The organism is Desulfogranum aggregans (genome assembly GCF_055398265.1).
Genome location: NZ_AP042447.1, coordinates 3,703,961 through 3,761,631 on the forward strand (window position 1 = coordinate 3,703,961; position 57,671 = coordinate 3,761,631).

At 55.8% G+C, this 57,671-nt stretch carries 50 protein-coding genes and 2 pseudogenes (2 of these 52 running past the window's edge); 22 read left to right on the forward strand and 30 right to left on the reverse strand.

Going from position 1 to position 57,671, the window contains the following annotated elements; genetic code table 11:
* The 3 genes from ACZ52Z_RS16330 to ilvN all read left to right on the forward strand — a co-directional run.
* Window positions 1-98, forward strand: the 3' end of a protein-coding gene (locus ACZ52Z_RS16330; RefSeq protein WP_464267836.1) for an Lrp/AsnC family transcriptional regulator. The gene continues 415 nt to the left of window position 1, outside the view; only the last 98 of its 513 coding nucleotides appear in the window; the start codon falls outside the window, past its left edge; it ends in the stop codon at window positions 96-98.
* Between the two features lie 374 nt (window positions 99-472).
* Complete coding sequence (gene ilvB, locus ACZ52Z_RS16335) at window positions 473-2,155, forward strand: acetolactate synthase large subunit (protein ID WP_464267837.1); 1,683 nt, start codon at window positions 473-475, stop codon at window positions 2,153-2,155.
* A complete protein-coding gene (gene ilvN, locus ACZ52Z_RS16340) occupies window positions 2,142-2,444 on the forward strand; it encodes an acetolactate synthase small subunit (protein WP_464267838.1) in 303 nt (100 codons plus the stop codon). The genes ilvB and ilvN overlap by 14 nt, the downstream gene beginning before the upstream one ends.
* Window positions 2,445-2,479: 35 nt before the next feature.
* On the opposite strand, the gene ACZ52Z_RS16345 is transcribed toward ilvN, so the two are convergent.
* From ACZ52Z_RS16345 to rsmB, 7 genes are all read right to left on the reverse strand, one after another.
* A complete protein-coding gene (locus tag ACZ52Z_RS16345) occupies window positions 2,480-3,247 on the reverse strand; it encodes an SIMPL domain-containing protein (protein WP_464267839.1) in 768 nt (255 codons plus the stop codon).
* Window positions 3,225-3,947: an orotidine-5'-phosphate decarboxylase gene (pyrF, locus tag ACZ52Z_RS16350; RefSeq protein ID WP_464267840.1), complete on the reverse strand. Its 723-nt coding sequence runs from the start codon at window positions 3,945-3,947 to the stop codon at window positions 3,225-3,227. Before pyrF ends, ACZ52Z_RS16345 begins: the two co-directional genes overlap by 23 nt.
* Entirely contained in the window at window positions 3,944-4,276 is a 333-nt protein-coding gene (locus ACZ52Z_RS16355) for a hypothetical protein (protein ID WP_464267841.1), read from the reverse strand. The genes pyrF and ACZ52Z_RS16355 overlap by 4 nt, the downstream gene beginning before the upstream one ends.
* Window positions 4,277-4,303: 27 nt before the next feature.
* Window positions 4,304-5,617, reverse strand: coding sequence for a PhoH family protein (locus ACZ52Z_RS16360; protein WP_464267842.1), 1,314 nt, complete (start codon window positions 5,615-5,617; stop codon window positions 4,304-4,306).
* 24 nt (window positions 5,618-5,641) lie between these two features.
* Window positions 5,642-6,751, reverse strand: a complete 1,110-nt coding sequence (locus ACZ52Z_RS16365) for a M24 family metallopeptidase (RefSeq protein ID WP_464267843.1) — start codon at window positions 6,749-6,751, stop codon at window positions 5,642-5,644.
* Window positions 6,748-7,341, reverse strand: a complete 594-nt coding sequence (locus tag ACZ52Z_RS16370; protein WP_464267844.1) for a DUF6657 family protein — start codon at window positions 7,339-7,341, stop codon at window positions 6,748-6,750. Before ACZ52Z_RS16370 ends, ACZ52Z_RS16365 begins: the two co-directional genes overlap by 4 nt.
* 73 nt (window positions 7,342-7,414) lie before the next feature.
* Entirely contained in the window at window positions 7,415-8,815 is a 1,401-nt protein-coding gene (rsmB, locus tag ACZ52Z_RS16375; protein ID WP_464267845.1) for a 16S rRNA (cytosine(967)-C(5))-methyltransferase RsmB, read from the reverse strand.
* 378 nt (window positions 8,816-9,193) lie between these two features.
* On the opposite strand from rsmB, the gene ACZ52Z_RS16380 reads away from it, so the two are divergent.
* From ACZ52Z_RS16380 to ACZ52Z_RS16435, 12 genes and pseudogenes are all read left to right on the forward strand, one after another.
* Entirely contained in the window at window positions 9,194-11,221 is a 2,028-nt protein-coding gene (locus ACZ52Z_RS16380) for a sigma-54-dependent Fis family transcriptional regulator (protein ID WP_464267846.1), read from the forward strand.
* 329 nt (window positions 11,222-11,550) lie between these two features.
* The gene (locus ACZ52Z_RS16385; RefSeq protein ID WP_464267847.1) at window positions 11,551-12,573 is read left to right on the forward strand and encodes a molybdopterin-binding protein; all 1,023 of its coding nucleotides are present in this window, start codon (window positions 11,551-11,553) and stop codon (window positions 12,571-12,573) included.
* Window positions 12,574-12,617: 44 nt separating this feature from the next.
* A complete protein-coding gene (locus ACZ52Z_RS16390) occupies window positions 12,618-15,335 on the forward strand; it encodes a molybdopterin-dependent aldehyde oxidoreductase (RefSeq protein ID WP_464267848.1) in 2,718 nt (905 codons plus the stop codon).
* 170 nt (window positions 15,336-15,505) lie between these two features.
* The gene (locus tag ACZ52Z_RS16395) at window positions 15,506-17,776 is read left to right on the forward strand and encodes a pyridine nucleotide-disulfide oxidoreductase/dicluster-binding protein (RefSeq protein ID WP_464267849.1); all 2,271 of its coding nucleotides are present in this window, start codon (window positions 15,506-15,508) and stop codon (window positions 17,774-17,776) included.
* Window positions 17,773-17,982: a DVU_1557 family redox protein gene (locus ACZ52Z_RS16400; RefSeq protein WP_464267850.1), complete on the forward strand. Its 210-nt coding sequence runs from the start codon at window positions 17,773-17,775 to the stop codon at window positions 17,980-17,982. Before ACZ52Z_RS16395 ends, ACZ52Z_RS16400 begins: the two co-directional genes overlap by 4 nt.
* On the forward strand, window positions 17,979-18,698 hold the full coding sequence (gene trsM, locus ACZ52Z_RS16405; RefSeq protein ID WP_464267851.1) for a DVU_1556 family methyltransferase: 720 nt from the start codon (window positions 17,979-17,981) through the stop codon (window positions 18,696-18,698). The genes ACZ52Z_RS16400 and trsM overlap by 4 nt, the downstream gene beginning before the upstream one ends.
* On the forward strand, window positions 18,685-19,131 hold the full coding sequence (locus tag ACZ52Z_RS16410; protein WP_464267852.1) for a DVU_1555 family C-GCAxxG-C-C protein: 447 nt from the start codon (window positions 18,685-18,687) through the stop codon (window positions 19,129-19,131). Before trsM ends, ACZ52Z_RS16410 begins: the two co-directional genes overlap by 14 nt.
* A pseudogene (gene trsS, locus ACZ52Z_RS16415) lies at window positions 19,124-20,446 on the forward strand (radical SAM (seleno)protein TrsS); the annotation flags it as partial. The gene ACZ52Z_RS16410 and the pseudogene trsS, both read left to right, overlap by 8 nt.
* A gap of 69 nt (window positions 20,447-20,515) precedes the next feature.
* Window positions 20,516-21,814 (forward strand): annotated as a pseudogene (locus tag ACZ52Z_RS16420) (DVU_1553 family AMP-dependent CoA ligase); the annotation flags it as partial.
* Window positions 21,798-22,811 carry an XdhC family aldehyde oxidoreductase maturation factor gene (locus ACZ52Z_RS16425; RefSeq protein ID WP_464267853.1) on the forward strand — a complete coding sequence of 338 codons (1,014 nt, stop codon included), beginning with the start codon at window positions 21,798-21,800 and terminating at the stop codon, window positions 22,809-22,811. The pseudogene ACZ52Z_RS16420 and the gene ACZ52Z_RS16425, both read left to right, overlap by 17 nt.
* On the forward strand, window positions 22,808-23,908 hold the full coding sequence (locus tag ACZ52Z_RS16430) for a DVU_1551 family NTP transferase (RefSeq protein WP_464267854.1): 1,101 nt from the start codon (window positions 22,808-22,810) through the stop codon (window positions 23,906-23,908). Before ACZ52Z_RS16425 ends, ACZ52Z_RS16430 begins: the two co-directional genes overlap by 4 nt.
* The gene (locus ACZ52Z_RS16435; protein WP_464267855.1) at window positions 23,886-24,536 is read left to right on the forward strand and encodes a histidine phosphatase family protein; all 651 of its coding nucleotides are present in this window, start codon (window positions 23,886-23,888) and stop codon (window positions 24,534-24,536) included. The genes ACZ52Z_RS16430 and ACZ52Z_RS16435 overlap by 23 nt, the downstream gene beginning before the upstream one ends.
* A 40-nt stretch (window positions 24,537-24,576) precedes the next feature.
* Here the strand turns inward: ACZ52Z_RS16435 and ACZ52Z_RS16440 are convergent, their stop codons facing one another.
* From ACZ52Z_RS16440 to ACZ52Z_RS16455, 4 genes are all read right to left on the reverse strand, one after another.
* The gene (locus ACZ52Z_RS16440; RefSeq protein WP_464267856.1) at window positions 24,577-24,885 is read right to left on the reverse strand and encodes an EAL domain-containing protein; all 309 of its coding nucleotides are present in this window, start codon (window positions 24,883-24,885) and stop codon (window positions 24,577-24,579) included.
* 95 nt (window positions 24,886-24,980) lie between these two features.
* Entirely contained in the window at window positions 24,981-25,526 is a 546-nt protein-coding gene (locus ACZ52Z_RS16445) for an Hsp20/alpha crystallin family protein (RefSeq protein WP_464267857.1), read from the reverse strand.
* A 97-nt stretch (window positions 25,527-25,623) separates the two neighbouring features.
* Window positions 25,624-26,010, reverse strand: a complete 387-nt coding sequence (locus ACZ52Z_RS16450; protein WP_464267858.1) for an Hsp20/alpha crystallin family protein — start codon at window positions 26,008-26,010, stop codon at window positions 25,624-25,626.
* A 45-nt stretch (window positions 26,011-26,055) separates the two neighbouring features.
* Window positions 26,056-26,502: an Hsp20/alpha crystallin family protein gene (locus ACZ52Z_RS16455; RefSeq protein WP_464267859.1), complete on the reverse strand. Its 447-nt coding sequence runs from the start codon at window positions 26,500-26,502 to the stop codon at window positions 26,056-26,058.
* Window positions 26,503-26,707: 205 nt separating this feature from the next.
* On the opposite strand from ACZ52Z_RS16455, the gene ACZ52Z_RS16460 reads away from it, so the two are divergent.
* Entirely contained in the window at window positions 26,708-27,280 is a 573-nt protein-coding gene (locus tag ACZ52Z_RS16460) for a hypothetical protein (protein WP_464267860.1), read from the forward strand.
* Window positions 27,281-27,473: 193 nt separating this feature from the next.
* On the forward strand, window positions 27,474-30,572 hold the full coding sequence (locus ACZ52Z_RS16465) for a DUF748 domain-containing protein (RefSeq protein ID WP_464267861.1): 3,099 nt from the start codon (window positions 27,474-27,476) through the stop codon (window positions 30,570-30,572).
* A gap of 34 nt (window positions 30,573-30,606) precedes the next feature.
* On the opposite strand, the gene ACZ52Z_RS16470 is transcribed toward ACZ52Z_RS16465, so the two are convergent.
* The 9 genes from ACZ52Z_RS16470 to ACZ52Z_RS16510 all read right to left on the reverse strand — a co-directional run bounded on the left by ACZ52Z_RS16470 (window position 30,607) and on the right by ACZ52Z_RS16510 (window position 41,668).
* Window positions 30,607-30,738 (reverse strand): hypothetical protein, encoded by a 132-nt coding sequence (locus ACZ52Z_RS16470; RefSeq protein ID WP_464267862.1) that lies wholly within the window; start codon window positions 30,736-30,738, stop codon window positions 30,607-30,609.
* Between the two features lie 29 nt (window positions 30,739-30,767).
* Window positions 30,768-32,039 (reverse strand): catalase family protein, encoded by a 1,272-nt coding sequence (locus tag ACZ52Z_RS16475; protein WP_464267863.1) that lies wholly within the window; start codon window positions 32,037-32,039, stop codon window positions 30,768-30,770.
* A 168-nt stretch (window positions 32,040-32,207) separates the two neighbouring features.
* Window positions 32,208-34,328 carry a di-heme-cytochrome C peroxidase gene (locus tag ACZ52Z_RS16480; protein ID WP_464267864.1) on the reverse strand — a complete coding sequence of 707 codons (2,121 nt, stop codon included), beginning with the start codon at window positions 34,326-34,328 and terminating at the stop codon, window positions 32,208-32,210.
* Window positions 34,329-34,683: 355 nt separating this feature from the next.
* Window positions 34,684-35,670, reverse strand: a complete 987-nt coding sequence (locus ACZ52Z_RS16485; protein WP_464267865.1) for a hypothetical protein — start codon at window positions 35,668-35,670, stop codon at window positions 34,684-34,686.
* Window positions 35,671-35,698: 28 nt separating this feature from the next.
* On the reverse strand, window positions 35,699-37,405 hold the full coding sequence (locus tag ACZ52Z_RS16490) for an AMP-binding protein (protein WP_464267866.1): 1,707 nt from the start codon (window positions 37,403-37,405) through the stop codon (window positions 35,699-35,701).
* Between the two features lie 14 nt (window positions 37,406-37,419).
* Window positions 37,420-38,337: a thiamine pyrophosphate-dependent enzyme gene (locus tag ACZ52Z_RS16495; RefSeq protein ID WP_464267867.1), complete on the reverse strand. Its 918-nt coding sequence runs from the start codon at window positions 38,335-38,337 to the stop codon at window positions 37,420-37,422.
* Entirely contained in the window at window positions 38,334-39,581 is a 1,248-nt protein-coding gene (locus tag ACZ52Z_RS16500; RefSeq protein ID WP_464267868.1) for a pyruvate synthase, read from the reverse strand. The genes ACZ52Z_RS16495 and ACZ52Z_RS16500 overlap by 4 nt, the downstream gene beginning before the upstream one ends.
* Window positions 39,578-40,504 carry a 2-oxoacid:acceptor oxidoreductase family protein gene (locus ACZ52Z_RS16505; protein WP_464267869.1) on the reverse strand — a complete coding sequence of 309 codons (927 nt, stop codon included), beginning with the start codon at window positions 40,502-40,504 and terminating at the stop codon, window positions 39,578-39,580. The genes ACZ52Z_RS16500 and ACZ52Z_RS16505 overlap by 4 nt, the downstream gene beginning before the upstream one ends.
* Before the next feature lie 48 nt (window positions 40,505-40,552).
* On the reverse strand, window positions 40,553-41,668 hold the full coding sequence (locus ACZ52Z_RS16510) for a Glu/Leu/Phe/Val family dehydrogenase (RefSeq protein WP_464267870.1): 1,116 nt from the start codon (window positions 41,666-41,668) through the stop codon (window positions 40,553-40,555).
* Window positions 41,669-41,754: 86 nt separating this feature from the next.
* Between ACZ52Z_RS16510 and ACZ52Z_RS16515 the strand changes: the two genes are divergently transcribed.
* Window positions 41,755-42,075 (forward strand): hypothetical protein, encoded by a 321-nt coding sequence (locus tag ACZ52Z_RS16515; RefSeq protein WP_464267871.1) that lies wholly within the window; start codon window positions 41,755-41,757, stop codon window positions 42,073-42,075.
* Between the two features lie 69 nt (window positions 42,076-42,144).
* The gene (locus ACZ52Z_RS16520) at window positions 42,145-42,966 is read left to right on the forward strand and encodes a competence/damage-inducible protein A (RefSeq protein WP_464267872.1); all 822 of its coding nucleotides are present in this window, start codon (window positions 42,145-42,147) and stop codon (window positions 42,964-42,966) included.
* 1 nt (window position 42,967) lies between these two features.
* On the opposite strand, the gene ACZ52Z_RS16525 is transcribed toward ACZ52Z_RS16520, so the two are convergent.
* The 5 genes from ACZ52Z_RS16525 to ACZ52Z_RS16545 form a co-directional block, all read right to left on the reverse strand.
* Window positions 42,968-43,675, reverse strand: a complete 708-nt coding sequence (locus tag ACZ52Z_RS16525; RefSeq protein ID WP_464267873.1) for a hypothetical protein — start codon at window positions 43,673-43,675, stop codon at window positions 42,968-42,970.
* Window positions 43,676-43,883: 208 nt separating this feature from the next.
* Window positions 43,884-45,773: a methyl-accepting chemotaxis protein gene (locus ACZ52Z_RS16530; protein ID WP_464267874.1), complete on the reverse strand. Its 1,890-nt coding sequence runs from the start codon at window positions 45,771-45,773 to the stop codon at window positions 43,884-43,886.
* 4 nt (window positions 45,774-45,777) lie between these two features.
* Complete coding sequence (locus ACZ52Z_RS16535) at window positions 45,778-47,562, reverse strand: EAL domain-containing protein (protein ID WP_464267875.1); 1,785 nt, start codon at window positions 47,560-47,562, stop codon at window positions 45,778-45,780.
* A 260-nt stretch (window positions 47,563-47,822) separates the two neighbouring features.
* Window positions 47,823-48,608, reverse strand: a complete 786-nt coding sequence (locus ACZ52Z_RS16540; RefSeq protein ID WP_464267876.1) for a hypothetical protein — start codon at window positions 48,606-48,608, stop codon at window positions 47,823-47,825.
* Window positions 48,609-48,638: 30 nt separating this feature from the next.
* Complete coding sequence (locus ACZ52Z_RS16545; RefSeq protein ID WP_464267877.1) at window positions 48,639-49,520, reverse strand: alkaline phosphatase family protein; 882 nt, start codon at window positions 49,518-49,520, stop codon at window positions 48,639-48,641.
* Window positions 49,521-49,834: 314 nt separating this feature from the next.
* Between ACZ52Z_RS16545 and ACZ52Z_RS16550 the strand changes: the two genes are divergently transcribed.
* The 3 genes from ACZ52Z_RS16550 to ACZ52Z_RS16560 are packed head-to-tail and all read left to right on the forward strand — an operon-like array spanning window position 49,835 to window position 52,600.
* Window positions 49,835-50,608, forward strand: a complete 774-nt coding sequence (locus ACZ52Z_RS16550) for a DUF1045 domain-containing protein (RefSeq protein WP_464267878.1) — start codon at window positions 49,835-49,837, stop codon at window positions 50,606-50,608.
* Entirely contained in the window at window positions 50,553-51,887 is a 1,335-nt protein-coding gene (locus ACZ52Z_RS16555; protein WP_464267879.1) for a PhoH family protein, read from the forward strand. The genes ACZ52Z_RS16550 and ACZ52Z_RS16555 overlap by 56 nt, the downstream gene beginning before the upstream one ends.
* Window positions 51,887-52,600: a hypothetical protein gene (locus tag ACZ52Z_RS16560; RefSeq protein ID WP_464267880.1), complete on the forward strand. Its 714-nt coding sequence runs from the start codon at window positions 51,887-51,889 to the stop codon at window positions 52,598-52,600. Before ACZ52Z_RS16555 ends, ACZ52Z_RS16560 begins: the two co-directional genes overlap by 1 nt.
* Here ACZ52Z_RS16560 and ACZ52Z_RS16565 read toward each other — a convergent pair whose 3' ends face one another.
* The 5 genes from ACZ52Z_RS16565 to ACZ52Z_RS16585 all read right to left on the reverse strand — a co-directional run.
* Window positions 52,601-53,596, reverse strand: coding sequence for a glycosyltransferase family 4 protein (locus ACZ52Z_RS16565; protein WP_464267881.1), 996 nt, complete (start codon window positions 53,594-53,596; stop codon window positions 52,601-52,603).
* Window positions 53,553-54,368: a UDP-2,3-diacylglucosamine diphosphatase gene (locus ACZ52Z_RS16570; RefSeq protein WP_464267882.1), complete on the reverse strand. Its 816-nt coding sequence runs from the start codon at window positions 54,366-54,368 to the stop codon at window positions 53,553-53,555. Before ACZ52Z_RS16570 ends, ACZ52Z_RS16565 begins: the two co-directional genes overlap by 44 nt.
* A 274-nt stretch (window positions 54,369-54,642) precedes the next feature.
* Window positions 54,643-55,692, reverse strand: coding sequence for a prolipoprotein diacylglyceryl transferase family protein (locus ACZ52Z_RS16575; RefSeq protein ID WP_464267883.1), 1,050 nt, complete (start codon window positions 55,690-55,692; stop codon window positions 54,643-54,645).
* A 33-nt stretch (window positions 55,693-55,725) separates the two neighbouring features.
* The gene (locus ACZ52Z_RS16580) at window positions 55,726-56,742 is read right to left on the reverse strand and encodes a phosphatidylserine decarboxylase (protein ID WP_464267884.1); all 1,017 of its coding nucleotides are present in this window, start codon (window positions 56,740-56,742) and stop codon (window positions 55,726-55,728) included.
* 34 nt (window positions 56,743-56,776) lie between these two features.
* Window positions 56,777-57,671: the 3' portion of a hypothetical protein gene (locus ACZ52Z_RS16585; protein WP_464267885.1), read on the reverse strand. 1,457 nt of this gene lie beyond the right edge of the window; 895 of the gene's 2,352 nt are visible here — the last part of the coding sequence; the start codon falls outside the window, past its right edge; it ends in the stop codon at window positions 56,777-56,779.

Here is a 57,671-nt window from a genome sequence, read left to right on the forward strand (position 1 = left end):
TTGTCCTCGACACGCTCAAGTCGGAAACCATGCTGCGTTTGCATGACGAAAGCCAAGGCCGCGTGAGCCACGGTACAGCAGAAAAAAAAACGGTCTAGGAGGCTGATTTTCCCTGCCATGGCCGCAATTCTTCCTGCTGGGGGGCTGGTCGGATGCAGGGGGCAGGATTATTTTCCTTGACGCATTCAATTATCCCTGGTACCCACTATTTTATCATCATCTACGCATAATCAAAACCAACGGCGCACGTACATGAACCACAACCTGTTCTCCACACGCAACATCGCTGGGCTTACCAAGCCTGTTGCAGTAGTGGGTGCAGTGGTCGTGGTGGTGCTTATTCATGTGAGGAGCGAGGCGCCGTAGCGGTAACTGATGTGTTTGTTTCAACCCCTGTCGGCGCCTGCCGGCGGGGGTTTTTTTATTCCCGCCCGCTGCACCGACAGGCCACCACTGATCAAGGAGGTTTGTCATGGAGCAGTTCACTGGAGCCCAGTTGACCATTCGGTTACTGGAGGAGTATGGGATTACCACCATTGCAGGAATACCCGGAGGGGCGAATCTTCCCCTCTATGATGCCCTGTCGGCATCCACCCGGATTCGCCACGTGCTGGCCCGGCACGAGCAGGGTGCGGGGTTTATCGCCCAGGGGATAGCACGGTCCTGCGGTCGTCCGGCGGTTTGTTTTGCTACCTCTGGTCCTGGAGCGACCAATATCCTGACCGCTCTCGCCGATGCCAACCTGGATTCTATCCCGATCATCTGCATCACCGGGCAGGTTCCCCAAACCCTGATCGGGACCGATGCCTTTCAGGAGGTCGATGTCTACGGCCTGAGTATCCCCATTACCAAGCATAATTTTCTTGTCCGTTCTGCAGCGGACCTGCTGACCATTATTCCCGAGGCTTTTCGCATCGCCACCCAGGGTCGTCCCGGCCCGGTCTTGATCGATATCCCCAAAGACGTGCAACTGGAGTCCCTTGAGGTGGATCAATTGCCGCCCCGGACGCACGGTGATCCAGTGGATACCCCTGATCAGCCAGGCCTGGAGCGGGCTGCAGCCATGATCAATTCGGCCAGACGGCCTGTGCTCTATGCCGGTGGCGGTATTGTGCACAGTGATGCCGGAGTGATCGCCCGTTGTTTTGCGGAAAAAGGCGGGCTGCCGACGACCATGACCCTGATGGGATTGGGGGTGGTGCCGGCAGAGCATGAACTGTACATGGGCATGCTCGGCATGCATGCCGCCCGCTCAACCAATCTCATGCTCGATGAGTGTGATCTGCTCATTGCGGTCGGGGTACGGTTTGACGACCGGGCAACCGGCAAGATCACCTCTTTCTGTCCTCAGGCGCGGATCATCCATATCGATATTGATCCCAGTGAGATCTGCAAGTTGAAGGAGGCCCACCTCGGGCTGGTCGGCGACATTCGGGAAACTCTGGAACGGCTGTTACCGCTGGTTGAGCCGAAAAAGCGGCAGCAATGGAAGCATCGCATCCAGACGCTGCGGGCACGGTACCCATTTTTCTGTGAAGAGGATTTTGATTTTGCCAGTCCTTACGGCATCATCATGCGTATTGCCGAAATCGTCGGCGAAGAGGCTATCGTGGCGACCGATGTGGGCAAGCATCAGATGTGGACGGCTCAGGTGTATCCTTTTAACCGGACCCGTCAGTTTCTCACTTCAGGCGGATTGGGAACCATGGGCTTTGGACTGCCCACGGCCATTGGGGCGGCCCTGGAAAACCCTGAGCGGACGGTCGTGTGCATCAGCGGGGACGGGAGTATTTTGATGAATCTGCAGGAACTGGCGACTGCGGCTGAACAACAGGTGAATGTCAAGGTGGTGGTCCTCAATAACCGCTCGCTTGGTCTGGTGCGCCAGCAGCAGAACCTGTTTTACGAGCAGCGGGTGTTTGCTTCGGAATATGAGCACTGCGTGGATTACACTGCCATAGCCCGCGGATTCGGCATGCAGGCCTTTGATGCCGGAGAAACCCTGGTCCTGGATGAACTGCTCTCCGTTGCCCTGCAGACACCCGGACCCTGCCTGATCAATATCCCGGTAGGTCGGGATGAGGAGGTCTACCCCATGGTGCCACCGGGTGCGGCCAATTCCGTCATGATAGGAGGAAAGTATGAGTGCGCATAAACCGTCGTCAACAGCGGTGCTTGAACTGTTGGTCCGAAACCACCCCGGTGTCATGTCCCATGTGTGTGGTTTGTTTTCCAGGCGGGCATATAATGTGGAAGGGATTGTTTGCATGCCGGTCGCTGATGGGCGGACCAGCAGGATTTATCTTCAGGTGTGCGAGGAAAATCGGCTCGACCAGATCACTAAACAGATACGGAAACTCTCCGATGTGCGGGAGGTTATCCGTCATGGTGGCGATCATCCGGTCTTTGTTGAGATCGCAGGGATGTACAACCGCGCCAGCTAACAGGAGGAGAGCGATGCCGGGAGGTTGCTCACCGTTCAGCTATCGGTGAGCTGGTAATGCATGGTGGTGACCACTCGGACAATCTTCCGGTAGGGAGTATTGCGGTCGCGGTCAACGATGGTAAAGATTCCCTGACGGGCACTGATAATCTTTCCCACCCTGCTGCCGGAGTCGCGGGCAAACTGCTCAGCTGCCTGGCGGGCGTTTTTGGTTGCCTCGCGGATCATGTCCGGCTTGATCGTGTTCAGTGCGGTGAAGAGGAATTCAGGGCGCGATTGATACCCATCGCCAGTGATAGGCACCCCCTGTCGGATCAGTTCGCTGGACTTGGCCATGAGCTCTCGGATAAGGTCGACATCCTCGGAGCGGACCGTCAGGGTAGCTTGTGCCAGGTAGCGATACCGTTGCTGCTGCTGGGCAGGAGAAAATTTTCTTGCCTGAACATCGGTAATATCCGGTGGATTGGTGGTGATGGCCTCGTGGGCAATGCCGTTGGTGGTCAGGAAGGTCGTGACAGCCGTCTGTTTTTCCTGGATGGCCTGGTAGAGCGCGGGAAGCGCATCGCCTGCTTCGGCAAACGAGAGCGGCCAGATAACCAGGTTGGCGGCAACTTCCCGTTCAGCCAGGCCTTTGACGGTGACAGAGCGTTCTGCTGCCTTGAATGCCAGGAGCGACTGGCCACCCAGAAAAGCGGCGCCTATGAGGCCGATGGCGATACAGATGCCAAGGATGAGGGAGGAAGTGGGGCTGTTGGCGGTCATGGTCGACTCCTGGGTGTACTCACCCTGTGGTGGGGTGCGCATGCAGAGTGTCATTGATCTCCTGCTGGATTGCAGCAACAACCTGCTGCGGATTACCGGCATCGCGGATAGGGCGACCGATCACCAGGTAATCAGCTCCGTCGGCGATCGCTTGTGCAGGGGTGGCAATGCGCTGCTGATCATTGGCGGCAGCCCCCTTGGGGCGTATTCCAGGGGTAACCATGAGAAATTCCTGGCCCAGTGTCCTTCGGAGTGTTGACGCTTCCCGGGCAGAGCAGACAATTCCATGGCATCCGCTGGCCAGCACTGCTGCCGAACGCTGGGCAACCAGTTCATCAACAGTACCGTTGTAATGTAATTCCCGGAGGTGGTCCTCTCCCATACTGGTGAGGACCGTGACGGCAAGAATTCGGATGTCGGTATCTGCGGCAAGGGCAGCTTCCACCACCGGCGTGTAGCCGTGGACCGTGGTCAGCGTCACCCCCCGGTCGGCAAACTGCCGCACTGCCAGTGTGACGGTTGCCGGGATATCGTACAGTTTCAGGTCCAGCATCACCCGATTGCCGCGTTTGACGATATGGTCGACAACTGGCCACCCGCCGGCAAAAAAGAGCTGCAGACCAACCTTGAAAAATTTTATCTGGTGGTCAAGCTGTTCGACCAGGGAGGCAGCCTCCAGGGGATCAGCCACGTCCAGGGCAAAAATAATGCGCTCTTCAAGGGCAATGGCAGACCGTTTCATGCCGTAATCATCTCCTCTTTGAGCATGCGATCGGCAAAATCCAGGACGAACCGACGCTGGGCCGGGGTGGCCTGGGCAATGCACGAACAGTGCATGTTGCTGGCGCTGCGCACTAGCAGTTCAAATTTCAGGTTGGTCTCTTCCAGGATAACGGAAAAGTAAAAAGGGCCGCAATCATCGTGGCCTTGCTGGGCTTCTCCCAGCAGATCCGGAGGAACTTCAAGGAAGAATACCCCTTCGATGGTGCCGGGTTTGAGGGTGCGTTTGAGATAACTGTCCAGGTTGTCTTTTTCAAGAAATGACAGCTCGTCAATCATAAAATATCGCATGGTCGTTCTCTTGTTCTGCTTGATCGTTTAGAGGAAGTCGGCAGCCAGGGCCGAAAGGTGACTGCGCTCCGCCTTGGTCAACGTGATATGGCCGCAGGCGCTTTGTCCTTTGAGGCGCTCGACCGTGTAGGTAAGTCCGTTGCTGCTTGCGTCCAGGTAAGGGTTGTCAATCTGTTCCGGGTCACCGGTGAGAACCATTTTCGTTCCCTCTCCAGCGCGGCTGATGATGGTTTTTACCTCATGGGGTGTCAGGTTCTGGGCTTCGTCGATAATAACGTACTGTCTGGAGATGGAACGACCGCGGATGTAGGTGAGGGCTTCCAGTTCCAACAATTCATGGCTGATCAGGCTGTTGACCATCTGCTGGGATGTTTCCGTATCATCGCCTTGATGGCTGAGTCCCATCAGGTAGGCGAGATTGTCAAAAATAGGCTGCATCCACAGCTTCATCTTTTCGTCCTTGGTGCCAGGCAGGTATCCGATGTCTCGGCCGAGCGGAATCACCGGTCGGGAAACAAGGAGTTTCTCGTAGCGATTTTCGTGCACAGTGGCGGCAAGGCCGGCGGCCAGGGCAAGCAGTGTTTTTCCTGTGCCGGCCTGACCGATGAGCGATACCAGGGGAATCTCGGGGTTCATCAGCAGGTCTAGGGCGATCCGCTGCTCCATGCTCCTTGGTTGGAGGTGGTAGGCTGTTTCGTACCCCGGATTAATGGGGACAACCTCGGTGCTGTTGATCGCCCGCCCGATACCGGTATGTTTTTCGTTGGCTGCATCAATCAGCAGAACAAATTCGTTGGCCTGGAGGTTTTCCGAGGGGAGGGCCTGCTTTCCGTCACGATAGAGGCCGTCAATGGTTTCGGCTGGTACGATCAGCTGCCGCCAGCCGGTATAGAGTTGATCAAAATCAGCTTTCTCCTGTTCAAAATCCATCACCTCGATGCCCAGGGCATCGGCCTTGAGCCGGGCGTTGATGTCTTTGGAGACAAAAATTGATCGTTTGCCCTGCTGTTTGAAGTTGTAGGCCGTGGCGATGATGTTGTTATCCGGGATGGTGAGGTTGAGGCAGGTGCCGCTCATCTCTTCCCGGTCGACGGTAATCTGCAGCGTGCCGCCGGTGTCCAGGGCCACGCCTTCTCCCAGGCATCCCCTGGCCCGAAGACGGTCCAGGGTGCGGATAACGTCGCGGCTGTTACGCCCCAATTCATCGTTATTTTTTTTGAATTTGTCCAGCTCTTCGATAACCGTCATGGGGAGAACCACGGTGTTATCGGAAAAGGACAGGATAGCCCTGCTGTTGTGCAGGAGGACGTTGGTGTCGAGGATGAAAAATTTTTCGGGCATGGGCAATGTGTAGGGAAAAAGGGCTCAGAGGTCAAGAAAAGTGGTGTCGCTGTTGAGGAGCTCCACACCGTTTTTTCGGACAACAACCATATTTTCCAGGCGTATGCCTCCCCACTCCGGCAGGTAGATTCCCGGTTCAACGGTGACTACCATGCCGGTTTTCAGTTTTTTTCGACTCAACGGCGACAGACGGGGTTCTTCGTGGACGGCAATGCCTACTCCGTGACCGAGACTGTGTTGGAACGCCGGCCCTAAACCGCCCTCCTTGATCACTTCTCTGGCGGCGCGATCGACATCGCTGCAGCGTGCACCACTGCGAATTGCTGCAATCGCTGCCAGCTGTGCTTGGCGAACCAGGCGATGACGGGCGACATAGGTGGGGTCAGCTTTTCCGGCAACAAAGGTACGGGTCATGTCAGAGCAATAGCCCTTGTACACCAGCCCCATGTCGATGAGTACCAGCTCGCCCGCCTCCAGTGCTCTGTCGGTGGGTATGGCATGGGGCTTTGCCGCATTAGTGCCGAAAGCGACGATGGTCTCAAAGCTGGGGCTTTCCGCTCCGAGTTCACGCATGGTCAGCTCGATGGAAAGGGCAACCTCGCGTTCGGTCATGCCCGGCTCGATGCTGTTGTAAACCATCTGGAACACCTGCTCGTTGAGCCTGGTGGATTCGCGCAGCAGCTCCAGTTCCTCTGCGGATTTGATAATCCGCATCCGCTCAATGATGTCGGAGACCGGCTGCAGCCGGATGCCGGTTTTGACCGCCATTTTCTCCAAACGCGAAGCAGTGGAGTGAAGGGTGTAATGGCTTTCAAATCCCAGGGATTCGATACCCAGCGATGGGAGCAGCTTTTTCAGCAGCTTTATCAGGCCTTTGGGGTAGAGGGTAACGGCAAATCCCTTTGCCTCCTCCTCGGCCTGGAGCAGGAAGCGGGCGTCGGTGAGCAGGTGGGGCTCTCCGGCTGAAGGAATCAGCAGCAGGCCTGAACTTTCCTGGATGCCGTGATCGCCTCCAGTGTATCCGCTCAGGTAGCGGCGGTTGTCCGGCTGGCTGACCAGGAGAGCGTCCACCCCTTTTTTGCGTAATTTTTTTTGCAGCCGTTTTACCCTGTCGAGGTGAAGGTGGTTACTCATGAGGCGAACCCAAGTCGTGATTTGAGCTGCTGACGGTACTGCTCCAGGGCTTGCTCATACTGCCCGTTGAGTTCTCCCTCAATACGCGACCATTCCTCCCTGAATTGGGGCTCGGCTGTCGGGTCCAGGTCCAGACCTTCGGCTGACATCCCCTTCTGGGCGAGCATCTGCTGAATCTGCATCTGCATCTGGCCCTTGAGTTGTTCATAGTACTGCTCTCGGTGTTTTCCGTACTGGCCGGTGATGTTCTGGAGCTCTCCGCATATGGCTGCAATGTCCCCGGCACCGCCGCCCAGGTCGATAATGCCCTGGAGCGCGAGCGCGATGCGTTTGCCTGCCTCTTCATCCCGGGCCAGAAAGATATTTCGCAGCAGGGCTTCCAGCATGCCTTGGCGTATTGTCTCCTGCTGAGAACCATCCTGCTGGGCGAGGATGTCGGTGAGCGGTTCTTTTTGCTGGTTTAGGAATTCAGCGGCGAGCTGCATTCCCCTTTTGCGGGCGGCATCCTGTTCTATTTCTTCGCTGGTCGCCATGCCCATGCGGGCGGCCCGCTCCATTACCAGATCCATGGTGGATTTTATTTCAGCCATCAGGGGTACGCTCCTTTACTAGGTGATTGGGGGAGGATGTATGGGCTGCGATTATAAGCATTGTTGCGGCAAACTACAAGGTATCGTCTCGGACAAGACGGGCTGCAAAAAAACCATCGTGGTCAGCGGCAGGCAAGGGGTGGAAAAAACCGTTTGCATCCACCAGGCAATGGGCCGAGTCCGGAAGAAAAGGGTATGCATGATCAATGGAAAAGCCGGGAAAGTCGCGCAGGAACCGCTCAATGGTCTGTTCATTTTCCTCCGGCTCAAGGGAGCAGGTGGCGTATACCAGGGTGCCCCCGGGTTTAAGCAGCGAGGCACTGGCGGCGAGCAGTTGTACCTGCTGTTGGTGAAACAGCGGGAGGTCCTCGGGGAGGCGGTTCCAGCGGATATCGGGTTGACGACGGATAACTCCGGTCCCGGAACAGGGGGCATCAAGGAGGATGGCATCGAAGGGTTCCGGGTTCGATTGGGCATAGCTCTCAAGCGAGGTACGGATAATCGTCACCCGGTGGTCAAGCTGCAGTCGGTAGAGGTTTTCGCTCAATAGTCGGCAGCGCCGCCGGTCGGGTTCTGTTGCCACCAGTCGCCCTTCGTCCTGAAGCAACTGCGTCAGATGGCTTGTCTTGCCGCCCAACCCGGCACAGCCGTCAAGGATCTTTGCCGCTGGATCAAACGCCCCCATAAGCAGGGTTGCCAACTGGGCTGATTCGTCCTGCACCTGAAAAGCTCCCTGGGCAAATCCCGGGAGTTCTGTAACCGGGCCGCTATAGTCCGGCAGCTGAATACCAAGCGGGCTGTGCTGACAGGGACGGGCTTCAATGGCTCGTTCACGCAGGGCACTGAGGAGCTCAGCCGGCGAGTTCACCCGGTCGTTGACCCGAAGGGTGAGCATCGGCTCGTAATTGTTCAGTCGGCAAATGGTCTGGGCCGGCTCGCGGCCATATCGGTTCTGCCATCGTTGGACCAGCCACTGGGGATGATTAAGGATCGGTGCGCCCTTTTTTTTCGCCTGCTCCGGACCGGGAAGTGCGCCTTTTTTCCGGCTGATGTTGCGCAGCAGGCCGTTGGCAAAGCCAATCAACCATCGGGGCTGTCCGGCCTGTTTGAGCGTTTCCACGGTGGCGTGTACCGCAGCTGAAGAGGGAATGCGATCAAGAAAAAGCAGCTGGAAAGCCCCTGTTTCCAGGGTGACCAGTGTTCGTGGCTTCATTTTTTTCAATGGATGCTTGGAGAACTGTTCGATGATGAAGTCAAGGTAGTGCCTGTAGCGGAGTACCCCGTAGACCATGGTTCGGGTGAGACTGCGGTCGCGGCTATTCAGGTGTTGCGTCATCGGTGTAACAAAGGAATCGATCGGTTTTCTTTCAGCATCCCATGCCAGCAGAATATGAATGGCAACAGCTCGAGGGGAAGCAGAGGGCTGGGAAGTGTTTGCGTTCAGCGGTGGTGCAGAGGGGGGATGTGGTGTCACGGGTCTACCTGTGCGTACCTGGAGGAGTGATGGAGAGGAGGCATGGATCGGGTTGTGTTGCCACCTCTACTTACTTGAGATGGGGAGAGATAGAAACAGATTTTTTCACAGGCTCTCCAGAGCAACATTGGACAAGAGAGAAAGTGTTCAACTGTTAGAATTAGTCAGAAATGGTCATGATAAAGAAAATAATGCTCTTTACTGACCGTTGATGGTAAGCTGCCATGCAAAGAGGTTTTAACAGGTTGAAAAACGGTTCTTTCTGCACTACTCGTCAGCGGAGCGCCAATGTCCAGGCTGAGCGGGGAGGTAAGTGTGGTCGGGGGACATGCTGTCCTTCGTCAGCTTCATTCGTAAGAGAGGACAGGCAGGGTGTGCATGGAATGTAAGGAGTGTTCGGGTAAGGAAAAACTGTATCAGGAATGGCAGGCCTTTGCCATCGGTGGCAAGCGGAAACTGCCTGGGGTGAGAAAAGAGATTTTCACTTCCTGGTGTCGGTGCGTGGAGGCCGGAGTTGATCCTTTTGCCCGTGTCCCTCCGGTGTCCATCCAGGGGGATGCGCTTGCCGAGACTCTCGATGAAGGTCAGGACCTCATCAGCGTGGCGCGCCCTTTTATGGCCGATCTGTATCGTATTGTTACCGGAACGGGCTTTGTGGTGGTGCTGACCAACGATGCCGGGTACATCCTTAAATTGTATGGTGACGCCAATGTCGCCCAGGTGCCAATGACCCGCAACTTTTTTGTTGGAGCCAGCTGGCAGGAAAAGGATGCCGGCACCAATGCCATAGGTACCGCACTGGTAGAGCATCAACCGGTTCAGGTGACAGGCCCCGAACATTACTGCCAGCGGCATCATGGGCTCACCTGTTCTGCAGCGCCTGTCTACGATAGCATTGGCAATGTGATCGGAACCCTCAATATATCCGGAGCTCGTGAAGGGGCTCATGCCCACACCCTCGGGATGGTGGTTTCCGCTGCCAAGGCAATCACCGCTCATCTGCGTATTGTACGTAAAAACAACGAGCTGGCACTTGCAAACAGAAAGTTGGTTGATTTTTTCAACATGGTATCCGATGCGGTCATGATCCTTGACCGCTATGGTTCGGTGGCGGAGCTCAACCCAGCTGCCGAGCGGGTTTTTGGTCGAACCCGTACCGAGTTGGCAGGAATGTCCCTGCATAGGCTGCTGTCGGGAAAAAACGGGAGAAAAGAGGCTGAAGTCATTCAAGAGGTCGCCGCTGTTGCTGATGGCCAGCGACGGGGAAAAGCAGAGATCGAATTGACCGTTGAAACGGCCAAGGGACCCTGCCGCTGCCTCGCTTCCGTGGAGCCTATTGTCGATGAACAGGATGCGGTGAACGGCAGCTTTATCACCCTGCGTCCGGTCAAGGCGGTGCAAAGCCTTGTGCACCGGTACAGCGGTTACCTGGCATCGCTGCAATTTTCAGATATTATTGGCGATAGCCAGGGGATGGAGGAGGCTGTCCAACTGGCCAAACTCTCTGCTGACAGTGATTCAAACGTCCTCCTGCACGGAGAGTCCGGAACCGGCAAGGAAATATTTGCCCAATCCATTCATAATCAGAGTCATCGCCGTGTTGCTCCCTTTGTTCCGCTTAACTGCGGGGCCATCCCAAGAGAGTTGGTCGGCAGCGAGCTTTTCGGTTACGAAGACGGTGCGTTTACCGGGGCCCGCAAGAGCGGTAAGCCGGGAAAGTTTGAACTGGCATCCGGTGGAACCCTCTTTCTGGACGAGATCGGTGATATGCCGCTTGAGCATCAGGCTGCCCTCCTGCGGGTCATACAGGAAAAACGGCTGACCCGAATAGGGGGCCTGAGAGAAATACCCGTGGATGTGCGACTCATCTGCGCTACCCATAAAAACCTGCAGGAAAAAGTTACCAACGGAACGTTTCGGCAGGACCTTTATTATCGACTGAATGTGATGTCCATCACTATCCCCCCGCTGCGGGAACGAAAAGAGGATATTCCACAGCTGTTCTCCCATTTTCTTGCCAAACTCTGCATTGATCGTGGTGCCAGATTGACCGTCGACAGCAGTCTGATGGCCTATCTTTGCGCCTACCATTGGCCTGGAAATGTTCGTGAGCTGCAGAATGTGGTGGAGCGGGCTGCCAACCTTGCCATTAATGGGGCTGTGGGCGTTAACCATTTACCACGAGAACTCACCCAGCCCGGCAAGCGGAGTCTCCATACCATTGCTGCGGGATCACCTGCTGCCAGCCTGCGGCAGCACCGACGTCAACATCATGAGCGTGAAAAGCAGCAGCTGCTGCAGCTGCTTGACCTGCATGAGGGAAATGTCAGCAGGGTTGCCAGAGAATTGGGGGTATCGCGAAAAACCATTTATAACCGCATGCACCGGTACGATATCCGCCATTGAATACCGGTCAGGTGTGAAGCACCTGTGACCCTTGCCCCTTCAGCGTCACAGGTGCTTCACACTTCCTTCACACTTTTGCCGTCCCGCTATCATTTCCTGTTATCGCTTCAAGTAAAATCTTTAATTTTTCCAGTTAGTTATTATTTCTTTGGATGCTGGCGCTGAGCTGGACCGCATTTTGCTTGGTATTTTTATGTCTATTTTTATCTTTTAAGCTCTGTTTGGTAATTAAATTTTTTTAATAAATAATAAATAACTCATAATAACTAAAAATTACTTTATTGCTTTCTGGCGGGCTCATCCCGGTGGAGAAATGAAGGAGAGCGGAAATGAAGGCTATTCCTGTGGAACAGGCGGTGGGAACCGTCCTGTGCCATGATATTACCCGAATTATCCCCGGCGAGTCCAAAGGTCCCGCCTTCAGGCGCGGGCATGTGGTTACCGATCAGGATATCCCGACCCTGCTGGATATAGGTAAAACCAACCTCTATGTCTATGACCCGGGGGACGGCTATGTCCATGAAGACGATGCGGCACAGCGGTTGGCAACGGCGGCGGCTGGCCGGAATATAGTCTTTGAGGGGCCGAGTGAGGGTAAAATAACCTTGAAAGCAGGGGTGGACGGTCTACTGAAGATTGACGTGGACGGGCTCCTGTCACTCAACCGGCTGGAGGACGTGACCTTTGGCACTATTCATCGCCACCAGTTTGTCCGCAAGGGAAGAACCCTGGCCGGGACCCGCGTTATTCCCCTGGCTGTTCCCGAGAACCTGCTACGCAAGGTAGAAGCCCTTTGCCGGGCAAGGGGAGCGATCATTGATGTCAGACCATTGTTGGCCGCCAGGGTAGGGATAGTGACCACCGGCAGTGAAGTCTATTCCGGCAGGATACAAGACGGCTTCGGACCGGTGCTGAAACGGAAGTTCCATGCTCTGGGCAGTTCGGTGGTCGATCAACTTTTTGTTTCCGATGAGGTGGCAATGACGGTTGCCGCAATCAACGCTCTCGTTGCAGAGGGTGTCGATCTGGTTGCGGTCACCGGTGGGATGAGTGTGGACCCCGATGACCAGACTCCCTCGGCCATCAGGCAGACCGGTGCCCAGGTTATCAGCTACGGTGCACCGGCGTATCCGGGAGCAATGTTTCTGCTCGCTTATCTCCATGATGTCCCGATAGTCGGTTTACCGGGATGTGTGATGTACCACAAGGCTTCCATTTTTGATCTGGTGGTGCCCAGGTTGCTCACAGGCGAGCGCCTCAGCCGCGAAGATATCCTTTCCCTTGGCCATGGCGGCTTATGCGAGGGATGCGAGCCATGTCGATACCCGGTTTGTGGATTTGGAAAGGCATGATTCAACCAGTTGTTATCAGCGAAAAACACACGTTGGAGGAAAAAATGATCAGTAAAGAAGTAGTCGTTAACGGTATCGCCAGGCGCTTGGTCGTCGGGGCAGAAGATACCCTGGCCACGGTCCTGCGGGAAAACCTGGGCCTTACCGGAACCAAGGTAGGGTGTAATACCGGGCAGTGCGGTGCCTGCAGTGTGATTGTCGACGGCAAGGTGGTTCGTTCCTGCGCCCTGAAAATGCGTCGGGTTGCTGACGGTGCGGCGGTAACCACCATCGAGGGCATCGGCACCCCTGACAACCTTCATCCCATCCAGGTGGCATGGATGGTACACGGCGGTGCCCAGTGCGGTTTCTGTAGTCCAGGCTTTATTGTCTCTGCCAAAGGCCTGCTGGACACCAATCCTTCACCCACCAGAGAGGAGGTCCGCGAGTGGTTCCATAAGCATCGCAATGCCTGTCGCTGCACCGGGTATAAGCAGTTGGTTGATGCCACCATGGACGCGGCCAAGGTGCTGCGTGGTGAGATGAGCCTCGATGAACTGGCATTCCAGATGCCGGCAGACGGAAGAATCTGGGGAACAAAGTTTCCACGCCCAAGCGCTGTTGCCAAGGTGACCGGCACCTGCGACTACGGTGCGGACCTCGGGGTCAAAATGCCTGCCGATACCCTCCAGTGCGCCCTGGTTCAGGCCGAAGTTTCCCATGCAAAAATTCTTTCCATTGATGTCTCTGCGGCTGAAGCAGTGGATGGCGTGGTCAAGGTCGTGACCCACAAGGATGTTAAAGGCAAGAATCGGATTACCGGGTTGATTACCTTCCCCACCAACAAAGGTGACGGATGGGACCGTCCGATCCTCTGCGATGAGAAGGTGTTCCAGTATGGTGATGCCATTGCCATCGTCTGTGCAGAGAATGAAAAGATCGCCAAGCAAGCTGCCAAACTGGTCAAAGTCGAACTGGAGCAGCTGCCGGAATACATGAGTGCTCCCGCTGCCATGGCTGAGGATGCAATGGAAATCCATCCGGGTACCCCCAACGTCTATTTTACCCAGAAGATAGCGAAAGGCGAAGACACTGCCCCTATTTTTGACGGGGCCGACGTGGTGGTGGAAGGCGATTATTTCACCTCTCGCCAACCGCACCTGCCCATAGAGCCTGATGTGGGGTTTGCCTACCTCAATGATGAAGGCAAGCTCTGTATCCATTCCAAATCCATCGGCCTGCATCTCCACCTGTACATGATTGCTCCCGGCCTGGGAGTCGATCCTGAGGAGATCGTCATGGTGCAGAATCCGACAGGCGGTACCTTTGGCTACAAGTTCAGCCCGACCATGGAAGCGCTAGTTGGAGCCGCGGCCCTGGCAACCGGCAGACCTGTCTACCTGGGCTATGATTATCATCAGCAGCAGACCTATACCGGCAAGCGATCACCACAGTTCACCTCTGTCCGCATGGCGGCCACTAAGGACGGTAAGCTGCTGGGGATGGAGACAGACTGGACGGTCGATCACGGACCATATTCCGAGTTCGGGGACCTGCTGACTCTGCGTGGTGCCCAGTATATCGGTGCCGGGTATGATATCCCAGCCATCAGGGGAGAGGGGCGAACAGTCTGCACCAATCACGCCTGGGGTGCTGCTTTCCGCGGATATGGCGGCCCAGAGGCTGAGTTTCCTTCAGAACTGCTCATGGATGAACTTGCCGAAAAGCTGGGAATGGACCCGTTGGAACTACGGTACCAGAACGTCTATCGTAAGGGGGCAACCACTCCCACCGGGCAGGATCCGGAAGTTTACTCCCTCCCCGAGATGATTGATAAGCTTCGTCCAAAATATGAGGCAGCCAAGAAAAAGGCGGCAGCCGATTCCACTGAGGCGGTCAAACGCGGAGTGGGCATTGCGGTCGGTGTATATGGCGCCGGACTTGATGGTCCGGACAGTTCGGAAGTGGATGTGGAGCTCAACCCGGACGGCACCGTTACCGTCTTCACCTGCTGGGAGGATCACGGACAGGGCGCTGACATGGGTTCCCTTGGAACAGCCCATGAAGCACTGCGGCCGCTGAATCTTGCGCCTGAGCAGATAAAACTGGTGATGAATGACACCAGCAAGGCACCTAATGCCGGTCCTGCCGGGGGAAGCCGCAGCCAGGTAATGGCTGGACAGGCCACCAAGAATGCCTGTGAGCAGTTGATTGATGCCATGAAAAAAGCCGATGGCTCTTTCCGCAGCTACGAGGAGATGCAGGCAGAGGAAAAAGAGCTGCGCTACCATGGAAAGTTCACGGCTCCAGCGAGCGACTGCGATGAAAATGGTCAGGGCAATCCTTTCTGCTGCTATATGTACGGGGTGTTCATGGCCGAGGTGGCGGTAGAACTTGCAACCGGCAAAACCACGGTGGAGAAAATGACCATGGTCGCCGATGTCGGCAAAGTCAATAACTTCCTGGTGGTGGATGGGCAGATCTACGGCGGTCTGGCACAGGGCGTGGGACTGGCACTGTCCGAGAATTACGAGGACATCAAGAAGCATTCCACCCTGCAGGGTGCCGGCTTTCCGTATATCAAGCAGATACCGGACGATATGGAGATCATCTACGTGGAAACTCCGCGGTCCGACGGACCGTTCGGTGCCTCCGGGGTCGGCGAGATTCCACTCTGCGCACCGCATCCGGCAATCGTCAACGGCATATACAATGCCTGCGGCGTGCGCATAACCGAGCTTCCCGCGCTGCCTGAGAAAGTGTTGGCAGGACTGCAGAAATAAACTGCGGCGGTGATGGTATTCGGCAGCGCGGCAGCGCGTTTTAGGACCTCCAGGGTCCCAGGCGGGCCGATGGGCTGACGATACGCGCAACAGATGTCGCGTGGCCAAGCGTTGAACCTTCCGGGGATATACCCCGGAAGGTTCTCTGCGTTGATGCTCAAGGAGGGCTAATGGAACAAAAAGAATTGCGGGCCTGGGAGGCTCGCTGCATTCAGGAAGAGTCGCCGGCCTGCAGTGCGGGATGCCCTGTAGGGGTGGACGCCCGCGGTTTTGTGCAGGCGGTGCACCGTGGCGATTTAGCTGCCGCTCGTACCCTGTTGGAAAAATCCATGCCCCTGGCAGGTATTGTCGGGCGTCTTTGTGAAGCGCCCTGCGAGCAATACTGCCTGCGCCGGGAACTTGGGGGGGCAATCGCCATCGGTTTACTGGAGAGGTACTGTGTATCCACTGTTCCAGCCAAAGGCAAACTCTTGCGCCTCCCGCCCCGGAAGGCACAGGTGACGGTGGCCGGTGGAGGCCCCAGCGGCCTGACGGTTGCCTATGATCTGGCCAAAAAAGGGTATCCTGTTACTGTCTATCATAGCGGCGAATATCCCGGCGCCTGGCTACGCCATCTAGCCCAGGATCGGCTGCCGTCCTCAGTTATGGACCAGGAACTGCAGCGACTTGAGACGCTCGGAATTCAGTTTCACCGGTTAGATCACTGCGATGCCAGGGTATTTGAAACCGCCCAGGCCCTCTTTCTAGGGTTCGATGATGCGTTGCCCGATCAATTTCAGGGCCTGAGGGCGGAAGCCGATCCGCAGACCCGTGCCTTGGAGCGCGAGGGGTGGTTTGCCGGCGGCCTGAGTCCCCATAACCACAGCTATCGCTTTATTACCGATGTCTCCCAGGGGCGGGAGGCGGCCGTCTCTATCGACCGTTATCTGCAGAAAGCATCCTTGACCAGTGGGCGAAAATTTCCTGCACATGGAAAAACCGATCTTTATACCAATACCCGAGCCGTTGAACCCATCACCCGCATTGCGCCAGCATCTTCCGCGGGGTTCGACGAGCAGGAGGCGGCCGATGAGGCCGCACGTTGCCTGGATTGTCAATGCCTGGAATGCGTGCGCCACTGTCGTTATCTTGCCGAGTATGGGAGCTACCCCAAAACCTATGCCCGCCGTGTGTATAATAATTCCGCCATTGTCAAGGGGACACATCAGGCAAACGCCTTTATCAATTCCTGTTCGCTGTGCCGGCAATGTGAAGAATTCTGCCCGAATGATTTTTCCATGGCTGATCTCTGCCTTGAGGCCCGTCAGCTCATGGTTCGTGAAGACCGGATGCCGCCTTCGGCCCACTGGTTTGCCCTGGAGGAGATGCAGGCTGCGCAGGAGGAGGCCGCCCTGGCCTGTCATGCTCCGGGCAGGGACAGCAGCACGTTCCTTTTTTTTCCAGGGTGCCAGCTGGCCGGGATCAGACCCGAACAGACCCTGCATCTCTATGCGACCCTCGCCGAAATGGAGCCCGCAACGGGTATATGGCTCGATTGCTGCGGCATACCGGCTCATTGGGCTGGTCGGGAAACACTGTTTGCCGCAAGCACTGCCCGATTGGCTGCACAGTGGAATGCCCTGGGACAACCGGAACTGCTGATTGCCTGTTCTTCCTGTCTGGCCATGTTCCGCCAAAATCTGCCGGAGATTCCCGTGCATTCTGTATGGGAGGTGCTTTGTGATCAGGTGCCAGAAGGAGGGCGAGGTGGCGGCGAGGTGGCCATATCCGATCCGTGTACAGCCAGATACGACCGAAAAACCCGCGAGGCCGTGCGAGTACTCGTTGAGCGCCTTGGTCACCGCAGAGTGGCGTTGCCGATGTCTGAAGAAGTAACCGAATGCTGCGGTTTCGGCGGGCTGATGGAAAATGCCAATCCTGCGATGGCGGCCAAGGTTGCCCAGGCTCGAGTGAGCCAGACAGAGGCGACCATGCTCACCTACTGCGCCATGTGCCGAGACCAGCTGGCTAAAACCGGGCGGCCGGTTGCCCATATTTTGGATTTCCTCTACCCTGATCACGCGTTTCCGGCGGATGCGCAACCGCAAACCCTTTCCGCACGGCGCATAAACCGGCGTCGTCTCCGAGAACAGGTATTGTCGCACTATTCGGCGGAAGAGTTACCTCCCAGGGAGCCCTGGGAGGCGCTGCAGCTGGAGATTGCCGCTCCAGTGGCCGCCAAACTGGAACAGCGGAGAATCCTGGAAGACGATATCCGTCGGGTGCTCTATACCGCCGGTGAACAAGGAAAGTGCTTCAGGCATGGAGCGGGCAACACCCGCTTGGCCTCTGCTCAGCTGGGAGCGGTTATTTTCTGGGTGCTCTATTCGTTAGAGGACGACAGGTACACTATACAGTCGGGGTGGAGCCATCGCATGACCATCCATGGAGGGGCGACATGAATTTGAGTTTTCTTCCCGAAGATATGAACTGGACCTGCGAACCCTGTGGCGAAAAGCTGCGGCCGGGGAAGGTCGAACTATGCTATCTCAATTCGGTTTTTCAGGTAGAACTGCCGGTCTGTCCCAAATGCTCGGCTGTGCTCATTTTCGAGGAGCTTGCCACCGGGAGAATGCTCGAGGTGGAGCGGCTGCTTGAGGATAAATGAAGCCGCTATATCTGCAACCAACCGTGCGCCAGACCCTTGGCGGGTGTTTGCGGCCTGGAGGAGAGGCGCTCACCCGCCGCATGGTCGACTCCCTTCGGCCTGCTCCCGGAGACCTAATCCTTGACGCCGGTTGCGGCGGTGGCAGTACCCTGCAGCTTATGCATCGAGCAGGCTGGTTTCGAGTCGTTGGCGTGGATCTGGACACCTGTTTACTCAAGGAGGCATCCAGGAAAGGGGGTACCGTGGCTGCAGGTGATCTGGCAGCATTGCCGTTTCGCACCAGCAGTGTGGATATGGTTGTCTGCGAGTGTGCCTGGAATTTGAGCGAAAAAGCGCAGGCGCTGGCGGAGTTTGCCAGAGTGCTCCGTCCACAGGGGTGGTTGGGAATGACAGACATTTTTTTTCGTAACCGCCATGGCATGCAGGCCCGGGGCAGTTGGCCCAAGCGTTCCTGCTTCGCTCAGGCGACCGGCCTGGCACAGGTGGTATCCGAGGTGGAGAAGCAGGGGTTTACGCTTATGGAGCTGGAAGACCATAGTCAGCTGCTGCGACAGACGGCAGCCCAATGTGTTTTTGCCCACGGTTCCCTGCGCGGCTTCTGGGAGACGGTCACTGGCTGTGGCGAGCAGGCGGCAGCTGTCTGTACAGCATCGGCAGCTTCGCTGCCGGGAATGTTTTTACTCACTGCCCAATGGAAAAAGTATGAACCCGTATGAGCTTGATATATTGCGTCTGGCGAACCAGGGATACTGTTGTACCCAGATTGTGCTACTGATGGCCCTGGAGGTACAGGGACGGGAGAATAAAGGATTGGTGCGGGCCGCCTCCGGTTTGTGCCATGGCTTTCCTGATGCAGCTGGTCCGTGCGGGGCTGTTGGCGGTGCCGCATTCCTGTTGGGATATTATGCCGGCAAAGGGACAGCCGACGAGGAGGAGGATGAGCGACTGCCCCTGATGCTCAGTCAACTGACAGAATGGTTTAACGATTATTGCGAAAAGCGGTACAGCGGTATTTCCTGTGAACAGATTGTGGTGGGCGGTCAACCGGACGCGGGTATCTGCGGCGGGTTGATTGCCGACTGTTACGGCCAGGCCTTGACGATCCTGGTAGAGCATGGTTTTGATCCGGAGCTGACGCATGATGAGTAAATTTCTCCATGCAGTCGAGAGCGTCTGCCCGGAATGCCTGAAGCGGGTTAAAGGACAGTTGGTTCGCAGTGATGATCGGGTTGTGCTGAAGAAAGTTTGTTCGGAGCATGGGCATTTTTCTACGGTGGTCTGGAGAGGTGAGCCCGAATTTACTTCCTGGTACCGTCCCAAGATCCCATTCTATGGCGGGCCGCGAACCTCTCCGGGCAAAGGCTGTCCCTATGACTGCGGGCTTTGTGCACACCATACCCAACGAACCTGCACGGCCCTGGTGGAGATCACTTCACGGTGCAACCTTCATTGTCCGGTCTGTTTTGCCGACAGCGGCACTGGTCAGGCTGGTACGGACCTGGACCTGATCGACCTTCAGCGAATGTTTGCCGCCATCATGGCGACTACCGGCGGGTGCAATCTCCAGCTTTCCGGAGGGGAACCGACTGTTCGTGATGACCTTCCCCAGGTGGTTCAAGCAGCGAAAGAGGCTGGTTTTACCTTTGTGCAACTCAACAGCAACGGCCTTCGCCTCAGCCAGGACCAGGCCTTTGTCGCTCGACTGCAGGCGGCTGGTTTGGACTCGGTATTTCTGCAGTTTGACGGAGTGGATGATGAAGTGTACCGGACCCTGCGCGGACAGGCGCTCTATGCAACCAAGTGCCGGGCCGTGGAGCACCTCAGCCAGGCAGGGATAGGCGTGGTGCTGGTGCCGACCATTACTCACGAGGTGAACACCCACCAGCTGTGGGATATTGCCTGTTTCGGGCTGGAGCGCCAGCCCCATGTCCGGGGGGTACATTTCCAGCCCATGAGCTATTTCGGCAGATTTCCCTGCAATTTTTCTCCAACACATGTCACCCTGCCCGAGGTGATGAGTGGGCTTGCCCGCCAGAGCAGGGGGATGATTGAGGTGGACGACTTCCAGCCACCCGGGTGCGAACATGCCCTCTGCTCTTTTTCCGCCCGCTACCTTACCCATGCAGATGGCCGCCTGGAGCGTCTGGGCAGCAGCTGTGATTGTAGGCCTGTTCCCGCTGAAGAGGGAGCATTGCGGTCCATCGGGGTAACGGCTCGTCAATGGAGCGGTGTGCCAAGCGAACAGGAAAAAGCGGCATCGCAGGCTGATGATGCCCTGGGGCGTTTTTTGCAGCGTGCTCGGACGCATACATTTTCCATTTCCGGTATGGCTTTCCAGGACTGCTGGTCTCTCAATCTGGAGCGGCTGCAGGGGTGCTGTATCCATGTCGCTCGGCCGGACGGCAGGTTGATTCCGTTTTGCAGTTTCAATCTCACCTCGCGCAGCGGCCAGTCGCTCCATCGCCCGACCGTTGCGCAACGGTCCGCGCCCTCTCCCTCAGCCGCTGCCGTGGCATGCACCACAGTGGATTCGCTGGTACAGCGACGTCTGGGCATTGGCGGGCGGATGACCAGGGAAAGACTTGAACAGGCCCAGATGCTGGTGCTGCAAAAAACAACAGAGCACGCTCGCCGTAACAGCCCCTATTACCGACAGACCCTTGCTTCCGTTGATATACCAGGCCTCCGGACATATGCGGACATGGAACAGCTCCCGCTGTTGACTGTCAACGTTATTCTCGATCAGGGCCAGCGCCTCCTCTGCGTCTCACAGAGCCGGGTGGAGCGGGTAGTCACCTTGCAGACCTCCGGCAGTACCGGGGCACCCAAGCGGTTTTTTTTCAGCCGCACTGACCTGGCGGCAACCGGAGAATTTTTTCTGCAAGGGATGCTTTCCCTGGTTGATGTTGGCGAACGGGTGCTGGTGCTGTTGCCCACTGAAGCGCCCGCAAGCGTTGGCAGCCTGTTAGTGGAAGCCCTCCTCCAGGGAGGCGTCCAGGCCCAAGGCATGTGGCCTCCTCCCTCTGCGAGTGAAATGGGAAGACAGGTTGCGGCAAGGAACATCGATTGTGTGGTGGGGCTGCCCCAGCACCTGTTGGCGCTCTCTGCAGCCGTACCACCAGGGTGTCTCCGCTCTCTGCTGCTCTGTTCCGATTACGCAGCGCCTGCTCTTCGAAAACGGATGGAAGCGGACTGCGGCTGCCCGACCTTTCTTCATTACGGTACCACTGAATCAGGCTTGGGCGGAGGGGTGGAGTGCGGGATGCACAATGGGTGTCATCTGCGGGAATCGGACTTGCTGGTCGAGATAATTGATCCGAACACCGGCAGGCAGCTGCCTCAAGGAGAATCGGGGGAGGTGGTTATCACCACCATACAGCGTGAGGCCATGCCCCTGTTGCGGTACCGTACCGGAGATATCGCTGTGCTGGAACGGTCAACCTGTGAGTGTGGGGGAGTGACTGCACGACTGAAGGACATTCGGGGACGAATGGTGGGTTGCCAGTTGGCCACCGGCGGGATAGTGTACAGTCAGGAGTTGGATGATGTGTTGTTCTCTCTGCCGGGCCTGCTGGATTATCGAGCACGTATCGACCATGTCGGGATGGACCGGATGCATCTGCAGTACATGGTTGAGCCCGCTGCCGGTAATCTGGCAGGCCTGCTCGCACGGCAACTGAGCCGCGTCCCGGTCATCGCGGATGCGATCAGTGCAGGAGCTTTGCAGGTGGGGGAAGTGGAGCCGGTAACCGCTTTTGCCCCTGTGCATACATTGAAACGGACTATTGCAGATCAACGTTACCTAGGAGAGAGAAATGCGTTTTGTTCTTGATTCGCTCATTGCCTCGCTTGAAAAGGGAAATGCGGCCGTGCTTGGTGCCATTGTCGAGAGTTCGGGCTCCGCCCCGCGCACCTCAGGAGCCAGAATGCTGGTGCTGGCGGACGGATCGCTTCATGGGAGCATAGGGGGAGGGATGGTTGAGGGCGCCTGCCAGCGGGCAGCCAGGGAGTTGCTCACTGATTCCCGGCTCTATAGGGAGATGCACTTTAACCTGAGCGCTGCCCAAGCAGCAGATGAGGGAATGGTATGCGGTGGTACGGTTCGGGTCCTGCTGCAGGCAATACAGCCCACGGAGAAAGAACGATTTGTGGCCCTGCGTGAGGAGTATCGGCAGGGAAGGCGCCCCATGCTGTTGACCCGTCTTCCTGCAGCGGACAAGCCGCCGCAAATGCTCAGCCTGGGAGCAGGGAGGGATGCAGAGGTTCCGGATACCATCCGGGAGATGGTCGGTCAACGATTGCGCCGGGCACCGTTTGTGATTAACCATGGGGGAGAGCAGCTTTTTGTTGAACCGCTGGTACAGCCTGGAACCGTGCACCTGGCCGGGGGGGGGCATGTGGCCCTTGCCACTGCCGAACTGGCTGTTTATGTAGGGTTTGAGGTGGTGGTGATGGATGACCGGGAGGAGTTTGCCAATCGAGAGCGCTACCCGCAGGCCAGGGAGATACGGGTGGTTGAGGGGTTCAAAGAGTGCTTTTTCGCGCTCGGTGCCGATGATTTTGTGGTGATCGTCACCCGTGGACATCAGTACGACCGCGACGTACTGGCCCAGGCACTGCAGACAGATGCTGGATATATAGGGATGATTGGCAGCAGTAAAAAACGCAAAGCAGTCTACGCCTCCCTGGAACAAGCAGGATTTAGCGCCGGTGACCTGGAGCGCGTTCACAGTCCTATTGGATTGGCTATCGGTTCAGATACCCCCAGGGAAATAGGGATGAGCATCGTGGCGGAACTGGTCAAAGTCCGGGCAGGGATGAAAAAATGAAGTTGGCTGCGGTAATCCTGGCTGCTGGCTATTCGTCGCGCATGGATGGATTCAAGCCGCTCATGCGATTGGGGGACCACACCCTGATTTCCCATTGCATCCGCTTGTTCCAGCATATCGGGGTGGAGGTCTTGGTGGTGGTCGGTCATCGTGGACACGAGGTGACCCAGGCTGCCCGAGGTCTTGGTGCGGAGGTGGTGGTGAATCCCGATTTTGCCCAGGGCATGTTTTCCTCGGTACGTGCCGGCCTGGCAAGGGCAATGGAGATGGATGGCATATTCATCCTCCCGGTGGATATTCCCCTTGTTCGCCCGGCAACTGTCAGATCCCTGCACGCAGCCTTTGACGGCGATCAGGTGATCCATCCGGTTCGTGACGGCCTGCGGGGGCACCCGCCGCTTATTCCCGGTAAACTGATTCCAGCGATTTTGCAGTACCAGGGAAGCGGCGGGCTCAAGGCAGCCATGGAGCGATGCCCGACCACCGAGGTGCAGGTCTGGGATGACGGTGCCTTTATGGATGCCGACACCCCTGAAGATTTTCTCCGCCTTACCCGCAGGTGGAAGAACAGGGAGGTGGGGTCACGGGAGGAGGCGGAGAGTGTGGCCTCCATCCATATGCCGCCCAGAGGTATTGCCCACGGACAGGCTGTGGCAAGGGTTGCTGCCAGGTTGGCTGAAGCATTGCAGGCCAAAGACATTTCCCTTGATCCCGATGTGGTCTATAATGGGGGCTTGCTTCATGATGTTGCCAAGGGACAGGCCGACCACGAACGTCGAGGAGGCGCGTTGATGCGGGAACTCGGACTCTCTGCCCTTGCACCGGTTGTTGCCGGCCATCGTGATGCCCAGCCGGTGGCGCCGGAGGCGTTGGGGGAAAAAGAGGTGGTTTGTCTGGCTGATAAACTGGTGCGTGGAACCAGGCCGGTTGCAGTGGAAGAGCGTTTTCAGGAAAAACTCCTCCTCTACAGGGATGATCCGGCTGCCTGCAGCGCAATTCGCAACCGGCTACGCAATGCCCTGCTGCTGCAGCAGGCATTTGAACAGGTGGTTTCCCGGCCGCTGGCAGCAGTGCTTGGTCGGGAGCACAGCGGGTGACCTCTCTGCTGCTTGTCCGCCACGGGCATATTTCTTCCCCCCGCCCCGTCGCTACATCGGGCGTACCGACCTTCCGCTCACCCGGCAGGGCCGGGAACAGATGGAGCAGCTTGCGACGGTGCTGCCCGGCTTAGGGCTAGAACGGTTGTTCACCAGCCCTCTCAGTCGTTGCCGGCACAGTGCGCAGGTTCTCGCGGAAGCTCTCGATTATGAGCCGGAGCTACATGGGCAGTTTACCGAGATTGATCTCGGTGCCTGGGAAGGGCTCACCATTGATGAGGTACGACAACGCTATCCAGGAGCGTATGAGCAACGAGGACGTCACTTAGGCGATTTTCGTCCGCCGCAGGGGGAAAGCTTCCAGGATGTCCTTGAACGGGCATGGCCGGCAGTCAGGGAAATAATGGCTGCCGGACAGCAACAGGTGGCAGTGGTCACCCATGCCGGCGTCATTCGGGTACTTGTCTGCCATCTCCTTGGTATGCCGCTGAGCCATCTGTTTCGCCTGGAGTCAGAGTATGGCAGGGTAACTATGATCAGGTCAAGCAGGGAGGGAATACGACTTGCCGGGTACAACCTTCCCTGGCAGGGGCTTGCGGCGGCAATGCCGGTGAAAAGCCGGAGCTGATCGGCTGAAATACGCTCTAGGTCACGCAACGCGAAAAAGCTTACCGTTCCTCCTCGATCGGGGCATAGGAGGCCTGCAGGAGCTCTTCTACCTCCTCGCGGGGAACCGGCTTGCTCAGCAGATAGCCTTGCAGTTCATCACATTCCATCATCCCCAGGGCGGAACACTGGTCTCTGGTCTCCACCCCTTCGGCTACCACATTGAGGTGAAAACTTTTTGCAATCCCGATGATTGATTGGAGCAGGGCCAGGTTGCTCTGGTCTCCACCAATATTCTGGACAAACGATTTGTCGATTTTCAGGGTAGTAAGCGGAAAAAACCTGTCCTGCCAGTGGATGGTCCTTTGCACAAAACAACAGTCCTTTGTGCTGTGTAAGCACAAAGGACTGTTGTTGAGCATATCGCGTGTTGTTCACGGATCCCTAATTGGGGAGAAGAATCGGGTCAGGAAGTGGTAATTTCGATGGGTTTACCCTGGTGTTCTATCACCTCCTGTCTGGGCATGGTGACCGTCAGTACGCCCTGTTGAAAATGTGCTGCGATCTGCTCCTGATCGACATCATCGGGAAGAGAGAGCACACGCTGAAATGCTCCATAGCTTCGTTCCATGCGGTAATAATTTGCTTTCTTGGTTTCCTTTTCCTGCTTTTTCTCGCCGGTGATGGTCATGGTATTGTTATCGATATTGATCTGCACCTCCTCTTTGTTTACGCCAGGTATCTCTACCGTGAGGATGTAGGCGTTATCTTCTGCACGCAGATCCACGCGCGGTTTGAGCAGACCGTAGGCTCCAAGAGGGGTCGAATGGCGCTCTCCACTTACGGTACCTAAGGGCGACCCGAAAAAATGTGCCAACAAGCTGTCCATTCCGGGCTGTAGACCCCCGCTTTCCATCCAGCTACGGTCTGGCGTTTTGCGGACCGGAACGTTGCCCTCCTGGTTTTCCTCTTTGCTGAACCAATTCCATGGGGCCAGTTTTTTGAGTTCCATGGCTTCCTCCCTTGAGTGGGGAGGGCGTGGTCGGGATCCCTCCCGTTCACTCCCCCCTCCGGTGTTCAGGAAATGTTGCGCCGCACAGCCGAGGCTGTCAGCCGGTGGTAATCTCGATCTGTTTTGGTTTGGCTGACTCAAGTTTTGGCAGATGCAGTTCAAGTACCCCATCCTGAAGATGGGCTTTGATGTTTGCCACATCAATTGATTGAGGTACGGAAAAGGTACGGCTGTATTCCAGGGCACCAAATTCCCGCCACCTGGATGCTCCCGTATCAATGATTGTCCTGGTGCCGTTCAGGCTCAGTTTGCCGTTGTCGATGTTGATGGCGATATCTTCCCGCTGCACGCCGGGTAAGTCGGCGTGGAGAAGAATTTCGTTATCATTTTCAAAGATATCAACTGCAGGCGCTACCACCGGCAGTTGTTTTGCAGCTGCAACCTCGGTGTTTGGTTGTGTAGTAAGTGCTTTGTCTTCGCTCATGGTGTTCTCCTTATTGGCTCGATATGAATGGACACGTGCTCCGCTTTAATTGATCGCAATCTGTTTCGGTTTGGCGGCCTCTGATTTTGGCAGCGTCATAACCAGGATTCCGTCATGGAGAGCGGCGGTCACTTTTTCCGCGTCAACTTCATAGGGCAGGGTAAAGCTTCGCGAGAACGAAAGCGCCTCTCGTTCGGTCCTGTGCACGGTGTATCCATCAGGAACGGTACGGGATCGCTTGCCGCTGAGGGCAAGATAGTTTCCCTGAATTTTAATGTTGATGTCCTCCTTGGACACCCCGGGGAGTTCCACCATTACTTCGAGGTTGTCGCCGGTGTCATTGAGATTGGTTCGTGGATATTTATCGGCAGCAGCCCACGGGTGCGATTGACCGGTCAGTCGGTCAAATTCCTGGAACGCATTGCCCAACCGAGAACGAAAAATGTCCATGTTGTTTATCATTCTCTCCAGTTCATTCATTCGCGTCCACATTGTGTATTCCTCCATCGCTGAGTTGGTTGAGTGTGGTCGTTTTCTTTTCTGAGGGAAAAATAATTATTGCTTTCACAGTGTCAAGCGTAATAAGAAAAAAAATAATTTTTACTTTTCATTACTTTTTATTAAAAAATTGACAAAGTAATGCTGCGCTGCTATCATATTTTCCATCAAGACTAATATTCTGTGAGGAGTAGAGAAAATGACAGCAGATATGCCTGATTTGGGACTGACGGCGGAAGTCCTTAAAGGGAAGCAGTCAATCCGGGCGACCTTCAGGTTACCGGTTGATATCATACAGCTGCTCAGTATTGCTGCCGCACAGTTGGGGATTAAACAAAAAACCCTGTTTGATCAGCTTGTTGAAGACAGAGAAATATTGGCCCAGGTGGCTGATGAAGCAAGGCGATACGAGGGAACCCAGGAAGAGCGGCGTCAGAAAACCCTGGTCTTGAGTCGAAACTCCCTTATTTCGCTGGAAAAAGTCGCACGCCAGTATGGGATGCCCCGGGATGTGCTGGTTGAAGTGTCGATCAGCCGTCTGCTGCCAGTGATCGATGCCGAGCAAAAAAAGCAGAAACATCGCAAAGCCATGCTTGCGGAATTGGAGCAGCATCACCAACAGGGACTGCTCCTGCTGGAGAAAACAGACCAGGTGCTGGGGGAAAATGACCCGGTCTGCCAGCGCATTGCCCAGGCTCTGGAAGTCGAACAACGACAGATTGATCAGATCCGCCAGATTATCCGGCGAGGACAACGGGTGGAGGAATTTTAACAGGAGGGATGGGCGATCAGGACAAGCAATCTAGAGCAATTTGCACGTGGAAATAAGACGACGCTCCGGTTTCAGTAAGTGACCATCCTGCCGATTTTTGCTATGGTGCCACATACCTCCATGCAAGAGAGGCAGGGGCAAAGCATAAACAGGATGCCCTGAAAACCGATACTGATCCGTTGGGAGAGACTGAATGAAGAGAATGATTCGAGTGTTCATTTCTCTATTGGTTGTGGGCATTGCTGTCATTTTTTTACTACCGTTCGGGGCAAAGGTATACCTGCAAAAATGGTTGGTGGATAACGGGGCTGAATCCGCCACCATAGAAAAAATCTGGTTTAATCCTTTCCGTGGAAGCCTCTCTCTGGAGGGGGTGAGCATTCAGCGCGAGAATCGCTCCGTTTTTTCCAACAGCAGCATATACATGAATTTCGGCCTCAGCATGTTGCTGCGTCGTGAGGCTCACCTCCAGGAGGCCAGGCTGGCCAATGTCATGCTGGACATCGAACGGGCAGGGGACGGCAGTATCCGCATAGGTTCGTATACCCTGACTGGGGGAGCTGCCGAACCCGAGGTGCAGGTGGCGGTGGAGCAGCCGGAGGCGGAAACTATCACCCCGTGGCTGCTTTACGCTCAGCAGGTTGAGTTGGAGAATGTTGCTGTGCATTACCGTCAACCGGACCTGGAAGCGGACTGGCTCATCGAAAAAGGCAGTATTGTCCGGTTCAGTACCAACCCGCAGGAACCTACAGGCAGCGTCAGCATCAAGGGGCTGTTCAACGATGCACCGTTTGATGTGGACCTGAACCAGGTTGGAGTTGCTCCGCACCTGCTTATTCAGGGGAGGGTGAAGGTGACTGCGGTTGATCTCAGTCGTTTCGCTCCGCTGCTTGAGCCTTCGGTGTCGCCTTTTCAAGGGGTTGTCGGACTTGATGGCACCCTCGCCCTTACCATGGACGAAAGCGAGGGGCTTGATGTTGCATATGACGGAGCGATCGGCTATGCCGGTGCAAAAATCGGCGGCCCTCAGTGGTCGATTGACGGGGAGGCCAACTGGATAGGAAAGGCCGGGTTGCAGATGTCTTCCTCGGAATTGGAGGTTGCCACTGACGGCATAATGAAGCTCGATGCCCCGAGGCTGGGCGTTGGTAGCGAGGAAGCGAACAACACGGTGCAGGGGAATAGTCTGGCCTATGAGGGCCAGGTGCGGTATGTGCAGCAACTGGGTGCAGCCTACGGGGCCACCGTGGAGACCAAAGGGCGTTTATTCGGGCAGGCCCTCCAGCTGGCAATGCCAGGGTTTGCCTACGATCAAGAAAGCCTGGACCTTGACGGTCAATCCAGTGTTGCCTTGAGTGATGTTGTCCAGGTCAGCTATCAGGGAAAGATTGACCTCGGCGTCACCAGCCTGGAGGCCGAGGATGTGCTTACTGTTGACGGGCATAGCCTGCAGTGGCAGGGCGCGGGAGGCTATACACTGCGTCCTGATGGCCAGGAGATTACGGCCGATGGAAGGCTGACAACAGAAAAAATTGCGCTCAGACTCGATACCGACAATGTCCTGGTGAGCCAGGAGCGGAGCGTGCTGGAGAGCGATCTGGCTCTGCAGCTCGCAGAGCAGCCTATTCTGAAAGGAAAAATCAGCGCCCAGGTCGAGCAACTGCAGCTGCTGCAAAACGATGAACCGCTGGGCGCACTGGAACAGCTGACCATTGGCGATGCAGGAAGTGACGGTAGCGGCGGACTGCAGGTACCGCGGGTGGAGATGCACAATCTTCAGGTTGCGGCAGCCGGAACAGGTCCTGTGACGGTTACCATCCCCCTGGCTGCGGTTACCGACATCTCCACTGCTGATTTTACCGCCTTTACCGTGGGTGAAGTGACGATCACTGAGCCTGAAGTGGCCGGCAAGGAACCTGGAGAGCGAATGGCGTCCCTGAACCAACTGGCAGCAAAGACCATTGAGGTGGCTGCGACCGGCGACGTGGCTGCGCAGGAACTGGTGCTGCGCAACGGCGACTTTCTTTTTCGAGCCGATCCTGCGCTCCCTCCTCTATTGACGTTAGGCGCCATGGAGGCAAGGGCATTACAATGGTCCGCAGCAGAAGGCTTTCGTTGCGAGAGCGTGAATCTTGACGCTCTCTACGGCGTTTTGGTCAGAGAGAAACAGGCTGCCGAAGCACCATCAACAACTGATGCGCCGCCTCCGGAAAAACAGGATGAGAGCGGCTTGGCAAGCGGTCTGCCGGTTATGATCGGCGAGATCAATCTGTCTGGGAAAACCGGTTTTTCCTTTACCGATCAGACCTTGAGCACTCCGTTTCAGACTGAGCTGCTGCTGCGTTCAGGCCGCATTACCGGCATCGACCTCAATGATCCGGAAAAGCCGTTTACCTATCGTTTTGAGGGGATGTTCGATACATATTCGCCGCTGATTATTGAAGGAAGCAGTGCACCGCTTGCCGAGCAGCTGTTGGTTGAGCAGCAGACGATCCTGAAGAATTATTCCCTGCAGAAACTTTCGCCGTATGTGGTGGACGCTATCGGTACCTACTTTGAGAGTGGGGAGCTGGCCCTGACATCCACTAAAAAGATCAAAGGGAAAGACCTGGACTTGGATAATCAACTGGTCCTGCAGGATATTCAGGCCAGGACAGTCGATGATGAACTGGCCGCACAGCTCAACAATCAACTGCCTGTGCCCCTGGATTTGGCCTTATCCATGCTGCGCGACAACAAGGGTAATATTGAACTGGATGTCCCCATTTCCGGGAACGTGGATGATCTCAGTTTCGGGCTAAACGACATTATCGTCACTGCCCTGGGAAAGGCCATCACCGTAGCCGTAGCACCTTATCTAGCCTACACCTTTCTCGGACCGGCCGGCGCCCTGGTATACATGGGGGGCAAAGTCGGGCAGGCTATGCTCGAGACCGATCTTCCTTCAATACGTTTTGCTCCCGATGGCAATGAGCTGTCCGAAGAACAGAAGGCCATACTGGATAAGGTGGGACCGGCTATTGGCAAAGACAGTACGTCCACCTATAGTATCTGCGCAAAGGTTGCTGTCTCTGAGTTGGATGGAGTCCAGGAGCAGCAAGCAAGCACATATTCGCTCATGAACAATGCCCAGGCACGCAAGCAGCTGTTTGAGATCGGAGAACATCGGGCGATGACGGTGAAAGAGTATCTGCTGACCAACCACGGGATTGACGAAGCGCAGCTGCTGATCTGTAATCCAGGGGTGAATTTTGAGGATCCGGGGACGACGGTTATCGAGTTCAAGAAGTAGTACGGCGTCCATGGGCGCACGCTCAAGGGTCGCATCAGTACACCTTGCCCATAAAGATCAGCTTTCCCTTGCGCACAGCGTTTGTATAGACCGGGCGAATTGCCTTGCCGTCCACCAAAAGCGTGTGGTGCTGCGGGATGTGCGTTTTCGAGGTTTGTTCACCCATACTTCCCACCTGTAGATGCTGGTGTAGTACTACTCTTTTCGATGATGGATCGACATGTCATACACGCTTCGTCGGAGGCGGTTGATCCCTCCTACCGGTTGGTGAGCGGAAAGGGAGTGCCACGGTGAGTAGGCAAGCTGTTCACACCGTGCTCTGGCCGCTTCACTGGTCGTATTTTGAGGAGCATTGATTCGGATGGTTGCAATAGAAATATATGCATCTATTTCCTTTCTGTCCGCAGTGTCCCAGGTGGTTGAGGTATTTTCAATCAGTGCCTGATCCTTTCCGAAATCAGTCTGCCGGTCCCTCACCTGAACCTGAAAGTCAAAGAGGATGTCTTTGCTGTCCTGCATGGTTGCTGCCAGGGCTTCCCTCAGGTAGTCGGCCGGCGGTGGAGTGGTGAACGGTTCCTGTTTGACCGGCTTCCGGGGAGCGGCAGAAAATTTCATCACCCTGTCCGGCCCGAACAGGAAAGAGGCCGCACCGAAGTACCGTACCTGCAGCGGGTTGCGAACAGGCTCGGCCTGGATTTTGGTCACTACAATATTGAGGGTGTCAGTAAGGTGGCTGAGATCCTTGAGGGTAAAACCCGGGGGTAAGTTCTTGTTCTGCGCAGCAAGGATGGCTCTGAGTTTTTCCAGATCCTCGGGTTGCGGTGCTGGAAATGGCGGCGGTGTCCGGTTTACCTCAGCCAGGAGCAGTACCAGCCCGAAAAGTGCCGAGGGGTCATTCCCATGGGGGGAGGCATTGAGAGCGTCGGTGAGGAAGCCATAACTGCGGACATCGGCAAAGGCGAACTGGGGAGTGTTGATCATCAGAAAATCCTGGGTATTGCGGCCGTCGTCCTGGTCTAGCATCGGTCCTTCCACGTCATAGACCTTGACCGCCATTCCCCGGCTGCCGTGTTTTCCGCCTTCAAGGTCCGGCGCCACTCGCACCGAGGCATTGGAAAAGCGGATCATTGCCTGGTAGCTTTTGCCCGGTTGCCGGAACAGGCCGATCTGATATTGCTGCGCAATACCCTGGTTCACGGTAAAGGTCGCCTCCACGCAGCCGTGGGCCTTGGGGTGCACGCCCCGCAGTACCCGCCCGTTTTGCTCAGGCAGCACGGCCCGTTTGTCCTGCAGTTCAGGCGTCAGCTCGGCGATATGGGCGATCTGTTCAGCTTCGCCCGGAGGGATTTTTTCAAAATTTTTCGCGCCGGAGGATGTATTGGTTTCGGCGCATCCGCCTGCGAAAAGCAGTAGGATAATTGCCAGTGGGAGTGTCCAGCCATCAGGTGAGTAGGAGAATGGATTCATGATATTCTCTTGAGTAGAAGGTGATCAGGGCAAAAGGATCAGGAATATTCGTCCCTGGTTTGCTCTCTAGGGTGAAGGGAACTGTTTCGCGGTATTTTTCCAAGCATGTACATCGAGCGGAGGTGCCGCATTGCGGGCGCCGGGAATGGGCCAGCGCCCGCGCCTGGTTTACAGGGATTTGATGAATTCCAGCAGGGCCAGCCGCTCATTATGGGAGAGTTGCGGACCTATCCGACCCGGCACCTCGGCATCGGTAAAGAGGTGGCCAGTGTTGCGGTTGCCGGGGATGGTGGTATCCAGTTTAAAGAGTCCTTGGGTATCACCCAGGACCTGCATCTCCGGCTGTACCGGGCCCGCACTCCCACGAAAGGCATAGCCGAGGTAGGTCGGGTCAAAGGCGCGACTGCCCAGATAGAAGGTCTGCGCCTCCCTGTTCCGTTCCTCCTGGGTGGAGAGCAGCAGATACAGAGTCGGTACCGAACCGTTATGGAGAAAAGGAGCGGTGGCCCACACCCCGTTGAGCGGTCGCGGCTTGTAGGCCGGCAGTTCTTCCACAACCGCCGAGCTGCTCCCTGAAGGATAGTTGGCAGGCATGTATCCTTCAGGGGTTTGCCTGTATTCTATGGTGGCCCGGATACCGTTGGGACGATACCCATCAAGTGCCAGGCGCTCCTCAGGGGGTATTTTTTCCTGATCATACCAGTACGCTTTAGTCGACTCAACGATGTCGCCCAGGGCGACCCCGAAATTGGTGCGGTTCATGCTATTGGGGTTCGGCGATGGGACAGGTGTCGGTTGGCACTCGGGCGGATGGGAGGTGACGTTGATCAACGTCCCCGCATGCTTGAGGGGAATGGTTGTGGGCGTGACAACCGTACGATAGGCCATATCATAGGCAGTCGCGCAGTCGGTACCCATTTTCATCACCGGCTGCGGCCGCAGGGCCAGATAACGATAAGGGTATTGTTTCTCGTTTATTTCTGTGGGGGACGACCAATAGGTATCTGCAAAAATTTGCTTCTCCTTCAGTGGCGGGAGATGGCACCGCACGCATAATCCCCTCCGGTATTGTTCATCGCTGGCTGCGGGATCGCCCATATACAGTCTGCGCCCTGCAGCCACCAATCCCTTATCCAGCGGTGGCAGTGGTTGTATCTTTTCCCATTGCGGCGAAGCAAGCCCGCCAAATTTTCCGGCGTCCAGGGGATGTTCTTCGCCGCCCAGCAGTTGCTCCATGCGGTGGATCTCATCAATGGGGACTGCTGAGGCAAACAGGGTCGGCCCGGGATGGGACAGGTTGACCGGTGCCGACACCCCCAGTGCCTCGCCCAGGTTGCGCACCATGGGCTGCTGGATGGAGCTGTTATACTGGACCCAGTCAAACCAGGAGGTATTCCAGATGTGGGGAAAGCTGACCGGAGCACTGGTCGGGTGGAAATTTTCCGGAAGCTTCATCTGCACCGCAAAGACCTGATTGCCGATCCGGTTGAGGGCATCAAGACGGGTAAACCCTTCTTCTACGGACAGCGCGGCGATCGTATTTTCAAGTTTCCTTTTTTCCTTCCCCCCCACAACAAATCGGTTGAACTGTTGTTTGAGGCGTTTCCGGTTTGTCGCTGTGTTGTGTTCTTTGAGCACCGCTTCAGCAAAGCGGTTGAAACGTCCCGGTACGTAGGTGGTATAGGCCATGGCCAGGCCCAGGGTTTCCCGGAACATATCCAGGCTCACCATGGCCTGGCTGCCATCGATGAGGATGCGTTGCCCCTCATATTCCAGTTGGCCGGTATGGCAGGCGGCACAGGTCAACCCCACGGATCTGGCATTTTTCCCTGTGCCGGGCAGCGGCAGTTTATCGCCTGTCCCCATGTTGACCCATTCACCGCCAACGGCAAATCCCACCGGCAGGTCGGCAAGGTTGTAATCCGCTCCTGAATATTGCGAGGGAATATTTGAGGCAGCATAACCGTAGGATTCACCCGAACCATAGGTTTTCACTGTAGTGGGGCTGGGAATAAAGCCCATGCGAGCCAGGTATGCTTGATCCATGAGTTTACTCGGGGTGCCGAACAGTTGCAGGCTTGGTTGCTCCAGAGCCATAAGCCACTCAAAGGGTATGCCAAAGGTATTGGTTCCCTGGTGGGCATGGTGGTACCAGTGACGTTCATCGTTGGTCCAGCCCTGCTCGGCCCAGCTTGTTGGCATTCCCTCCTGCGGCGGCGGCAGGCTGGCGCAGCCGCCAACGATCACTACCATACACAACAGACTCGCCAATTGTGCTTTATTGAGCATTCATTTTCCTCCTGATGATGAGCAGCCCTCTTGTCGTATGCGTAAAGGAAGCCTCCAGCTCGGTGCAGACCAACTGTTACTGTGATGGTCTGTCGCCATGAAGGTGCTCTTTGTTGGTGTATTAGGGTATTGGCCTGTACTACTCCGTAGGGTTTGCAGGATTCGCGCCAGCAGCGGTGGTCGTCGCAAAGTGTCTGTGCGGTCTGGAGAGCGCCCAAGGGAGAGCAAGGAAGGGGAAAACAGGGATGAGGAAACTGGTGCATATGGAGCAGAAGTGGTGGTGGATATGCACCACACCACCAAAGCCGTACACCACCTGTTGCTGACGCCGAAAGGGAGGCCGTGGGTGTGGGCCTTACGGCCCTGTTGAAACCCGGACCAGAATCCCCTGCCGCTGCAGTTCTCCTCCTGCGGCGAACTCGGCCAGGGAAATGGTATGGACATCGTCCTGATCTTCGTTGTCAACGATGGCGTTCATCCAGTTCAGGGTGAGCGAAAGCTCGCGGATGGAGAGCGATGCTGCCGGCTGCATCATAATGGAAATGAAATGGTCCAATGATTTCTCTGGTTCACCGATATGGGCCTGTTTCTCGGCAATGGCCTTTTCCGTTGCCTGGAGTTGCTTGTCAACCTCAGTAATTTTTTTTCGGGTCGCATGGTCAGGCGGAGCAAGCTGGCTCAGGGCATGACTCTTGCCGCGCAGGATCCACTTCATGGAGTGAAGGTGGGTCCGACGCTCCCGCAGCTCGGTTAACTCCTCGCGCAGTTCCGCGATGGTTGTCATAACCGTTGTTGCGAGAATTTCCATTACTTTTTCTCTGAGCAGGGTCCGTGTGCTTTCCACGCTCTGGGAGGGCGCTACCAGGAGCAGGTCGTGAAAATCGACGGTCTGCATGGCCACATCACGCATCACCATCTGTCCGTGCTGTTGCTGGCCGAAGGTCGTCTTGATTTCGCGGGACATGGTCAGCAGGGCTACCATCTCCCTGGAGAGTTCTGACAGCCTGCTCTTTTCCGCCAGCAGACGTTGTTGCACTTCTGTAATCTGTTCAGGGGAGTGAAAGATCGCTCGCAGGAGCGGCTCGGAATGATACTGCTGAGGGGCGAGTTCCACCGGTCCGGGAATAGCGGCAACCAATTCATGGCTGTAGGCCATGGCATGTTCTATTGCCGGCAATGCTTTCGGCCTATAGCTGGATGCCAGACGAATACGGCTGTCAGCAATCTCGATGGCAGCTTCCAGGACCTGCAGCGTGTGTTTGTATTCGGGGGAGCGGGGCTGCAGGGCTTTGAATATTCTTCCCAACCAGGATCGCTGGTTGGTATCGCTGGAAGCGTCCATAGGATAATCTCTCCTGGGCAGGGGCAGTTTAAGTGGCAAGTCCCATTTTGTCCACCGCGATTTCCCGCATTTTGAACTTCTGGATCTTGCCGGTAACGGTCATTGGAAATTCCTCCACAAACCAGACGTGGCGAGGGATTTTGTAGTGGGCGATCTGATCGCGGCAGAAATCCCGGATTTCTTCCTCAGTCACGGTCATCCCAGCGTGGGGCTGGACCCAGGCCATGATCTCTTCGCCGAATACGTCGTCAGGGATACCGAACACCGCCACTGCAGCAACTTTGGGGTGGGTAAAGATGTAATCCTCAATTTCGCGGGGATAGATATTTTCTCCGCCGCGAATGATCATTTCTTTCAGCCGTCCGGTTATCTCCACATATCCTTCTTCGTCCATACTGCCGAGATCCCCTGAATGGAGCCATCCCGCAGGATCAATGGTCTTGGCCGTTGCCTCCCGGTCGCCATAGTACCCCTGCATGATGTGGTAGCCGCGAAAACAGAGTTCGCCGATGGTGTGAAGCGGCACCTGCTCACCGGTGACCGGGTCCACCACTTGCACTTCCTGGTGCGGGAGATTGCGGCCAACGGTATGCACGCGGCGATGGAGGGTATCATCGGGCTGGGTCAGGTGAGTGATGGGTGAGGCCTCGGTTTCCCCGTAACCGATGAGAATCTGCGGGCAGTGCATGTCCTGCATCACCTGCCGCATCAACCGGGGCGGACAGGGGGCGCCTGCCATGATGCCGGTCCGCAGGCTGGAGAGGTCAAACTCCGTAAAACGGGAGTGCTCCAGCTGGGCAATGAACATGGTCGGTACCCCGTGAACAGCGGTACAGTGTTCCTGGGCAATGGCCGTAAGGGTTTGCAGCGGATCAAAATGTTCGCAGGCAATAATAATGCAGGCGCCAACCGAGAGGCAGAGCAGGTTGGCCAGTACCATCCCGAAACAGTGGTAAAACGGGACCGGTACGCATAACCGGTCGTCTGCGGTGAAACGCATGGCCAAGGCGGAGAAGTAGGCGTTGTTGAGAATGTTGTGATGGGTCAGTACCACGGCCTTGGGAAAGCCTGTGGTTCCGGAGGTGTACTGGATATTGATCGGATCATGACATCCAAGGGTCTTACCGACAGCTGCAAGCCGGCTGGCGGCAACTCCGCGTCCTGCGGCGAGGATGTCCTGCCAGGGAAGCAGGCCTAGGTACGGAGAGCGGGTCTGTTTCGGTTTGGTAGGATCATAGAGGGCGATATGACGCATAAACGGAAACCTGGCACTGTGCAGGGTATCGCCCGCAGTCGCGCTTGCCAGCTCAGGAAACAGCTCAGTCACCATGGCCAGGTAGTCAGAATGGCGAAAGGCGGGAATCATGAAAAGCCCTTGCACCTCGGACCGCTGCAGGGCATACTCCAACTCCCTGAGACGATAGGCAGGATTGACGTTGACCAGGACAGCCCCGATTCTGGCCGTGGCCAGTTGAAGCAGCAGCCATTCGATATTATTGGTGGACCAGATGCCGATACGGTCCCCCTGACTGAACCCCAGGGCAATGAGCCCCTTGGCCAGTTCGTCTACCGCGACCGCCAGCTCGTCATAACGCAGACGGCGTTGCTGAGGGAGGGAGACAATCGCTTCATGGTCGGGATACTTTTTGGCGATGGCGCTAAAGTGTTCGGGGATGGTTGCCTCTAGCAGCGGCGACGAGCCATTGGTTCGGTAATAGCTCTTTGTCCTGGCCATGGCTTTCGCCCTCCTCAGCGTTCTACCGCATCCCAGTAGGCATCAATGCGTAGTTGGATATCTTGCAGGGTTGCTTCATCGCGATGCGGATGAAACAGGTGAGCATAGCGCCCCTGCAGCTTGAGGTATTCTTCCACCGGCAGTCGGGGAGAAGGAATTCGGGTGTGGACAACCGCTCCGTTCCTGTACTCTTTCAGCGGCCAGACACCGCTGGCTACCGCTTTTTTACCTATTTCCACCGAAAGGCTGGGGTCAAAATTCCACCCTGTGGGGCACGGTGCCAGGGCGAGCAGTAGTCGGGGACCTTCGAGTTCGGTGGCCCTGGCAATTTTACGGGCAAGATCCAAAGGCTCGGCAGCAACGATTGTGGCAGCGTAGGCTGGTCGGTTGGCAGTCCATATGGCGAACAGATCCTTTTTGAAGCCTGGATACCCCCTGGAGCCTTTGCTGGTGGCTGTTCGCACCCCGTGGGGAGTGGCGGCCGAATACTGGTGACCGGTATTGCCGTAGCCTTCATTATCATAACAGAGGTAGAGAAAATCCAGATCACGGTCAATGGCCCCTGAAGTGGCGGAAAGGCCCATGCCATAGGCCGAGCCGTCACCGGTGAGGACGATGACTTCAAGGTCATTCTCCTCGGTAATCGTGCCGTTGGCCTTGAGAATATCCAGGGCATCGCGCACCCCCTGAGCCCCGGCCGGTGCCGAGGCCATGGCGGTGTACAGCCAGGCCCCGCGAAAAGGGGTGAACGGGTAGACCGAGAGCAGCGTCATGCAGCCGGCTGCATTGACAAAAATCGTTTTTTCCCCGAGGATGTCGTATATTTCGTGGAGGGCGGCCAACCCGCCGCAGCCCGGGCACATGGGCGTGCCGGTCCCGAGTATGTGCTGCTGAGGCAGGTCGCGTTTACTGGTAAAATCGGTGGTTTTCATCCGTTTGCTCCCGGTTGTGCCGGTGGAAAACCGGCAATGGTCTGCAGTGCCCGCATTTCCCGCATCTCCTGTTTGGTATAGAGCAGCCGCGGCGGGGGTGGCGTACCGGTTTTTGCTGCCTCTGCAAGGACGTCGGCCATGCCATGAAATTCCTCTTCAGGAATGTCCCTGCCGCCGAGGCCGCCGATGAAGCTGGCGATGACGGGGGCATGGTTGAGGCCATACAGACCACTCTTGAGCTCGGTGGCAAGAATGCCCCCCTTGCCCATGGAGATGTTCTGGTCAACGACGGCCACGCCTTTTTTCCCCTCCAGGGCTCGACAAAGGGCGGCTTCCGGGTACGGTCGCAACATCCTTGGACGGACCAGTCCGATTTTCCATCCCCGCTCACGGAGGCTGTCCACCGCCTGTTTGGCCTTGGTTGCAAAGGAACCGATCATCAGGAACACGTACTCCGCATCTCCAGAACGGTACTCCTCCACTGGCGCGTAGTGTCTGCCGAAGGAGGTCACAAAATCATCGCAGGCGGCTTCATAGACCGATAAAGCCGCAACCGATGCCAGGTGTGCCTGGTAGCGAAAGTAGGAATAGGTGCCTCCGCCAAGCACGGCAACTCCCGCACTGACCGGCTCATGGGCACGAAAACGAAGGGCATTGCTGGTAAACGGCGGCAGAAAAAGGTCAGCCTCCTTCGAATCGGGCAGTTCCAGGGCCTCCCGGGTAAAGGAGAGATAAAATCCATCCAGATTAACGATCACCGGCAACCGAACCTGCGGGTCTTCCGCCACCCGGAAAGCGATCAACATATGATCCACCACCTCCTGGCAGGTGGAACAGTGAAACTGGATACAGCTGCTGTCGCGTGCAGCGAGGATATCGTTATGATCAGGCTCCAGGGTGATGGGGGCAGCCAAGCCCCGGGAGACATTGATCAGCACCAGCGGAGCGCGCCAGCCGGCTATGGTATAGAGCATTTCCATGCCGTGGAGCAGGCCCTGGCTGGAAGTGGCGGTACAGGTCCGCACTCCGGTCACAGCGGCCGCTCCAGCGGCTGTGAGCATGGAATGTTCGGAGTCCATGGTCACCATTCTGCACTCGAGCTGGCCGCTGTCTATCCACTGGGATAGCGTTTCGATGATTTCTGTCTGCGGAGTAATGGGGAAGGCCGGAAGGTAGGCGATTCGTGCCAGTCTGGCTCCCCATGCAGCCGCACCATTACCAGTGAGTAATTCGCGATTCTTCACCTTTTCTCCTCACCGGGTAACCGGGAGGCCTCCTTTTCGTCAATGACCTGGATGGCATGGGTCGGGCATTGGGTCATACAGACCAGGCACCCTTTGCAGTGCGTATAGTCAATCCGTGGATAGCCCGAATCGTCCAGGTGGATGGCACCCTCAGGACAGAAGGTGCTGCACAGCCACCAACAGCGGTTGCAGACCGAGTAGTCAATAACCGGTTTCTGGGTTCGCCATAAACCGGTGGCAAGGTGTTCACTGGTAGCGGCATTGAAAATGGCCGGGGCAGTCTGCGGCCCTTCCTCTGCCTCCACCGTAAGCCAATCCGGGGGCGACGGAGCGAGTGCGGCGGCTGGTGACTCCTGAATTGCCACGGCAGTGGCATCAGCGGCATCATAGGCGTTCAGTGCCGCTCTGATGCTCTCTTCGGCTGCATCCGAATCAAGGTCCTGCAGCTCCTGGTCAAGCGCCGCTGCCAGCTTTTCCCGGGAAAGGACTCCAACCAGGGCGGCTACGGTACCGACACAGCGCATGCCCCATAAAAAAGGAGATCCATGATTATTCCCGGTTCGCGGCAGGCAGAGGACCTGACCTGGAATCCGCAGACGCTCCTTCCATTTTCCGGCAGGCAGGTCGGTGACGATCACGACCAGGGTAGCGCTCCGGCAGCCGTTGAGGATAGCGGCGGCTGGCACTGGCATGAGGGTATCGTCCACCACCACGATGCAGTCTGGATGCTGAATGATCCCCCGTTCATGAATGGGCGCGCGTGAGGCCCTGACATAGGCAAAAATTGGAGCACCGCGTCGTTCTGCGCCATAACGGGGTGCATCCTGTACCTGATAGTTTTCCAGGAAAAAGGCTCTTCCCAGAATTCGGCTGGCGGTTTTGACTCCCTGACCGCCGCGCCCGTGAAAGCGAATGCGATACATGTCTCACCCTCCTTACCCATGCCCATCTGGCCAAGCCGTCGATCGTCGCTAAAAGATACGCCACCTTTTAAGGCTCATGGCCTTTTCCAGGCGTTCTCTCGCCAATTGAACAGCGGCATCGCGAGGCACCAGGTTCTTGGTGTCAGCCAGCTCCAGCACCGCTCCTGTATTTCTTCGGATTTTTTCTTCAATGGCTTCCATGGAAGCGGTCTGGCTGGCATTGTGATATTCCATTGCCGCGCAGATGACGCCGCCCGCATTGGCGATGAAGTCAGGGATGACCAGTACTCCCTGGTTGTGCAGGTAGTGCTCGGCTTCTTCGGTAAACGGGATATTGGCACCCTGCGCGACCAGTCGGGTGGAAAGCCGGTGCATGTTGTCCTTGCGGATGACATCCGGCCGGGCTGCCGGGACCCAAATGTCGCAGTCTATGTCGATCACGGCATCGACGTCTCCAGAGGTGCCGCGGGTGGCCTTGCTCACACTTTTTCCCGCCTGCTTCAGCTCGATGAGTTCATTGACATTCAGCCCTTGCGGATGATGAATCGAACCACTGGAATCCGAAGCACCGATGAGAACGGCTCCATGCTCGGTGAGAAAACGGGCTGCATGCTTGCCAACTGCGCCAAATCCCTGGATCACCAGCCGTGACCCCTGCAGGGGGAAATCAGCATAGCTTAACGCCACGTCAATGGCATGGTAGAGGCCCCAGCCGGTGGCACCGATGATGTCGAGTGGTATTCCGCCGATTTCACTGGGAAGGCCGACTGCCCGTCCGATTTCGTCTTTTACCCATGCCATGCATTCCTCATTGGTCCCCATGTCCGGCCCAAAGATATAGTCTGTTTCTCCGCGGAGAGCGTGGGCAAACCCTCTGATCAACTGCTCTTTGCGGGCAGGATCCATTTTCGGGTCACCGACCAGTATGGATTTTCCGCCCCCGTGGGCCAGACCGGCGGCCGCATTTTTCAGCGTCATGGCACGGGCCAGGCGGGCGCATTCCTCCATGCTCACATCGGCGGCCATGCGCAATCCACCGATCGAAGGACCGGCAGCGACATTGTCAACTACCAGGATTCCCTGCAGTCCAATGGATGGTTCCTGGATGCAGAGAATTTTTGCCGGACCCAGATCATCAATAAATGAATCTATTGTTACCTGCATTCCATTGCACCTCAGTTGAATAGGATTACTGCAGAAACAATAATCATTTTTTCGGTATTCGTCCGCTTGTCTGATCGCTCTTTTCAGTGCAGCAGACCATTTCTTGTGTTTTCATTGGCCTTGATGAACCAGGCCATACTGTTGAGAAAAGTGATGATTTATTCTGTTGTGTTCCATCGTTGGTGCAAGGTGGCTTTTATTTCAGCGTGCGGACGGCAAAAGGGGCAGGAGTTTTCTTTGTTTTCGTGCACTCCGCGTCATTTGACGATCCGGTGTCCGCAGCAATAAAATTCAAGCCTGCTGCCGTAAGGGTCCTGCAAACGCCTGTCCCAGCAGTGGTCCGCTTTTTTTCCTGCACACTTGAAAAAAACTTTATGGAGAGGGGCTTGTGTGGTTTATTGTCCTGACTACCCAGCGGCCATGATGGGCAGAAGTCATGCTGCAGTTGACGTCGTTTTTTACCACTTTGAGGCTCCATGGAAAAATCAGCAACCGTTGAAATCATCATAGTTGGCAACGAAATCCTGACTGGAGACATAATTGATACCAATACCAATTGGCTCTGCAAGCTGGTCCATGACCGAGGCGGAACCATCGGCCGGGTGACGATCCTGCCCGATGTTCTGGAAAACGTGGCACAAGCCGTTCAAGCGGCAGTGGATCGAAAAGTCGACATCCTCTTTACCTCCGGGGGCCTCGGCCCTACCTCGGATGACTTGACCCTGCAGGCCATAGCCATGGGTACTGACCGGGAACTGAAACTGGACCAGCGCGCCTTGCATATGGTCAAACAGCAGTATGATTATTTCTTTGAGCAGGGGATCATGGATCAGGGGGGATTGAATCCGGCACGGGAGAAAATGGCCTGGCTTCCCCAAGGGGGAGAACCGTTGTTTAACGCGGTTGGTACTGCTCCGGGAGTGTTTCTGCGGGTGGAGCAGACAGCAATAATCAGCATGCCCGGTGTTCCCTCAGAGCTGAAGGTGATTATCAACCAGTCGCTTAAAGAATTTCTCGATCAGACCTTTGGCGAGGGAGACGCGCTTTCCTGCAGTGTGGCCGTGGAGTGCAACGATGAATCAATGCTCGAACCGGTGCTGATTCGCATCGTTGAGGCCTATCCGGAGATCTACACCAAGTCTCTGGCAACTACCCTGGGAGAGCGACCGGAAATGGATATCATCATGACCATAACCGGTATCGGGGAAAAAGAATTGCTCCTGAAAAAAGCCTATCAGGAGTTATGCGATGGCTTGGTGCAACTGGGCTTTTCCATTCGCAAAAAAAACGCCTCCTGAGTCAGTTCGGCAGCCGTTTCCCGATATTCTTCGCTGCCTCTGCGATAACCGTCTGCAAGGTGACCACCTCTTCTGAGACCTTCTCTTCAGACCAGTTGAGTTCCTGCAGCGCTTCCCAGGCAATCTCTCCTTTCTGTCCGTCCCACACCTGAAAAAAGAGACGAAGTGTGGCCTTGCGCGTTTCGATCATGCGCAGGCCAAAAACACCCAGCCGATTGCTCGCCCCCTGGTGAAAGCCGGCAAGCTTGAGCTGGGCCAGGTAGCGGGTACCGGTCGACTCTGCAATCCTCTTCAGAATATCAGGCCTGAACACCCCGGTGTCCCTGTAATCTCTGTACATATCCTCGTATTCGACCGCAAGTCCCGCCCGGTTAATGGCACTCAAGGTTTCCGGAAGGGAGATGAATTTCAGGTCACTGCGCTCCTCCTTGAGCGTGTTGTAGAAAACAAAGGCTACAGCCTGTTTTTCCTGTTCCTGACCAGTGACGGTGGATGGTGTCATAAACGCCAAGCCTTCATGCTTGAGTAAACTGGCTGAGAGGCTTAACTGGTTATGTTCGATTTTGGAGTACACCTGTGGAGCGCACCCGGCAAGGAAGAGGAGTGCCGGGATGAGGAGCAGGGTGAATCCACGCAACAACAGTGTATCGAGGAAATATTTATTCTCGCTCAACCTAAGGGCTGTCACAGGCTGTAGGAATCTTGACATAATTCCTCCTCGGAAAAAGTCGTCGCAAGACGACAATGACCACCGTGCAATCGGTAAAAGCCGCCGCATGCTGTTTGCCTTGTATATAAACCTATTGGAACGAACAGGGTGATGTCAAGCAGATTGTGCTTTTTTTGTATTTATTTCTGCCGGTTATATTGTCCTCTCTCCCTGTGTGCAGCCGTGGCGAGCGTACCTGTTCGGCGGGTCAGCAGGGCAAGGGCGTGACAGCGCCAGAGGCCTGTTGAGCGCTGCTCTGCATCTGCGTCAATTGCTGGCCCCCGTCTGTCGGTGAAGGGGTGGGTTCCGCGGTCTCTTCCCCTTGGCCAACAGCGCCGAGTTGCTCGGTGCTGTTGCGCAGGAGGTCGGCCAATGCCCGGGAGACGCTTTCTGAGGAGGCATGGGCCTGTCGACACAACTCAAGCATATTGGCGGTTGCCGCGTTGACATCCTTGATCTTGTCGTTTACCTGGCGAGTATTGCCGGATGCCTGCACGCTTAAGTTGGCGATGTCGGTGATGTGCTGCTGCTGTGCAGCAGCAGTAGTGCCTATGGCATCCGTTATCTGGCGCAACTCATCGGCATTGTTTTCCAGGGTGGTAAAGAAGGTGATGAATGTCTGGCTGTACCCATCAATGGTGCGCACCTTCTCCATGATTTCCGAGGCGGCCTTTGCTGTCTCCAGGGACAAAAGCTTGACCTCCTGGGCAACCACCGCAAACCCTTTACCGCGATCTCCTGCCTTGACTGCTTCTATTGTTGCATTGAGGGCAAGAATCTTGGTTTGGTCTGTAATTTTGTAGACCGTGCTGATAATTGTATCTATTGCTGAAACGGCTTTGCCCAAATCTTCCAGTTGCTGGGTGGCCGTTTCGATTCCCTGGACGATTCGGTCCATGGCAGCATCCTGTTTTTCCATCTGATCATTGATGCTGCGGGTTGTCTCACTGAGCAGCCCTGCCACCTTGGCTACCTCTCCGGTGTGCGTGGCCGTCGAATCAGCAAAGGTGGACGCATTACCTGTTTCCTGCTCCGTGATCAGGGCAAGTTTCTCCAGGGTGAGTGAGGTTTCGGTCAAGTTCCTGGCTCGTGTATCCAGGCTGTTGATATGGTCAGTGGTGGAGTGGATCAACCGGTTGATGATCTGCTGCTCCTTCTTTTGGCGAACACCTCGGCGCTCCAGGTCTTTGAGGGTTTTGCCAAAGGCATCAATGGCCGTGCTGAGCACACCGATCTGGTCCCGTCGCCCGAGCATGGGTATCTCAGGATATTCGCCTCTACCGAGTGCCGAAATAGCCGTGGTCAGCTGACCCAGTGGACGTTCGACGATGATGCGGGTAAGGAAAAAAAGGGCGATCATGTTGCCGATGATCACCATGGCAGCAATAGAGAGGTTTAACCGCTGCTGATGCTTTTTTTGCTCTTCCATTTGCCGGGTCATGGTGTTGAGCTGGTCAACATGGTCAAGTATTTCGGTTCGAGTCTGTTCAGCCTCTATCCCCTTGTCGGCAACCAGCTGCTTGAGTTGGGCTACACTTTTTACCAGGTTGGCCTGGTCATCCTGGTTGGCGTAGGCGTCGCGGATGAGTTGTTCGAGGGTTTCTTTTTCCTCGGCCGGATCAGGGCTCTGGAGGTGCTGCTGTTGCACATTGGCGAGAAACTGGCCTTGCTCATCAAACAGACCGGCTGTGAGAAGAAGGCGGCCTTCATGCACCGTGATGACCAACTTGCCTTTGGCGATATCTCGTTTTTGGGTACGGGTGAATTGGGGGCCGTAGCTCTTTCTTCCCTCCAGTATCCATTGATCGAGGACCTGGTGCTCAGCGGTAATGGTTGCAAGCAGGGCCGCAGTGGGGTCGGAGTGAAAAAGTTCGGGAAGCCTCCGGAATTCTTCCTGCATATCGATGATCGTTGTCCGGAGGTTATCACCTAGCTGTTCTCGAACAGTGAGCAGTTCACCAACCATTTGGTCTGCCTTGGCGGCGGCAAGGTGATTGCTGGAAAGGAGCAATCCCATAAAACAGTTAGAGATCAGTGCAACGCCGAAAAGGAGCTTTACCCCGAGGGGCAGAGAGAGACGGGAGCGAAAAGAGTGCATGGATCTATATCCTTGGAAAGGAACTCGTCGACGAGAGATTGACACGCTCGCCATTGATCGGGGGTGAGGAAAGTCGATGAATATAGAGTGAACTGCCATCCATTTTTTTAGCCATTTTTTTGGCCACGGCCGCTTCCTTTGACAGGTCGAAATGACAGTGGGTGGGGGAGGTGGTGACCAGTACCGCTCCGACAGAGAGGGTCATCCGGTCATACTCCCTGTAGTTGCCATGACGGTCTTTGGTGCGAATGCTGCAGCCGATATTGCCGTTGTAAAATCCAGAAATACTTTGGTCAAACTGGCTGATGATCCGATTAACCATGGTTTTCCAGTCGGTATGTTCGAAAATGGCGACAAAATCATCCCCGCCAATGTGACCGATGAAATTTCCCTGGTCATCGATGTTGGCCACCAGCAGTTCGGAAAGGAAACGGATGACCTGATCGCCTCGGCTGAAGCCGAAAACATCGTTGAACGGTTTGAAATTATCCAGGTCAAAATAGCAGATGACAAACGATATATTCCGGCGAAAGAGTTTTTGCAGTTGCTGCTGGATAGGTACATTTCCCGGCAGCAGGGTAAGGGGATTGGCGTGGCGGGCACGATTTACTTGCAATTGGGTTATTTCATGGAGGAGGTCAATCAGGCGTCCGGTTCCGGCCAATTGACAGTTGTCGAGAATGATGAATTCTTCGCGATGCAGGTCCAGTCCGGTAGTAAGCCGGTAGCTCACATCCTCCAGGGGCAGGTGTTTTTCCACCTGCAATACCTGGCGATTGACAAACCGCAGAATCGGCTGCTTGCCGTAGAGCTCCTTGCCGTACAGGCTGGCGTACATGTTCATGAACTCTTTCCGCAGGACCATGCCAAGCACTTCGGTTTCCTGGAGAATGACCACCGACTCCATCTCCGGCATGGAGGTGAACAGTTCGCCGGTATGCCTGACCGTGGCGCACGCCTGGATGGACACCGCCGGCCGTTTGATGTGTTCAGCGGTCAACAGTTCGAATGACTCGCCGGTTCGGGGTTCTTTCCTGAACAATTTGTGCGAGAGGCTCGTAGGCGGGATGCTTACCGGCCGGCAGAAATAGTAGCCTTGTACCATTTCAATGCCGAGTTTTCGTAAGGTGGCATACTCCTTTTCCGTTTCCACCCCTTCCGTGATGACCCTTGACCCTAAAGCCGTGGCCGTATTGAGGATGGCATTGACGAACTGCTGCTTGGTCCGGTCTTCATCGATGCCTTGGATGAAGTGACGATCGATCTTGACAATATCCGGTCGTATTTCCGACCAGAGCTTCAAACCCGAATAGCCTGCGCCCAGGTCGTCGAGGGCCACCCGAAATCCCATTTCCCGGTAATGGCGCATGGCCTGCTGCATCAGTTCAATGTCCTCAACCGGATGGGTTTCGGTCAACTCAATGATGATGTTTCCCGGGTCTATGCCCGCCTGCTCGATTATCTGCAGAGTCTGGCCCTCTCTGAACTGTTCATGGAGCATTGTCACCGGATCCACATTGATAAACAGGCGGCCGGGAAGATTGAGCTGGGCATACCTGTGAATGACCTGTTGGCGGCAGAGAATATCCAGTTCTGCCAGCCGGTTGAGGCGGGCGGCAGCTTCAAACAGGCGGGTGGGAGAGTGCAGTACCGTGTTGACCGGTCCGCGAATCAGTCCTTCGTATCCGTATATCTGCTGGGTTTGGAGGTGCACTATCGGTTGAAAGTGCACCGATAGATGGTGTTCGTGAAGAATAGTCTCCAGTAACGATTCTACGCTGGTTTTCATTGGTGTTGACAATGCTGTTGGTGTAGACACTTTGTGGTACGCCTTTATTGTTGAAGCACTTGTCAGTGCTGTAGTTTTTTGGCAGCTGTGACTGAACGGCTACCGCTACCCTCTTGTAGAGATTCAATGTTAGGCTTGTGTAAGGAAACAGTTACAGGACGATCACCGCCTGGGCGTGCACGGAGTGCTCAGAGAAAGCGGGGGAGATGTAGGTTCTCTCCCCTGCTCGGGAGGCGAAGGGAGAGAACGTCGGGGAGGGTTCAGAAGGCAAAAGCCCTGTCACCATCGCGTGAACCAAGCCATCGTTCACGAAAAGAAAGCGGCAGGTAGCGCTGTTTGCGATGATGTTCTTTGGGAAGCCGTTGGATATCCATATGAGTGACCTGCCCGTCTCCCAGCGGCAGCATCTCGTTGGCAGTCATGTGCACCGAGGCCAGAGGGGCGTCTTTGCGGGTAAGGATGAAAATATGGGGCTTGCGCATGTCATTGCTGCCTGTCCGCCACAGGGCGAGCTGCCTGCTGTCGAGCATCTTTTTTGTATCCTTGCCGTCTATCACGCCGGGCGCATTGGTATAGAGCAGGAGGGCACTGAATTGGCCGCTGAAAATCGCCTTTTCAAGCAGGTGTTCGAGCTGTTTTCCTTTGTTTTGTTTTTCCAGCCACAGGTTGACAACCAGGATGGAGTTGCTGTTATGTCTGATCAGACCAAACTGTGCCTGTCGCGGCTCCCCGGGGATGTCTTTGAGCGAAAGGCTGCCGCTGTTAAGCATCCATGCCTGTTTACCGGTGAGGATCGAAAGCCCTGTCTGTTGCGGGTGGCCGCTCTTTGCGTCGGACCGGTTATGGGTGACAATGGAGTGCATGTAATTCATACCCAGCATGCGGGAAAGGTCACGGATCTTTGTATGGGAATCGGTTCCAGAAGGGATGGTCTCCTGACAGCAAAGGATATCGAAAGGAACGGTTTCCATCGCCGGCCTTAGCTGCCGGTGGATGTCATCGGCTTTGGTTTCGAAGTCCAGGTTGATGGTCGCGAATCGAATCATGAGAAGTATCTCCTGTTATGGGGACAGCCATCAGGCTGCCGGTCGAATGCAATGTTCATTGAGCAGGTGCATGTACTGCTGTTCTTCGGCCAGGGCCGGGGTGGGGTGCAGAGAGTGTAAAAAAATATTTTCCAGAACACTCCCCTTCCAGCTTGGATGTGGTGCAATATCAAGGATTGCCGCCATGGTCGGGGCGACATGAAGAAAAGAGGCCTCTGCCTCGATAACCAGGTGGTGACATATTCCCTGGCCGCTGATTATCCACGGCAGGAAAATGGGTGAGCGATGTCCGGTGGACTGTGTCCATGAACCACCGTAGCCGGCAGTAACCATAATCGTATAATCGTTATGCAGGCCAACCAGACGAAGTTGTTCCAGAAGGAGCCCTATGGCCTGGTCTGCCTGCTCGATACTCTCGAGGTAAGGTTCCGAGAGGTAACCGAAGTGCGTACCTGTAATATCAACCCCCTGAAGACAGAGACAGCACAGGTCTGGCTGATGGGCCTGGATGTAGGTGCCCGCCAGGGCAGCTACCTTGCTGTCATTATTCTGTATGCCCTGGGAATTGATATACATGCTTGCGTGGAGTTCTCCGTAGGGTACCAGGTGCTGGAGGTGTTCCCGACTATGGAACAGGGCGGAAGAAAGGTGATGGTACCGCAGCAGAGAGAAGAGGGAGGTAGCGTGGCGGGAGTCGATCAGTCCCTGGTTGTTGTTGACCACCCCATGCTCCTCAGGGCCTATGGAGGAGAAAAGTGTCGCCAGGCCGGGCAGGGGGAGGTTGGGCCCCTGGTGGTAGAGGTGATTCATGGTGGTCCCGGACAGCATCAGTTGCCTGAGGCTGCAGACATGGGCGCACTCCAAGGCCTCCGGGAGTAACCCGTCGATTACAATACACAGCATTTTTGTCATATGCTCCTCCATACGCAGGGACAATAGAGTGAGCCGACCTGTGACCGGTCCACCGGTGTGTACCGACATGCACTGTACTGTCGGCTTTCCATTGCACTGGTCAAGATGTAAACGGCACGTGTTATGAAGGGGTTACGCTGCTGTTATAATTGCGTCATTGCGCGCCGGGGAGAGGGGGCAGGGATGGGTGACCTTTTCCTAATCAATTTGTAACTGATCATTAAAGGGGGCGTGGCATAATGCAGTCAATGGATCGGAATGCCCTGGCGATGGGTGCCTGCTGCTGACCGCTCTGTACACATCAGGAATTTTTCATGCGCTATGCCATAACTTTTTCCCCAGCCATAGCCTCGACCCTTTGGCCGATCGGCTGCCGCTGGCTCGGACTCGATCCCATTGTCGGTAAGAGTCTCCCTCAACAGCACGTGTCAGCAGTGGATGCTCCCCGACTGTGGGAGTTGACCAGTTCTGCGCGCCGTTTCGGTATGCAGGCGGTGATAAAATATCCCTTTCGTCTGGGGGCCACTATCTCCATTGAACGACTAGTGGACTCGGTTGAGCAGCTCACTGCCAGGCTACGGCCGGTTGTTCTTCCGGGACTTGTCCTCCGGTGCAGCCATGGGCGTTTTCGCCTTGAGTCTGTGGTCGAGCCCACCGAACTCAGCGGCATCGCAGCCGCTGTCATTCAGACACTGCAGCCGCTGAGTGCCCCGCTGAACCCAAGTGAGTATGCCCGGCTGAAAGCAGGAATCCTGACCACCAGAGAAAGAGAAAACCTCCATGCCTGGGGGTATCCCTATGTGTTTGAGCAGTACCGTTTTCAGATTCGTCTGACATCTTATATCACAGAGAGTAGAGAAAAGGAGGTGATCTATTCTGCGCTTTCCAGCTGTTTTTCATCAGTTTGTGCTGAACCTCTTATGATCGACGCGATGTGCCTTTTTGTAGAAACCGGGCCAGGAACGCCTTTGCGTTTTCTGCACCGTTTTGTTTTTGCCAAGCGTTTTTCAGGAGAAGAGGAACACTGTCACCATGCATCTATCACAGCCGAAAACCTTTATTCTCGACACCAATGTCATTCTTCATGACTCTTCCTGCATTCACCATTTTGACGAACATGATGTGGTCATACCGATTACGGTTCTCGAGGAACTTGACCAGTTTAAAAAGGGCAGCCAGAGCCTGAATTTTCACGCCAGGGAATTTGTACGGATACTTGATGGCCTGAGTGCCAATAAACTGTTCAACGGTGGTGTACCCATCGGAGCAGGGAAGGGACGAGTCAGTGTGAAGCTTGAATATCCGCTACACCCTGATTTGCACGACCATTTTCCTGCAGGTGGAAAACCGGACCATCGGATTTTGAATATCAGCTACCACCTTTCCCGGCAGGATGAGAACCGACGGTATATTTTGGTGACCAAAGATATCAACCTGCGGATGAAAGCCAAGGCGGTGGGCCTCATGGCAGATGATTATACCACCGATCATGTCAATGACTGTAAGTCTACCTATTCCGGCAACCGCTGCATAGAGGTGGAAACCGGTGAGCTGATTGAAAACCTCTATAGGGAGGAAGAGGGCTGTGCCGCCGATCAATTACTGCTGCAGGAGCGGCTCCTGGCCAATGAGTATCTGATTCTGCGCAACGGGAAACAATCGGCCTTGGCCTGTTTTAAAGAAAGGCCCGGGACGATTGCCGCTGTCCACAAACGAACCGTTTACGGCATTGTTCCCCGTAATGCGGAGCAGAGTTTTGCTGTTCATGCGTTGACCCATCCGGATATTTCCCTGGTAACGGTGTCGGGAAAAGCCGGTACCGGCAAGACGCTGCTTGCACTTGCGGCAGCACTGGAGCAGCGCAGCGAGTATCGGCAAATTATGCTCGCCCGCCCGGTGGTTCCCCTATCCAACAAAGACATCGGGTACCTGCCCGGTGATATCCAGTCAAAGCTTGGTCCCTACATGCAGCCATTGTATGACAATCTGGCGGTAATCAGAGCCCAGTTTCCAGAGCAGTCGGAAGCCGCTCAGCGGCTGGACCGGATGCTGGAGGAAAAGAAGCTGATTATCGAGCCTCTGGCCTATATTCGGGGGCGAAGCCTGGTCAGGATGTACATGATCATCGATGAAGCACAGAACCTTACCCCCCATGAGGTCAAAACCATTATCACCCGCGCCGGCGAACACACCAAAGTGGTATTCACCGGCGATATCCACCAGATAGATCATCCCTATCTGAACACCCAGTCCAACGGTCTCAGCTACCTGATTGAGAAAATGCAGGGGCAATCACTGTACGCGCATATTACCCTGGCCAAAGGGGAGCGTTCTCCCCTCTCCATGCTTGCCAGCGAGCTTTTGTGATGCAGGTTTTTTCCCGGGGCATCGCCGCCCTCTGCCTGGTCTGGATGTTCGTGTCGCCTCCTGTTTTCGGCTCTGCAGCCATGGAACAGTTGATGCTTTACCGGCAGCAGACCGGAGAGGAACAGGTGGACTATCTCTGGCGCCTGCGGGAGCAGGGGGAACTGGTGACTATCCGTTCCAGCCGCCCGGAAAAATCTTTTACCACCGTTTGCTCCCCGGATGGTGCCACCTTTTCCTGGAGAGTGGAAATGGAGGGGGGCGATCAGGTGGTGGCGCGCAGAGAGGGAGACAAACTTGTCCTCCAAGGGGAAGTGGACGGGGAGCGACTCCATACGACCGTCACCCTGGATGAACGTCCCTGGATGCAGCCGCTCTCCTTCGGCCTCAGACCGCTGGTCACGGGTGAAAAGCGGGCACTCCATTTCTGGATGGTGCGACCGGACAACTACACCGTTGTCAGGCTGACCGCGAAAAGAAAAAGCTGCGGTCCCCAGCAGGGGGGGAGCGAAGAGGGGGCGGTGTGCGAGGTAGAGGTCACAAAAAGCGGAGTACTGGCCCCCTTCTGGCACGCATCCTACTGGTTCCGGCAAAAGGATGGGGTGTTTGTCAGGTACCAGGCCACTCACGGGTTGCCCGGCACCCCTGTCACCCGCATCGAATTGATCGAAGAAGGGCAGCAGAAGGCTGGAGAAACACTGTTTCCTGCTGATTGATCAGTGCATCACTGCCAGATTATTGATGAATTGTTCGGTGCAGACGTCCCAGGAATACTCCCTGGCTGAGCGCAGGCAATGCATTGGCTGTATCTGTAAGGATTTCATCGCCGCCTCTCGAAGATCGTTGCTTACATAGCCGTTAACTCCGTTGTTGATCAGGAATTTCGGTCCGGTTACCGGAAAGGCAGCCACCGGAACACCGCATGCAATGGCTTCGAGGAGTACGACTCCAAAGGTGTCGGTAAGGCTTGGGAAGACAAAAACATCGGCAGCAGCGACATGGCGGGCCAGTTCTTCGCCTTTTTTCATGCCGGTGAAATGGACATCAGGATACTTTTCTCGGTAGGTTTCCAGTGCCGGGCCGGCGCCAATAACATATTTTGATCCAGGCAGATCCAGGTCGAGAAAAGCAGGCAGGTTTTTTTCCACTGCAACCCTTCCCACATACATGAATAGAGGTCTTTTTCCCGGGAGAAAATCTTTGGGGCGGGGTTTGAACAGGGTTGTGTCTACCCCTCGTGACCAGGGGACAAGGTTGGTAAAGGAGCGTTCGGCCAATTCGTCGATGAGCGTGGGGGCGACCATCGTGCGTTTGGCTGCACCATGGAACCTCTTCACCACCCAGTAGCTGGTTGACAGAGGCACAGGCAGCCGCATCTTGATGTATTCAGGAAACCTGGTGTGGTAGGAAGTGGTGAAATCCATGCCCTCTTCCTTGCAGGCGCGCCGGGTTGCCCAGCCGATAGACCCTTCGGTAACGATGTGGACAGCGTTGGGCTGATGTCGACGCAGGAGCGTTCGTACTCCTCCGGTGGTGACCAGGGAGAGACGAATCTCAGGATAGGTTGGACAGGGAATGGTCGGGTAATGTTCAGGAGAAATTACCTCGACCTGGTGGCCCCACTGCCTGAGCGTGTGCATGGTTTTGCTCAGCGTGGTGACAACACCGTTAACTTGAGGATGCCAGGCATCGGTCGCGATACATATTTTCATATTCTTCCGTCGCTGTCATGGTTTGAGCGTGTCCATTCTGGACCCATTCGATTACTCCCAGACGACCCTGATGGTTTTCTGCGATGGCTGTGCAGCTTTCTACCCAGTCGCCCGAGTTGGTATAGAGGACATTACCCATTTCGCGGATTCCGGCTCGATGGATATGGCCGCAGATCAGGCCGTCCACCTCGTTTTCCAGGACTTCTTTGGTGACGACATCTTCAAATTTGCCCATATAGTTGACCACAATTTTCACCTGGTGCTTCATCCATGCGGAAATGGAATGATAATCCTTCCCCACGGCCTTGCGGCCGAGATTGAGCCAACGATTGAGCACCAGCAGCATAGCATAGGCGGAACTGCCTATGCTTGCCAGCCAGGGGTTGTTTTGAATGACAGGGTCAAATTTATCACCGTGAATGACCAGGTATCGTCCGCCGTTCACGGTAGTGTGGATGACCTGGTTTTCAATATGGATGTTGTTGATGGTGTTGCCGCTGAACTGTCGCAGCACGTGGTCATGGTTGCCGGGAACGTAGAAAACCTTGGTTCCGTTGGCGGCCTTGTCGAAAACAGCCTGGACAATACGGCTGTTGATGGCTGGCCAGTACCATTTTTTCTGGGCCTGGAGCAGGTCGAGGATATCGCCTACCAGGTAAAGATACTCCGATTCCGTCTTGAGGAGGAAGTCGAGGAGGTGTTGACTTTGCAGGTTTTTGGTCCCAAGGTGTACATCCGATATCCAGATGGATCGGAAATGAAGCTGCGACATACATCCCTCCTTGGTTGGTGGACAACCGTTTGCGGAGCGTTAGATAATATTCGTCACTACCGCCGGACAGGACGCTTAGCCACCGGGGATCTGGCGAGTGACGGAGAGTATTGATCAACTGATGGGATGGTACCTGCCAGATATTTGCGTGGCATAACGGCTTGGTTTTTTTTCTATTGTTTTCTGGTAACCGAGGCGTAACAAAATTTTAACATTTTCTTTTTTTGCGTAAGGATGCTTGAGGGGTGGCCGCGAACACCTGTTGGGTGAGCGGTTACAGGCGATCTTCAACTATATGGAGCTGAAGCGTGGCAGTGGTTACCGTGCTGCGGCCGAAATGCAGCAGCAGCACTACCCACAGCACCTGGAGGGAAATCATGGGCAACGGCTGAAAAAGGAGCGTGAGTCCATCGGCGATAAGGGGCGTGGACACACCCGCGGTGGGGAGAAGGAGGGCGGCGAGCAGGCCCAGTGGGAGCGCGGCCAGACTCATCTTCTGGTAGGCGGAAAAGGCCGAAAAGCCTCGAAAATCAGCGCGCAGGGTTTCCGAGTAACAGCGCCAGAGCTGGGAGACGAAAAGGGAGAGAAGAAAGGCGGTGGTAAAGTGGCTCTGCAGGAAACAGTAGGCTGCAACCAGCGTCGTCGCTGTATACACGCCACTGGTGATGGCTTGTACCGGGATCAGTTTTTCACCGGCCAGGTCGCCCTCGTAGACCGCTTTATGGGTCGCACTGGTGAAAACAACAGCTACAGGAGCGTAGAGCTTTCTGGTCAATGGGGAACAGGCCTTCAGCGGTTTGCCGTAACAGCATCCAAAGCTAATGCATGCCAGCCGGCCAAGCCCTTCTCCGAGCACATAACCTATACTCACGGCAGCGAGCACGACCATGACATGCATCTGCGGCAGCTGTCTCCAGGCAAGCACCGCATTGACCAGGAAAATGAGCACAGGGGTGGCGATGAGGCCGCAGAAAAAAGCGCCGCCGATGGTGAAAGTGTGCTGTTTTTTTTCCACCAGCCTGGCCATGCCCCTGGCAGCCGGGACACAGATAGCCAACAGGAGGATAACCACGGCCAGAATAGCGCCCAGGGGCTCGCCGGCTGCCTGCAGCAGGATGAGGGCGTACAGGATGGAGACCACCGTCGAGGTGGCGATCAGTAAACCATAGGCTGTAAGATTAGTGCCCTGCCAGTTGGCGTCTGACCTTTTGTATACCGGTATGACGGCTGCAAACTGCCAGCGTTCTCCTGGCAGGTAGCGTACTCCGGCAATAAGAAGGGCGGTAAAGAGTATGGCTGAAGTCATGAGAAAGAGGGCGTTCATTGGTATCCTCCCAAAGTGTGGTGCGGTTGGTGTTCAGCTGGCCGTGCGGGGAACCGGAGTTTCGGCCCGGGCGATGGTGGAGCGAAGCTTGATGTCTGTCTCGACCATAGGGTGTTCCCTGGAGGGGGAAAAGCGGCTGTATACATCCGCCCTTCGTGCATTTTTCTGCAAGTCGTCACTAAAGGTGATGCTATCGCGGGCAAACAACAGGATATCTGTGGAACTCCCAGGACGGTACAGGCTTTTGGGAGACCCTTTGGTGACCAGCATCCCTCGGGTAACCGGACGGGGATCGTCATAGCGGCTGCTGCTGTAGCACTGGACGATATCGCCAATCATCAGGGCGACCACTTCTACCATGCCCACCATTCCTATGTTGGCGCCACCATCCACATCGGTATCGATGATGGTAACTATTCGTCTGTTTTTTGCGTGAATCGATGCGGTGGCAATAATCGCGTTGGGGTTGCACGAATGATAGCTGCCGCCGATTTCGTAAATGTCAGCCACCCGTCCGGTTACCGGGAAGTGGTTGTAGTGGTATTTGTCAGGAGTAAGACGCAGGATGGCAAAATCTCCGTCGTGAAAGAACGGGTACCAGCGCGTATGGGCACCAAGGAGTTCTTTGGCAGAGAAAAATTTTTCCTTGATATAGAGATCCGGGGTCTCCAGGAGAGAGCCGAGGAGAATTTTTGCATCGGCCGGTGAAACGATTGCTGTGGGCGATGGGTCCATGGGGCGATATTGCCAGTACTTGATCTGTCGCTCAAATACCTTACGCGGAGAGGTAAAATGCCCGGGCGGTTCCACGCATTCCTCCCAATTGGCCTGCATCTTCCTCAGCAATTGCATCCCGGACCGGGTTCTGTGCTCGGCAAGCAGGTCAAAGTGGAGGTAACCGAGCAGGCTGGACATCCGTCGCGAGGTCAGGGCGTTGAACATGCTGGGAGAATGCTCCCGCAGGGTATTATAGAGAAAGGCGATTGAACGGTCGCCGATGAGTTTTTCAGTGTGGATCTCGTTGGATTCCCGAGCAATGTATTGATGCATTTCCATTATGATCGTGTGTAGTGGAGCAACCAGGCTAGCCGGTGGCAGTTTCCGTGTGCGCAACCAGCAGAAAGAGCAGGAGCAGGCGATGAATGGTTGTTATCGATGCGCGGCCCTGCAGGAATTTTCTGCCTTCACGGGCGATATATTCGGTTGGCGGGGTATTGCCGGTCAGACAGGCGATCAGGTGGTTGCTCTCCCGGTTGTTGCAGTTGGCAAGTTGACGGCTGTACGCTGTAAACGATGCCAACCCCTCGTGCAGGTGAGCGGCGCAGAGCTCGGTCCGGTAGTAGGACTCCGCCAGCCGGTTAAACTCTTCTGCCTGCATTTTCAGGGCTGGGCCCTGTCGCCCTGAACTGACCAGGATGTTGCGGGACAGTTTTGCATAGGCCGAGGGCTGCCTGCCGCTGATAACCGCTTCCAATGCATGCAGGGTTTCGGTGAACCCGGTCTGATTGGTAATGCCAGTGGATTGGTGGTGGAGAAAGGCCAGGCATGCTTCCTGGTAGGCCTTGAGTTCTATGCGGATAAATCCCTTGTAGCGGCGGCTGGTACGTTGGTTTTTCACCCGGGCCAGAATGCGGCGCAAGAATCGGTTATCGGTGTCTGCCCGCACGTAAAAGGTGGGGATGCCGATAGCGGTGTTGAAAAATATTTGGCGGCGTTCACTTTCCACAAACGGCGTGTCAGGGATGTCGTGATGGCTGATGTCTCCCGCTATCACCCACTGCCAGGCAAGGGCGGTAATAATGGTCTGCAGGTTGGCCGCACCTGCCAGTTGGTGCTGAAAGTCTGGAAAGAGGGAGTAGTGTCTCCCCTCCAGCCCAGTAAAACCATAGGATAACTGGTCACGAAGTCGCAGGGGCAGGTACATGGGCATCTGTGGATTGAAGACCCCCAGCTCAAACAGGTCTTTTTTCAGCAGATCC

Coding starts and splice junctions, on each gene's coding strand:
- pyrF (WP_464267840.1), bottom strand. CDS start 3,947: ATGAAACGGTCTGCCATTGCCCTTGAAGAGCGCATTATTTTTGCCCTG.
- ACZ52Z_RS16385 (WP_464267847.1), top strand. CDS start 11,551: ATGAAGGCTATTCCTGTGGAACAGGCGGTGGGAACCGTCCTGTGCCAT.
- ACZ52Z_RS16580 (WP_464267884.1), bottom strand. CDS start 56,742: ATGCATCAATACATTGCTCGGGAATCCAACGAGATCCACACTGAAAAA.
- ACZ52Z_RS16445 (WP_464267857.1), bottom strand. CDS start 25,526: ATGGAACTCAAAAAACTGGCCCCATGGAATTGGTTCAGCAAAGAGGAA.
- ACZ52Z_RS16495 (WP_464267867.1), bottom strand. CDS start 38,337: ATGAAAACCACCGATTTTACCAGTAAACGCGACCTGCCTCAGCAGCAC.
- ACZ52Z_RS16465 (WP_464267861.1), top strand. CDS start 27,474: ATGAAGAGAATGATTCGAGTGTTCATTTCTCTATTGGTTGTGGGCATT.
- ACZ52Z_RS16455 (WP_464267859.1), bottom strand. CDS start 26,502: ATGTGGACGCGAATGAATGAACTGGAGAGAATGATAAACAACATGGAC.
- ACZ52Z_RS16425 (WP_464267853.1), top strand. CDS start 21,798: ATGCGTTTTGTTCTTGATTCGCTCATTGCCTCGCTTGAAAAGGGAAAT.
- ACZ52Z_RS16480 (WP_464267864.1), bottom strand. CDS start 34,328: ATGCTCAATAAAGCACAATTGGCGAGTCTGTTGTGTATGGTAGTGATC.
- ACZ52Z_RS16550 (WP_464267878.1), top strand. CDS start 49,835: ATGCGCTATGCCATAACTTTTTCCCCAGCCATAGCCTCGACCCTTTGG.
- ACZ52Z_RS16520 (WP_464267872.1), top strand. CDS start 42,145: ATGGAAAAATCAGCAACCGTTGAAATCATCATAGTTGGCAACGAAATC.
- ACZ52Z_RS16505 (WP_464267869.1), bottom strand. CDS start 40,504: ATGTATCGCATTCGCTTTCACGGGCGCGGCGGTCAGGGAGTCAAAACC.
- ACZ52Z_RS16510 (WP_464267870.1), bottom strand. CDS start 41,668: ATGCAGGTAACAATAGATTCATTTATTGATGATCTGGGTCCGGCAAAA.
- ACZ52Z_RS16575 (WP_464267883.1), bottom strand. CDS start 55,692: ATGAACGCCCTCTTTCTCATGACTTCAGCCATACTCTTTACCGCCCTT.
- trsM (WP_464267851.1), top strand. CDS start 17,979: ATGAAGCCGCTATATCTGCAACCAACCGTGCGCCAGACCCTTGGCGGG.
- ACZ52Z_RS16400 (WP_464267850.1), top strand. CDS start 17,773: ATGAATTTGAGTTTTCTTCCCGAAGATATGAACTGGACCTGCGAACCC.
- ACZ52Z_RS16570 (WP_464267882.1), bottom strand. CDS start 54,368: ATGTCGCAGCTTCATTTCCGATCCATCTGGATATCGGATGTACACCTT.
- ACZ52Z_RS16410 (WP_464267852.1), top strand. CDS start 18,685: ATGAACCCGTATGAGCTTGATATATTGCGTCTGGCGAACCAGGGATAC.
- ACZ52Z_RS16490 (WP_464267866.1), bottom strand. CDS start 37,405: ATGGCCAGGACAAAGAGCTATTACCGAACCAATGGCTCGTCGCCGCTG.
- ACZ52Z_RS16560 (WP_464267880.1), top strand. CDS start 51,887: ATGCAGGTTTTTTCCCGGGGCATCGCCGCCCTCTGCCTGGTCTGGATG.
- ACZ52Z_RS16395 (WP_464267849.1), top strand. CDS start 15,506: ATGGAACAAAAAGAATTGCGGGCCTGGGAGGCTCGCTGCATTCAGGAA.
- ACZ52Z_RS16470 (WP_464267862.1), bottom strand. CDS start 30,738: ATGGGTGAACAAACCTCGAAAACGCACATCCCGCAGCACCACACGCTT.
- ACZ52Z_RS16535 (WP_464267875.1), bottom strand. CDS start 47,562: ATGAAAACCAGCGTAGAATCGTTACTGGAGACTATTCTTCACGAACAC.
- ACZ52Z_RS16475 (WP_464267863.1), bottom strand. CDS start 32,039: ATGAATCCATTCTCCTACTCACCTGATGGCTGGACACTCCCACTGGCA.
- ACZ52Z_RS16370 (WP_464267844.1), bottom strand. CDS start 7,341: ATGGCTGAAATAAAATCCACCATGGATCTGGTAATGGAGCGGGCCGCC.
- ACZ52Z_RS16545 (WP_464267877.1), bottom strand. CDS start 49,520: ATGACAAAAATGCTGTGTATTGTAATCGACGGGTTACTCCCGGAGGCC.
- ilvB (WP_464267837.1), top strand. CDS start 473: ATGGAGCAGTTCACTGGAGCCCAGTTGACCATTCGGTTACTGGAGGAG.
- ACZ52Z_RS16365 (WP_464267843.1), bottom strand. CDS start 6,751: ATGAGTAACCACCTTCACCTCGACAGGGTAAAACGGCTGCAAAAAAAA.
- ACZ52Z_RS16355 (WP_464267841.1), bottom strand. CDS start 4,276: ATGCGATATTTTATGATTGACGAGCTGTCATTTCTTGAAAAAGACAAC.
- ACZ52Z_RS16460 (WP_464267860.1), top strand. CDS start 26,708: ATGACAGCAGATATGCCTGATTTGGGACTGACGGCGGAAGTCCTTAAA.
- ACZ52Z_RS16565 (WP_464267881.1), bottom strand. CDS start 53,596: ATGAAAATATGTATCGCGACCGATGCCTGGCATCCTCAAGTTAACGGT.
- ACZ52Z_RS16450 (WP_464267858.1), bottom strand. CDS start 26,010: ATGAGCGAAGACAAAGCACTTACTACACAACCAAACACCGAGGTTGCA.
- ACZ52Z_RS16360 (WP_464267842.1), bottom strand. CDS start 5,617: ATGCCCGAAAAATTTTTCATCCTCGACACCAACGTCCTCCTGCACAAC.
- ACZ52Z_RS16485 (WP_464267865.1), bottom strand. CDS start 35,670: ATGGACGCTTCCAGCGATACCAACCAGCGATCCTGGTTGGGAAGAATA.
- ACZ52Z_RS16525 (WP_464267873.1), bottom strand. CDS start 43,675: ATGTCAAGATTCCTACAGCCTGTGACAGCCCTTAGGTTGAGCGAGAAT.
- ACZ52Z_RS16380 (WP_464267846.1), top strand. CDS start 9,194: ATGGAATGTAAGGAGTGTTCGGGTAAGGAAAAACTGTATCAGGAATGG.
- ACZ52Z_RS16390 (WP_464267848.1), top strand. CDS start 12,618: ATGATCAGTAAAGAAGTAGTCGTTAACGGTATCGCCAGGCGCTTGGTC.
- ilvN (WP_464267838.1), top strand. CDS start 2,142: ATGAGTGCGCATAAACCGTCGTCAACAGCGGTGCTTGAACTGTTGGTC.
- ACZ52Z_RS16540 (WP_464267876.1), bottom strand. CDS start 48,608: ATGATTCGATTCGCGACCATCAACCTGGACTTCGAAACCAAAGCCGAT.
- ACZ52Z_RS16530 (WP_464267874.1), bottom strand. CDS start 45,773: ATGCACTCTTTTCGCTCCCGTCTCTCTCTGCCCCTCGGGGTAAAGCTC.
- ACZ52Z_RS16430 (WP_464267854.1), top strand. CDS start 22,808: ATGAAGTTGGCTGCGGTAATCCTGGCTGCTGGCTATTCGTCGCGCATG.
- ACZ52Z_RS16345 (WP_464267839.1), bottom strand. CDS start 3,247: ATGCGCACCCCACCACAGGGTGAGTACACCCAGGAGTCGACCATGACC.
- ACZ52Z_RS16555 (WP_464267879.1), top strand. CDS start 50,553: ATGCATCTATCACAGCCGAAAACCTTTATTCTCGACACCAATGTCATT.